At 69.6% G+C, this 47,634-nt stretch carries 38 protein-coding genes; 12 read left to right on the top strand and 26 right to left on the bottom strand.

Annotated features, from left to right (window positions below; genetic code table 11):
• The 6 genes from IEY84_RS26185 to IEY84_RS26160 form a co-directional block, all read left to right on the top strand.
• Window positions 1-348: hypothetical protein (locus tag IEY84_RS26185; protein WP_229789032.1), on the top strand; the 348-nt coding region annotated here is incomplete at its 5' end.
• Window positions 349-778: 430 nt separating this feature from the next.
• Window positions 779-1,516: a hypothetical protein gene (locus IEY84_RS26180; protein ID WP_183551983.1), complete on the top strand. Its 738-nt coding sequence runs from the start codon at window positions 779-781 to the stop codon at window positions 1,514-1,516.
• The gene (locus tag IEY84_RS26175) at window positions 1,513-2,661 is read left to right on the top strand and encodes a hypothetical protein (RefSeq protein ID WP_221209290.1); all 1,149 of its coding nucleotides are present in this window, start codon (window positions 1,513-1,515) and stop codon (window positions 2,659-2,661) included. The genes IEY84_RS26180 and IEY84_RS26175 overlap by 4 nt, the downstream gene beginning before the upstream one ends.
• 315 nt (window positions 2,662-2,976) lie before the next feature.
• Entirely contained in the window at window positions 2,977-3,786 is an 810-nt protein-coding gene (locus IEY84_RS26170; RefSeq protein ID WP_183551977.1) for a hypothetical protein, read from the top strand.
• A gap of 758 nt (window positions 3,787-4,544) precedes the next feature.
• Window positions 4,545-13,028, top strand: a complete 8,484-nt coding sequence (locus tag IEY84_RS26165) for a DUF5979 domain-containing protein (protein ID WP_183551974.1) — start codon at window positions 4,545-4,547, stop codon at window positions 13,026-13,028.
• A gap of 130 nt (window positions 13,029-13,158) precedes the next feature.
• Window positions 13,159-13,758, top strand: a complete 600-nt coding sequence (locus tag IEY84_RS26160; protein WP_183551971.1) for a TetR/AcrR family transcriptional regulator — start codon at window positions 13,159-13,161, stop codon at window positions 13,756-13,758.
• An 18-nt stretch (window positions 13,759-13,776) separates the two neighbouring features.
• Here IEY84_RS26160 and IEY84_RS26155 read toward each other — a convergent pair whose 3' ends face one another.
• Both IEY84_RS26155 and IEY84_RS26150 read right to left on the bottom strand, forming a co-directional pair.
• Window positions 13,777-14,988 carry an alanine racemase gene (locus tag IEY84_RS26155; protein WP_183551968.1) on the bottom strand — a complete coding sequence of 404 codons (1,212 nt, stop codon included), beginning with the start codon at window positions 14,986-14,988 and terminating at the stop codon, window positions 13,777-13,779.
• Window positions 14,985-16,325, bottom strand: a complete 1,341-nt coding sequence (locus IEY84_RS26150; protein ID WP_183551965.1) for a D-arabinono-1,4-lactone oxidase — start codon at window positions 16,323-16,325, stop codon at window positions 14,985-14,987. The genes IEY84_RS26155 and IEY84_RS26150 overlap by 4 nt, the downstream gene beginning before the upstream one ends.
• Before the next feature lie 161 nt (window positions 16,326-16,486).
• Between IEY84_RS26150 and IEY84_RS26145 the strand changes: the two genes are divergently transcribed.
• Complete coding sequence (locus IEY84_RS26145) at window positions 16,487-17,221, top strand: SDR family NAD(P)-dependent oxidoreductase (RefSeq protein WP_183551962.1); 735 nt, start codon at window positions 16,487-16,489, stop codon at window positions 17,219-17,221.
• 11 nt (window positions 17,222-17,232) lie between these two features.
• Here IEY84_RS26145 and IEY84_RS26140 read toward each other — a convergent pair whose 3' ends face one another.
• From IEY84_RS26140 to IEY84_RS26085, 12 genes are all read right to left on the bottom strand, one after another.
• Window positions 17,233-18,090, bottom strand: coding sequence for an alpha/beta fold hydrolase (locus IEY84_RS26140; protein WP_183551945.1), 858 nt, complete (start codon window positions 18,088-18,090; stop codon window positions 17,233-17,235).
• A gap of 9 nt (window positions 18,091-18,099) precedes the next feature.
• Entirely contained in the window at window positions 18,100-20,595 is a 2,496-nt protein-coding gene (locus tag IEY84_RS26135; RefSeq protein WP_183551940.1) for a DUF6351 family protein, read from the bottom strand.
• A 156-nt stretch (window positions 20,596-20,751) separates the two neighbouring features.
• Window positions 20,752-22,344 (bottom strand): MDR family MFS transporter, encoded by a 1,593-nt coding sequence (locus IEY84_RS26130; protein ID WP_183551937.1) that lies wholly within the window; start codon window positions 22,342-22,344, stop codon window positions 20,752-20,754.
• 92 nt (window positions 22,345-22,436) lie between these two features.
• Window positions 22,437-23,042 (bottom strand): TetR/AcrR family transcriptional regulator, encoded by a 606-nt coding sequence (locus IEY84_RS26125; protein WP_183551934.1) that lies wholly within the window; start codon window positions 23,040-23,042, stop codon window positions 22,437-22,439.
• 70 nt (window positions 23,043-23,112) lie between these two features.
• Entirely contained in the window at window positions 23,113-23,601 is a 489-nt protein-coding gene (locus tag IEY84_RS26120) for a nucleoside deaminase (RefSeq protein ID WP_229789030.1), read from the bottom strand.
• A gap of 50 nt (window positions 23,602-23,651) precedes the next feature.
• A complete protein-coding gene (locus IEY84_RS26115; RefSeq protein WP_183551931.1) occupies window positions 23,652-24,245 on the bottom strand; it encodes a superoxide dismutase family protein in 594 nt (197 codons plus the stop codon).
• Between the two features lie 94 nt (window positions 24,246-24,339).
• On the bottom strand, window positions 24,340-26,115 hold the full coding sequence (locus IEY84_RS26110; RefSeq protein WP_183551928.1) for a GMC oxidoreductase: 1,776 nt from the start codon (window positions 26,113-26,115) through the stop codon (window positions 24,340-24,342).
• The gene (locus IEY84_RS26105) at window positions 26,115-26,999 is read right to left on the bottom strand and encodes a hypothetical protein (RefSeq protein ID WP_183551926.1); all 885 of its coding nucleotides are present in this window, start codon (window positions 26,997-26,999) and stop codon (window positions 26,115-26,117) included. Before IEY84_RS26105 ends, IEY84_RS26110 begins: the two co-directional genes overlap by 1 nt.
• 119 nt (window positions 27,000-27,118) lie before the next feature.
• Window positions 27,119-28,333, bottom strand: a complete 1,215-nt coding sequence (locus IEY84_RS26100) for a PucR family transcriptional regulator (RefSeq protein WP_183551923.1) — start codon at window positions 28,331-28,333, stop codon at window positions 27,119-27,121.
• A 126-nt stretch (window positions 28,334-28,459) separates the two neighbouring features.
• Window positions 28,460-29,797 (bottom strand): MFS transporter, encoded by a 1,338-nt coding sequence (locus IEY84_RS26095; RefSeq protein ID WP_183551920.1) that lies wholly within the window; start codon window positions 29,795-29,797, stop codon window positions 28,460-28,462.
• Window positions 29,798-29,822: 25 nt separating this feature from the next.
• On the bottom strand, window positions 29,823-30,836 hold the full coding sequence (locus IEY84_RS26090; protein WP_183551917.1) for a PDR/VanB family oxidoreductase: 1,014 nt from the start codon (window positions 30,834-30,836) through the stop codon (window positions 29,823-29,825).
• A 10-nt stretch (window positions 30,837-30,846) separates the two neighbouring features.
• Entirely contained in the window at window positions 30,847-31,956 is a 1,110-nt protein-coding gene (locus IEY84_RS26085) for an aromatic ring-hydroxylating dioxygenase subunit alpha (RefSeq protein WP_183551914.1), read from the bottom strand.
• A gap of 116 nt (window positions 31,957-32,072) precedes the next feature.
• Here IEY84_RS26085 and IEY84_RS26080 point away from each other — a divergent pair, with 116 nt between their 5' ends.
• A complete protein-coding gene (locus IEY84_RS26080) occupies window positions 32,073-32,666 on the top strand; it encodes a PadR family transcriptional regulator (RefSeq protein ID WP_183551911.1) in 594 nt (197 codons plus the stop codon).
• A gap of 4 nt (window positions 32,667-32,670) precedes the next feature.
• Here IEY84_RS26080 and IEY84_RS26075 read toward each other — a convergent pair whose 3' ends face one another.
• The 7 genes from IEY84_RS26075 to IEY84_RS26045 are packed head-to-tail and all read right to left on the bottom strand — an operon-like array spanning window position 32,671 to window position 38,091.
• Complete coding sequence (locus IEY84_RS26075; protein ID WP_183551908.1) at window positions 32,671-33,822, bottom strand: sensor histidine kinase; 1,152 nt, start codon at window positions 33,820-33,822, stop codon at window positions 32,671-32,673.
• The gene (locus tag IEY84_RS26070) at window positions 33,819-34,505 is read right to left on the bottom strand and encodes a response regulator transcription factor (protein WP_183551905.1); all 687 of its coding nucleotides are present in this window, start codon (window positions 34,503-34,505) and stop codon (window positions 33,819-33,821) included. Before IEY84_RS26070 ends, IEY84_RS26075 begins: the two co-directional genes overlap by 4 nt.
• 2 nt (window positions 34,506-34,507) lie before the next feature.
• Window positions 34,508-34,933 carry a hypothetical protein gene (locus IEY84_RS26065; protein WP_183551903.1) on the bottom strand — a complete coding sequence of 142 codons (426 nt, stop codon included), beginning with the start codon at window positions 34,931-34,933 and terminating at the stop codon, window positions 34,508-34,510.
• Complete coding sequence (locus tag IEY84_RS26060; protein WP_183551900.1) at window positions 34,933-36,075, bottom strand: molybdopterin-dependent oxidoreductase; 1,143 nt, start codon at window positions 36,073-36,075, stop codon at window positions 34,933-34,935. Before IEY84_RS26060 ends, IEY84_RS26065 begins: the two co-directional genes overlap by 1 nt.
• Complete coding sequence (locus IEY84_RS26055) at window positions 36,072-36,770, bottom strand: methyltransferase domain-containing protein (protein ID WP_183551896.1); 699 nt, start codon at window positions 36,768-36,770, stop codon at window positions 36,072-36,074. Before IEY84_RS26055 ends, IEY84_RS26060 begins: the two co-directional genes overlap by 4 nt.
• A complete protein-coding gene (locus tag IEY84_RS26050) occupies window positions 36,767-37,423 on the bottom strand; it encodes a TIGR04282 family arsenosugar biosynthesis glycosyltransferase (protein WP_183551893.1) in 657 nt (218 codons plus the stop codon). The genes IEY84_RS26055 and IEY84_RS26050 overlap by 4 nt, the downstream gene beginning before the upstream one ends.
• Window positions 37,423-38,091, bottom strand: a complete 669-nt coding sequence (locus IEY84_RS26045; protein WP_183551890.1) for a glycosyltransferase family 2 protein — start codon at window positions 38,089-38,091, stop codon at window positions 37,423-37,425. Before IEY84_RS26045 ends, IEY84_RS26050 begins: the two co-directional genes overlap by 1 nt.
• A 113-nt stretch (window positions 38,092-38,204) precedes the next feature.
• On the opposite strand from IEY84_RS26045, the gene IEY84_RS26040 reads away from it, so the two are divergent.
• Window positions 38,205-39,596, top strand: a complete 1,392-nt coding sequence (locus IEY84_RS26040; protein WP_183551887.1) for a hypothetical protein — start codon at window positions 38,205-38,207, stop codon at window positions 39,594-39,596.
• A 106-nt stretch (window positions 39,597-39,702) separates the two neighbouring features.
• Here the strand turns inward: IEY84_RS26040 and IEY84_RS26035 are convergent, their stop codons facing one another.
• A complete protein-coding gene (locus tag IEY84_RS26035; protein ID WP_183551882.1) occupies window positions 39,703-40,788 on the bottom strand; it encodes an NAD-dependent epimerase/dehydratase family protein in 1,086 nt (361 codons plus the stop codon).
• Window positions 40,785-41,600: an S-methyl-5'-thioadenosine phosphorylase gene (locus tag IEY84_RS26030; RefSeq protein WP_183551879.1), complete on the bottom strand. Its 816-nt coding sequence runs from the start codon at window positions 41,598-41,600 to the stop codon at window positions 40,785-40,787. Before IEY84_RS26030 ends, IEY84_RS26035 begins: the two co-directional genes overlap by 4 nt.
• A gap of 160 nt (window positions 41,601-41,760) precedes the next feature.
• On the opposite strand from IEY84_RS26030, the gene IEY84_RS26025 reads away from it, so the two are divergent.
• Entirely contained in the window at window positions 41,761-42,474 is a 714-nt protein-coding gene (locus IEY84_RS26025) for an HNH endonuclease family protein (protein ID WP_183551876.1), read from the top strand.
• Window positions 42,475-42,486: 12 nt separating this feature from the next.
• On the opposite strand, the gene IEY84_RS26020 is transcribed toward IEY84_RS26025, so the two are convergent.
• Window positions 42,487-43,542: a restriction endonuclease gene (locus IEY84_RS26020; protein ID WP_183551872.1), complete on the bottom strand. Its 1,056-nt coding sequence runs from the start codon at window positions 43,540-43,542 to the stop codon at window positions 42,487-42,489.
• Between the two features lie 248 nt (window positions 43,543-43,790).
• Here IEY84_RS26020 and IEY84_RS26015 point away from each other — a divergent pair, with 248 nt between their 5' ends.
• Complete coding sequence (locus IEY84_RS26015; RefSeq protein WP_229789029.1) at window positions 43,791-44,168, top strand: hypothetical protein; 378 nt, start codon at window positions 43,791-43,793, stop codon at window positions 44,166-44,168.
• On the opposite strand, the gene IEY84_RS26010 is transcribed toward IEY84_RS26015, so the two are convergent.
• Together IEY84_RS26010 and IEY84_RS26005 are read right to left on the bottom strand one after the other, a co-directional pair.
• On the bottom strand, window positions 44,137-45,393 hold the full coding sequence (locus IEY84_RS26010) for an MFS transporter (RefSeq protein WP_183551866.1): 1,257 nt from the start codon (window positions 45,391-45,393) through the stop codon (window positions 44,137-44,139). The genes IEY84_RS26015 and IEY84_RS26010 overlap by 32 nt on opposite strands.
• A gap of 16 nt (window positions 45,394-45,409) precedes the next feature.
• Window positions 45,410-45,970 (bottom strand): winged helix-turn-helix domain-containing protein, encoded by a 561-nt coding sequence (locus IEY84_RS26005; protein WP_183551863.1) that lies wholly within the window; start codon window positions 45,968-45,970, stop codon window positions 45,410-45,412.
• 109 nt (window positions 45,971-46,079) lie between these two features.
• Between IEY84_RS26005 and IEY84_RS26000 the strand changes: the two genes are divergently transcribed.
• Entirely contained in the window at window positions 46,080-47,432 is a 1,353-nt protein-coding gene (locus IEY84_RS26000; protein WP_229789027.1) for an FAD/NAD(P)-binding protein, read from the top strand.
• The last annotated feature ends 202 nt before the right edge of the window (window positions 47,433-47,634 follow it).

The raw sequence follows: 47,634 nt of genomic DNA, 5'->3' as shown, positions 1-47,634 counted from the left end.
CCCGTCCTGAGCCACCCCGTCCCCCGACACAGTCACCACGCCATGCCGGCACCAGCGACACCACCAATACCCGAGGACCTGCCTCCCGGCACCAGCGTGAAGAAGCTGGCCAGCAACGGCGCCCTGAAACTGGGGCGGGTCACCTACATGGTCGGCGGACAGCACGGCTTCCAACACGTCTTGGTCATCACCGACGGCGACGCGACCGGCGACAAGATCACCGTCGCCGACCTACAAGGCGAGATCCTCATCGAGCACACCCGACCAGCCCCCGAAGTGACCTACGTCGGCAACGGCAGACCCCGCGGACCACGCCCCAACAACCCCGAACCGTCACCAAAGTCCTGACACACCAACCGTCACCGATGTCCTGATACGGAACTGTCACTGATGTCCCGAGACATCACAGGAGGCGACACCGACACACGTCTGGGTTGACGTGACTGGCGCGTGGGGCTACCACTCCAGCCCGGGCGTCTTGCTGATGTGGCGTAAGAGCCACCGGGACGAGTGGGAGGGATGGGTCGTGTACGCATCGACCTACTCCACCGGCCACGGTCCGAAAACTCACGTTACGCAGTCGTGGGTCAATGCCGCGCACATCCGTGTAGCTGACAGTCGGCCGCCGCCGTCGTCGGCCGTGAGGCGTACCTGAAACTTGGGATCCGCGATCGAGACGACTCATGCGCGCAGAACGATGGACGCATCGTCTCGTCGAGCCCCGACGGTCGGTGGATAGAGGCATCGAGCAGGGCCGGCGAAAAGGAGGCAGGTAGACGTGAACTCTGAGCTGGAGAGGCCATTCGAAGGTGTCGGGCCCGACTCGATTGCTGGGGGCGCGATCGGTCTTGCGTTTGGCGGCCCTGCTGGCGCTGCAGCAGGAGCTCTGACGCCGGTCGTCGCGCGCATGGTCAAACTGGCACAGAAGGAGCTGTCTTCCCAGGGGTTGCGGGCAGCGGCGATGTGGACGATTGCGGCGCGCGAGGCGAATGTCGATCCGCTTGACTTGCTGGACAGGGCCGAGAGCGAGGAGGTTCGGATGCATCTTGGATACACCGCCGCTGACGCGGCGGTGCGCAGCCGGTATTCGGCCAGGATTGTCGCCCTTGGCCGAGCACTTGCGAACGGCATCGGCGCATCAGATGACGCCGAACTCGATCATTGGCAACTGATCGTGGACGCCCTCAGCGAGGTGGATCGCCCTCACCTAGTTGTGCTCTCGCGCTTCGCAGACATCGATGACAGCATCGATGAACCGGTCTTCGTGGGGCGCACCCTGGACTGGCAACAGGTCAAGAAGCTTAATGCCGAGTATGGCGCTTCGATCTCGGCCCTCCTCGCACGTCTCGAGCGACTCGGACTACTTCATGCTGAGGACGTTGCGGTCCTATCTGAGGAGGACGGCAGACCGGGGGACGAAGAGCGCCTCGGCGCTCACTGGCGACTAAGCAATTTCGGCTACTTGGTGCTCGATGAACTGTGGCGGGCGGGCGGCTCGACAGAGGTCGTCAGGTGAGCCACCGCTGGCTGCCCGATCACCAACTCGGTGTAGCCGCGACCTTGTCGCATGCGGATGAGGTGATCGGTCAGGTATCCGACGTGCTCTTCGCCTACCAGACGCAGCCCGATGGAACTTTCGGGCTCGAGGAGCAGTTCGCGTTCCCCAACACGCGGACTGTCGTGACGCACGTCGCCCCAGTGCCACGCAAGCTCCCGCTGCTCGTCGCCGATGCGCTGGTCGCGCTCCGCGCGGCACTCGAGCATGCTCTGTTCGCAGAGGTCGAGTTCCGCGACGGATCCCTGGACAAGAAGGCAGCGCGCCTCGTGGCGATACCGGCGGCCCTCAAGGCCGAGCACTTCGATTCCTGGGTGAAGGAGCGCGTGAAGAATGGCCCTGCCTCGCTGCAACCCGGCAGCGACCTGGTGAAGCGGATCGAAGGGCTCCAGCCCTTCAACCGGAAGGACGCTGAGAACCACCCGTTGGCTCGCCTGGCGCTCCACACGAATCATTCGAAGCATCGGACTCCAGCGGTCACCGCGGTCCGCATCGCCGCCATGTACAACGACGACCAGATGCCACGCTCGGTCAGCGGCCTCGCGCCGCAGCCCGAGGCCCCGCTGCGGGTCGGGGATGTCATCGCGGAGACTCCGCTCGGCACGCAGGTGCCGGTCACGCTCTTCCCGACGGTCGGCATCAACCGGCCCGATACGGACCAGTGGCCGGTTCTCATGCACGAGCTCAACGAGATCTCGCAATGGGTCCGCACCCAAGCGGTGCCGCGCCTGATTACGGGCATGGAGCCGCCCAGACCCGAACTTCCGACACGCTACGACATCGCCAGCGGGCACGTCGACGAGCGTCGCGCGCTCTCGGCGGGGTCAACCACGTCAGCAGCCGAGCGGCACCAGCAGCGCTTAAGCGCGGCCTCGATCCGAATCGACATGGTCGACACGCTCGGCCAGATGGACGACTCCCCGAATGTCGAGCAGATCGCGGCGTGGCTGAACCATCTGGCCGACGGGGAACTGCTCGAGCGGATGTCCCGGCTGAAGATGCCTCACGGCTATGACCCCGACGTCGTGCTGAGCAACTTCGAGGTACTGAAGGATATGCGCGACGAAGCCGCGGCGTTCGTAGCGGACGGGGCGGCAGGCGACTGAGCGGCGGAGCGGGACGAAGCGCGCCAGGTCCGATGTGCCGCGCACTCACCATGGCGTGAGCACGCAGGTCCTAACCGGCGTCCGCATCGGATCGCGCCCGCTCGATCGCAGTGCGGCCTCAGACCCAGACGGCTCGCGCGGATCGAGGGCGCAGTGTCCTGGACCGTCCGATCGAGGGGTCGCGAGCGTGAGGGGCTTGAATTTTGATCTGCTGGATTATCGAATTGCGGGGGTACCCGATTCGGGGGGAGTCGGCGGTCTGACTTTCGATCAACCAGGTGCGCGGGGGATGCCTCGGAACTACGCTCCACAGCCATGACCACCACAGAAGGCGAAGTCGAACTCCGGAACCGACTCCGGCTGACCTTCGAGGACGCCGGAGACGACCTCGGCATCGATGAGGTCATCGACACATTGCATCAGGCCCAGAGGCTCTGCGAAGCCGTCACCTGGCTCTCGGCGTACGACGCGGGCGTGCCGCTGTCGCGGAGGTACTTCGAGGATCCAAGTAACTGGAGTCCTCGGGAGACCCTCCAGCAGACCAGGCTCAGCGCCAGCACCCGGATGAGCCTGTTCCCTCACTTACGGCGCGTCCCTCAGGATCAGGTGTTCGTCTGGCCGCGCTCCCAGAGCAGGCCGCCTCAGTGGGCCACTCCCACGGTGCCTCGACTCTCGAAGCAGTCACCGATGGTCGTAGACCTCGTCATCCAGTCGGTCCCGTACCTGACCGGAGGGGTGGTAATTACGGCCTTGATCGCGGCGCTGAAGAACCCCCAGAACATCGGTGCTTGGCTGCCCAGCCTTGCGGCCGGTTGGCATCAGGGTCGTACCGAGATGCTCCGGTCTCAACTCGAAGCCTCGATCGCTGCGGAGGAGAACGAGGCGTGGAAGAAGCGCCGTCTGGGGGACTTTCAAGGGGATGCGTCCGAGAGTCAAGAGAGCATTGCCCGCGAGTTGAGGTACACCAGCGGCAGCGGGTCCAGCGACGACGCGGAAGTCTTCGCGCGGGTGCAACTTGACCGTGATGCCCAGACCATGCAGACAGTGCGTGCCGCCCGGATCCTCCGACGCAACGGTCTCAGCCTGGTGCAGGACGAGCCCATCCCGGACGATCCAAGTGAGTAGTTCGGACCAGCGGGTCGAGCCCGGGCGCAGACGGCGCAGATGCGGCGCTCGGGGATCTCAGAACTCATCGAGAGTCTTCTCCTCGGTGTCTTGACCCGTCGCAGCAGCGCGGTCCAGCGGTCCTTCTCCAGCAGGCTCTTGCACGTGTCGCAGCACGACCAATCGTCCAGCGAGATCGAGACGCCGGTGTCGAAGGTGCGCACCGGCAGGAACCACTGGGGCAGCGCCCAGCCCCAGAGCGATCGACGATGACCCAGCCATCAGGCCCCTACGGGAATCGATTGGGTGAACCTGCTCGCCTGGTCGATGCGTTCCCCCCGGATTCCCCCCGAGGGCGGAATGTGGTGCAACAGATGCAACGTCTGACACCGTTTGTAAGCGCATGATGCTGGGCCGACATGCCCTCGTAATGAGAAGGTCGTCGGTTCGATTCCGACAGGCGGCTCCGACAGACCGGCCCCTGATCAGCGCAAATGCTGACAGGGGCCGGACGCGATTTTCGGGGCGATCGAGTCCCGCGGGTGACTTCTCGCGGGATGAAGGGACGAATTCCCTCTGCTTTGCGTACCGCACAACGTCCCCTTCTTGGGGTATCTTCGCGTTCTGGATGCGTGTGATCTGGATTGCATGTGTCGGCGCCACGATGCAGGGGGATGTATATGTTTCGCCGATGGTTGAGCCATTTTCTGGGGGTTCGCGGCTGGCTAGCAGGGCTGGTCGCGGGGCTTCTGACCGTCGGGGTGGTCGCAGTGCCAGCCATGGCGGACGAGCTTCCGAACCCGCAGAACCCGAACGCTCAGCTGGACATCACCAAGAGTGTGGACAGTCCGGGGCCGTACGGTCCGGGAGACACGATCGTCTACACCATCCAGGTGGGCTGCTCGGCCATCGATGTCGGTGTGGACTGTAGCGACGCGATCACCACCGACGTGATCCCGGAGCCGCTCGTGGTGCAGCAGGTCACGCCCTCCGGACCGAACAGTCACGCCGATCCGGTGGTCGACGGGCAGAACGTCCGGGTCGACTGGACCGAGCCGCTCGACGCCGGCGGCGAGGGTATGGTCAACAACACCACCAGCGAAGTGCAGATCACCGTCCAGGTGCCGGAGGACATCAACCACGACCAGTGGGACGGCGCCACGCTGACCAACGAGGCCACGGCCGAGGCGACCAACGCGAACGACGTGTCCGACTCGGTCGACGTCACCCTCGCGATCCCGCTGGAGCTGGCCACCAGCGCCACCAAGAGCTTCGAGCCGACCTCCGCGCTCGCTGCCGAGGGCACCCCCGTGACGGCCAATCTCGGCGGCACCAACGAGACCAACGGCGCGGTCGAGACGCTCGTCATCCAAGACCCCACCGACCCGACCGCCACACCCAACCCGTTCACCTACCTCGGTTTCACCGGCTTCGGCACGGTCACTCCGCCCGAGGGCGCGACCGGCACGACGTACGAGGTGTATGTCGACGGCGCCTGGGTGGAGTGCACCACCCCCGCTTGTCCTGGCGTCGACCTCACCGCTGTCCAGGGGACCCGGGTCACCTTCACCGGTGACATCCCGGCTGACGCGACTGCGGCCGTCGACCTGAACCTGGAGACCACCGAGGAGGCGGCCGGGGTCTCCGAGGACACGGTCGTCAACAACGAGATCCAGACCACGGTGACCCGCGACGGCGAGAACGCCACCGCCAACGCGGATGCCGACTTCACCCTGCGGGCCAACACGATCACCGTCGGCGCGACGAAAGCGTTCGACCCGAGCGTCGTCGTCGCCGGCCAGTCCAGCACCGTCACCATCGGCGGCAGCAACGACTCCGCCATCGCGATCGACTCGTTGACCATCACCGAGCCCTCCACCGGCTCCTTCCCCGAGGACTACACCTTCGGCGGCTTCACCGCCGGCATCGCCTACCCGGCCGGTGCCACGTCGGGCAAGGTCGTCTACCAGCCCTCCGGCGAAGAGGTCCCGTTCGTCGACGGAGGCACGCCGGCACCACCGACCGGCGGTGCGGAGTCGGTGACGTCCTTCCAGATCGTCTTCGAGGGTGACATCGAGCCGGGCGCCGAGACCTCTGCGTCGTTCGACGTCGACACCGATGCGGACGCCACTGGACTGCCGAAGACCGTGAACAACGAGGTCGCCGTCGAGGGCGACAACGATGGCGCCAAGGGCAATGCCACCGCCGATGACGACCTCTACATCTACGACGAGGTCATCGAGCCGTACGTCAACAAGCAGATCCGGCCGAGCGAGATCCTCGCCTACCCGGGCAACGTCGTCACCATCAGCCTGCAGGGCGGCACCACCGAGCGGCCCAACCCGCCCGAGACGACCACCGGCACCACCGGCGACGCCAGCCAGATCGTGGTCCAGGACCCGATGGCCCCGGTCGAGGGGAACGTCTTCTGGAACGCCTTCGACCTGGACACGATCGCGCAGACCCCGGTCCCGGCCGACGCGACCCTGACCGTTGAGTACTACGACACCACCACCGGGGAGTGGGTCGTCCTGGACGGCCCGATCGCAGGACCGACCGTCTACTCCGCCGACGTCCCCGCTGACGTCTCCGAGGTCGCCGGTGGCGTCCGGTTCGTCTACGACTACACCGGCGACGGCGACGGCTTCGCGCCCGGCACCGACGTAGAGCCGAACTTCACCGCCACCCTGCGTCCCCAGGGCGACGGTCGCTACGAGGACCCGGCCTACGCCGAGCCCACCGACGCCGACCACACCTTCATTCCCAACTGCGCCCAGACCAACGCCACCGCGTCGACCGACGGGGTTCCCAGCGGCGAGACGAAGATGGATCCGGAGGACTGCCCCGAGGTCGAGCTGATCCCGACCGACCCCGGCACCGCCGATCTGATGAACAAGGAGTTCGGTCAGTCCAGCTCGGGCGGTGACAAGACCGTCTTCGAGCGCTCCGGCGACACCATCCCCTCGACCCTGAACTGGTCGACCGGTGGCTACTCCGGCTTCGAGACCGTGGAGCTGACCGACATCGACGACCCGGAAGGGACCGCGGTCGCCGACAGCGTCTACGACGCGTTCAACCTGATCAGGATCCAGCCGATCACGCCGGAGACCGATCCCTACATGGTCTACGACCAGATCACCGACGTGCAGCTGTGGGACGGCACCACCTGGACCTCGGCCGCCAACAACCCGTGCCCGGACGCCTGTGACGGCACGTTCCCCGGGATGGATCTCACTGCCGACGAGCAGGAGTCGACGCTCGCGGTCAAGCTGATCTACGCCGAGAGCCCCACCCGCGCCGACAGGATCGAGGGCGATCTCGACGCCCCGCCGGTCGGGTCGGGCGTGGCCCGCTCGATCGACGACGACCGTGCGCTCACCCTGGTCTGGCAGGTGCGCGACACCAAGCGCTCCGACGGATCGCCTGCACTCGCCGTCGACGACTACAACCGTCCGGACCCCGGCGTGGTGCGCAACACCGCCAACGCCACCGGCTTCCCGGCTGACGGTGACCCGGTCACCGACACCGACTTCGACGACGTGGTGATCAACGACGCGCCGATCACCACCACGACGGACAAGACCTGGGAAGGCGGCCCGATCTCGGTCCCTGGTCCAGGGACGCCGCAGGAGGACTATCCCCTCAGCCGGATGACGGTGACCACGGAGAACACCACCCCGGCGAAGGTCGACCAGCTGCAGATCACCGACCCGGCCCCGGGATCGACGACCGAGCAGGACCCGTTCGACTACTTCCGGCTCTACAAGATCAACGCGATCACCGAGCCTGAAGGCACCGAGAACACCACGGTCACCCTGACCTGCCCGGACGGCAGCACCAGCGAATACACCCGGGACGAGGCGCTCGCGCTCACGCTCGACACGATGCCGTGCGATGTCTCCGGTGTGCAGGTGCTCTTCGACGGCCGGATCGCCAGTGCGGGCACCGGTGTGCTCGCCCTCGACATGCAGATCCGGCGCGAGAACCGCGCCACGGGCGAGCCGATCACGCCGGAGGACTCGCCGGTCGCGAACACCGCGCAGGGCGTCGTGGCCGACGTCGACGCGATCCAGACGTGCCCTCCGGGTCAGGGCGACCGCTACGCCTGCGACCAGGGCACCGCGACCATCGAGATCGCAGACGCGACGTACGACATCGAGGCCACCAAGAAGATCGAGCCCGCCTCCCAGAAGGAGGGCGACAGCTCCCCGGTCAAGGTCACGATCGGCAGTCAGAGCAGTGGCTCGGCGCGGCCCTACATCGAGTCCCAGGAGGATGACGACCCGACCTTCTGGAACGCGATGGACTTCGTCCAGATGGACCCGTCGTGGACCCTTCCTGAACCGGTCGAGCACGTCCAGGCCTGCTACCTGACCGGTGGCACGTTCACTGACGCAACCGTCGCGACCGGCCTGGCCGGTGACGAGGGTGGCGTCGGCGGCACCTGGACCTGCCAGGAGATCCCGGGCGGCGGCCCGCCGTTCGACGACGACGAACTCACCCTGCAGCAGGCGAAGGACTTCCTCGCCGCTGCGCCCGCCGGTGAGATCCACGGCCTGCGGTTCCAGTTCATGGCCGGCAGCGAGGACGGTTGGGTCAACCCGACCCACCCGAACATCCAGGTGCCCTTCCAGGTCGTACGCCGCGACGAGCTGCGCAGCGGCGGCCCGGTGCCGTCGACCCGCTCCGACCAGGAGGCCGCCCCCGGCGAGACCGAGGCCGGTGTCTTCACCGACACCGTCGACGTCCACGGCACCACGGTGCTGATCGGGCTCAACAACCGGCTCGAGGCCGATGACAGCGCAGACGCGACCTACACCTATGAGCACCTCACCGTGGGCGTCGAGGTCGACAAGACCCCGGCCGGCCAGGTGCAGCCCGGTGAGGTCATCCCGTTCAAGCTGACCTACACCAACACCGGTGAAGCCGCGCTGACCAACCCGGTCTTCACCGACGTGCTGCCCTCGGATGCCGAGGGCAACCAGCTGATCTTCGACCCGGACGCGGCCCCTGGCTCCTCGCCCTACAGCTTCGCGCTGAGCGGTGCGGCGCCGGAGCCGCCGAACGGTCAGCCGCTGCCGACCGACGAGGACCAGATCACCATCACCGAGGACGGTGACACGATCACCTTCGCGATGCCCGACGGCACCGTGCTGGAGCCCGGTCAGACGTACACGATCACGATCGAGCTGATGCTGCGGCCCGGGCTGACACCCGACGACGTGGTCACCAACACCGACAAGATCATCGCCGACGAGCCGTTCGACCCGGAGAGCTGCTCGCCCAACTACGATGCCGAGACGGGCGAGTGCTGGGACGAGACGAGCGTCTCCCCGGTTCGCGTGGCCGCCTTGAGCACGATGAAGAAGGTCAAGGCCGACGTACCGGTCGAGGAAGAGGGGATCCCGGAGATCTACCTCGACCGCCGTGCGCTTCCCGAGGGCTCCGACCTTCCGGACGACTACTGCGACGACCAGGCCGACGAGGACGGCTTCTACCGTGGTGCCTGTGTGCCGAACACCTACCCGGGTGACACCGAGACCTGGCGCTACACCATCACGAACTCCGGCACCCTGCCGCTGGACGAGCTGGTCTCGGTCGACGTGCTCCCGCATGTGGGCGACAACGGCGTGATCGTGGATCTGCCCCGCAACTCGGAGTGGACCCCGACCTGGGCCAACCAGCTGGAGCTGGTCGACGACAGCGGCAACTCGGCGACCCTGACCACCTACTACGCCAACACCTACGAGCCCTGCACCGCCGATCTGAGCCCGTTGGACGGCGACCCGTGCCCGGAGGGCGCGTGGCTGCCGTACGACGACAGTGTCGACCCCTCGCAGGTCAAGAGCATCAAGACGGTCGTCACGTTCGAGGACCCGAACCTCTTCGACCCGGGCGAGACGGTGACGCTGCAGTACAAGACCCGCACCACGCCGCAGAACCAGGCCCAGGTCGGTTACCCGGTGGCCTGGAACACGGTCGCCACCGGCGGTGTCTCCAACGACAACGGCACCCGTGACACCGTCCTGCCCACGGAGGGCCGCAAGGTCGGCGTGACCTACCCGACCGGCCCGATCCAGCTGGAGAAGATCGTGTCGGGCGAGGGTGCGGAGTACGCGCCGGACACCTTCACGGTCAACCTGACCTGCACGGTGCCCGGTCAGACCGAACCCATGGATCTGAGCGGCGTCAACCCGATCACCCTGACTCCCGGTGCTGATCCGGTCCAGGTCGACGGTCTGCCCTGGGGCTCGGAGTGCACCGCCACCGAGGCGGACCAAGGCCAGTACGACCAGACCATCGGCACCGCCACCGTCGGCGGTCCGGAGGACGAGATCGGTCTGATCACGGTCGAGAACGAGTTCACCCTCGGCGACCTCGAGGTCACGAAGGCGGTCACCTCCGACGCGGTCGACGCCAACGGCGACCCGCTCACCTACGGCCCGTTCAGCGTCGAGGTGATCTGCCGGTACGACGGCGAGGTGGTCCGCGCCGTACCGTTCCGGATCGAGGACGGCGAGACCATCGCGATCGAAGACCTCCCCACCGGGGCGGTCTGCACCATCACCGAGAGAAACAACGCGGGCGCGGCCGAGGTCAACATCACCCCGGACGAGGACCCGGACACCCCGGGTGCCCAGGTGACCATCGGGTCCCGTGAGGACCCGGACACAAATCCGGTCGAGGTCGAGGTCGAGAACGTCTACGAGACCGGATCTCTGCGCCTCCTGAAGGAGGTCACCGGCGAGGCTCTGGAGAACGACCCCGACCTTGCTGACGGACCGTTCGAGTTCCAGGTGACCTGCCGGCTCACGGACCCGACCCGACCCGACGGTGAGGTCGTCTACGACCGGTCCATCACGCTGCCCGACGACGACAACGTCGACAACGAGCAGATGGACTACCAGGTCGACAACCTCCCCAGCGGCGCCGAATGTGTGATCGAGGAGACCGACAACGGTGGGGCCACCGGCCACACGGTCGACCCCAACCAGGTCACCATCGGCACCGACCCGGCCGAGCCGGCCCAGGTGACCGCCACGAACACCTTCCTGACCGGTGGGATGGCGGTGACCAAGCAGGTCGACTCCGACGCGGTCGACCAGGACGGCAACCCGATCTCGTACGGCCCCTTCGAGATGCAGGTGACCTGCACCTTCGAAGGACGCCAGGTCTGGGGTGACGGCTTCGACGCGAGTCCGATGACCCAGACGATCGATGCGGGTGAGAGCTGGGCGATCAGCGGTCTCCCGGTCGGCGCGGAGTGCGTCACCGAAGAGACCGGCACAGCGGATGCGGTCGAGACCAGCGTCTCGCCGGAGGCGGTCATCATCGGCGACGCCGACGAGCCGACCCAGGTCGTGACGGTGACCAACTCCTACGACGTCGGCTCGCTCGAGCTGGTCAAGGAGTCGACCGGCGACGCGCTGGAGAACAACCCGGAGCTGGCCGACGGACCGTTCCGGTTCCGGATCACCTGCACCCTGACCGACGCCTCGCGTCCCGACGGCGAGCAGGTCTATGACAACCGCGTCGTGCTGCCGCGTGACGACAACGTCGACAACGACCAGATGGACTACCTCATCGAGAACCTGCCGACCGGAGCGGACTGCGAGGTCACCGAGCCCGGTGACGGTGGGGCCACCAGCCACACCATCGACGGAATCCCGGCGACGGTCGGCGACGACAACGCCGAGCCGGTGACGGTGACCGCGACCAACACCTTCGCCACCGGTGACCTCGCGGTCACCAAGTCGGTCACGACGGACGCCGTCGACCAGGACGGCGAGCCGATCTCGTACGGCCCGTTCGAGATCGCGACGAGCTGCACCTTCAACGGGCGCCCCGTCGTGGCCGACGGCTACGAGGAGAACCCGATGACGGAGACCATCGAGGCCGGCGAGACGGTGACGTACACCGGCCTGCCGACCGGGTCGCAGTGCACCGTCACCGAACCGGACTCGGCCGACGCCACCGGGGTGACCATCTCCCCGAAGCAGCCGGTGACGGTCGGTGACGGCGACGTGGTCGAGGTCGACGTCGACAACCGCTACGACGTCGGCTCGCTGCACCTGCGCAAGTTCGTGCCGGAGCAGGTCCGGGACTACCCGATCAGCCAGGGCCCGTTCACCTTCTCGGTGACCTGCACCCTGACCGATGCCTCGCACCCCGACGGCACGGTCGTCTACCAGGACGACGAGATCGTGCTGCCGGACGAGGACAACGTCGACAACGACGTGATGGACTACCGGATCAACAACATCGCGGCAGGGGCGGAGTGCACGGTCGAGGAGACCGACGACGGCGCCGCCAATGGCCACGTCGTCACGCCTGGGACGGTGACCATCTCCGCCGACGAGAACCACGAGCCGGAGGTCAAGCGCGTCGTGGTGACCAATTTCTTCGGCGCGGGCAAGGCCACCGTGAAGAAGTCGATGGTGGGGCCGGGAGCCGAGCTGTACGGGGCCGGTCCGTTCGAGGTCACGGTGAAGTGCACCTATACCGACGTCAACGGCAAGGAGCAGCCGCTCAACACCCCGGGCGGTGAGACGAGGGAGCTGTCGGCCGACAACGACTACACGGCGACCTACGACCCGCTGCTGGTCGACTCGCACTGCACCATCGAGGAGACCCAGACCGGCGGTGCCAACAGCTCGGTCATCACCGACGCCGACGGCAACGAGGTCAGCGAGTTCACCGTGAAGCCGGTGCGGAACCGGGACGAGCCCACCGGTGAGTCGATGGAGTTCACCGTCACCAACACGTTCGACACCGGTTCGGTGAAGGTCGAGAAGACGGTGAACGGCCCCGGGGAGGGTCCGTACGAGGTCGAGCTCGCCTGCACCTACGACGTCGACGGCACGGCCACCGACGTGGACATCCCGGGCGGCGCGACCCGCACGCTGAAGAGCGGGTCGATGACCACGACGTACGAGGATCTTCCGGCGGGCGCCGAGTGCACCCTCGAGGAGACCGACGACGGCGGGGCCGAGTCCACCACCATCACCCCGAACGCCGGTGACCCGACGGTCGGTGTGGTGACGGTCGGAAACGGCGACCAGGTCACGCTCGACGTGGTCAACGAGTTCCCGCCCTCGGGTCCGAGTGATGACGGTGACCAGGACGACTCGAGCTCGGGAGTCCTGCCGGACACCGGTTCGGGTGCGTGGCTCATGGTCGCGGCGCTGATCGGCCTGGCGCTGCTGCTGTCGGGCGGCGTGTTCCTCGCAGCCGGGCGCAAGCGACGCCACGAAGGGAGCTGACCGCCACCACGTCTGTCATCCGGTGACAGTCTGAAACGCCAGGAGCCCCGTGCTCTCCCTGCACCAGGGAGTCGGCACGGGGCTCCTGCCGTGCCCGGGCGAAGCCGTCTTGGACGCTAGTCTTGGACACGTGGCGAGGGTCTCTGCAGACGAACGACGGCGGTTGCTGGTCCAGGCCGCGATCCAGGTGATGGCGCGCGACGGCGTCGCCCAGGCAACGACCCGGTCCATCGTGGCGGAGGCCGACATGCCGCTCGGCACCTTCCACTACTGCTTCCGTTCCAAGGAGGAGCTCCTGGAGCAGGTGATCACGACCATCACCGGTCACACCTTGGCGCCGGCCCTGGAGATCATCGAAGGTCCGGGCACGCTCGAGGAGAAGCTGCGCGGCGGGCTGGCGTCCTACTGGCAGCACGTCCTGGACAACCCCGACGAGCACCGGGTGACCTACGAGCTGACGCAGTACGCGACGCGCAGCCCAGCGCTGGCCGAGGTCGCGCGGCTGCAGTACCGGACCTACCTGGACGCCCACACCACGGTGATCGAGACGCTCGCCGCCAGCGCGGGCGTGAGGTGGACGGTCGACGTCGCGGTGCTGGCGCGCTACCTGACCGCGATCGTCGACGGGCTGACGCTGCTCTACCTCAACGAGGGCGACGCGGAGACCGCGGGCGCGGCGATCGACCTGGCCGCCACGCAGCTGCTGGGCCTGGTCGAGCAGCCCTCCTGAGGTGCCACGGCCCGAAGGTCAGAGGAACGTCTTCCCCTCGCCGCGGTAGGTCGGGACCACGTCGACGACCCGGTCGCCCTCGACGAGGACGATGTCGTCGACATGCTCGCAGAGCTCACCGGCCTTGGTGTGCCGGAACCAGACGTGGTCACCGAGGCGGAGATCGTCGACCCGTGGCCCGACCAGCGGCGTCTGCACCTCACCGGCACCCTCCTGGTCGACCAGCGTCAGGTCCGGTGGCCACACCGGCGTCGGCAGCCGATCCTTCCCGGCGGCGCCCGATGCGATCCAGCCGCCGCCGAGCACGGTGGCATGCTGCGGCGAGGGGCGGCGTACGACCGACAGCACGAAGTACGCCGCGGGCTGGGGTCGGAAGCGCGTGTAGAAGTCGAACAGTCGGGGTGCGAACAGGCCGGAACCGGCCGCGACCTCGGTGACCGCCGGCTCGGCTGCAGTGAGCTCGAGGCTGCCGGTGCCGCCCCCGTTGACGAACTCCAGAGGCGCGACCCTCAGAACTGCGGCGACCGCGGCGGCGCGACGCTCGGCCAGCTCGGCGGCTGACCGCCGCTGCATCTCCCGGACAGCGAACCGGCGCAGACCCGGCTGGTTGTCGCCGACACCCGCGATCTGACCCTCGTAGCCCATCAGACCGACCAGCTCGAAGCGCGGATGAGCGGCGACCTTGCGGGCCAGTGCGGCGGCCTCCTCCGGTGCATGGACGGGCGAGCGGCGGGCGCCCAGATGGACCCGGCCACCGGCGAGCCGGAGCGACACGTCGAGCTCCAGACAGATCCGGATCGGCGGTCCGTCGGGGCCGATGATCGCGGCCGTCAGGTCGAGGTGGTCCGGGCTGTCGACCATCAGGGTGACCCGCGAGGCGAGCGCCTCGTCCTTGGCCAGCCGCTGGAGCGCCTCGCGGTGCGCGGTCGGGTAGCCCACGACGACGTCCTCGTGCTCCTCGGCGAGCCAGAGCGCCTCGGGCAGCGTGAAGGCGAGGATGCCGGCCATCCCCGGGACCTGCAGAGCGTCCCGCAGCACCGAGCGCACCCGGATCGACTTGCTGGCGACCCGGATCGGCTTCCCGGCGGCCCGGCGCACCAGCTGGTGAGCGTTGGTGCGCACCGCGGCGACGTCGAGGACCGCGAACGGTGGGTCGAGGTGCTCGGTCGCGGCGAGCAGATCGATCCAGGGGGTGCGGGCGGGCCCGCCGGTCTGGGTCAGTGTCGTCATCGTCGGGCCTCCGGAGCTGGGCCGAGCACACGGTCCAGGTAGTGGTTGGCGAAGACCCCGGTGGGGTCGAGGTGGTCGCGGAGCGCGACGAAGTCGTCGAACCTGGGATAGCGCGTACGCATCGCCGACGCGTCGAGCCGGTGCAGCTTGCCCCAGTGCGGCCGGCCGCCGGCGGCGCCGAGCACGTCCTCGCAGACGCCGAACCAGCGCTCGTGCGGCATCCGGTGATACTGGTGGAAGGCGACGACGGCCGAGTCCCGTTCGTAGGCCGGCGAGAGCCAGATGTCGTCGCGACGTACGAACCGGACCTCGAAGGGGAAGGACACGGGTTCGTCGTGGGTGTCGACCCACCGCTTCAGCTCACGCAGCGCCGGAACGAGGGCGTCGCGCGGCACGAAGTACTCGCCCTCGCGGAAACGTACGTTCCGTTCCGATGCGAACACGTTCGGCGCCAGGTCGGTGAAGTCGCGCGCGGAGATCGCCCTGGTCACGAACCGGGTGATTCCGGGGACGAGGCGCGGGAACCGGGTGCCGGCCCGCAGCATCGCCTCGAAGCCGACGTTGGTGACGATCCGGTCGTCGACCGTACGGGCCAGCCGACTCATCGGGCGCAGCTCGGTGTCGCTGGGCAGCCTCTGGAACCTCCGGGTCAGCGCCGTCGTCGTGTGCGGGAACCAGAAGAACTCGAAGTGGTCGTTGGTGGTCACCAGGTCGTCGATGCCCTCGAGCACGTCCTCGAGCGGCGCCGCCGCGTCGACGGCTCGTAACGCGTAGAGCGGCACACACTGCAGCGTCACCTTGGTGATCACGCCGAGCGCACCGAACGAGACCCGCGCTGCCTCGAACAGCTCCGGCCGCTCGGTCGCCGAGCACTCCACGACCGACCCGTCGGCGAGCACCAGCTCGAGCCCGCGTACCTGAGTCGAGATGCTGCCGAACTCCGCACCGCTTCCGTGCGTGCCGGTCGAGATCGCGCCCGCGACCGTCTGCCGGTCGATGTCGCCGAGGATCTCCATCGCCAGGCCGTGCCGGGCCAGGATCGGGTTGAGCCGGTGAAGCGGGATGCCGGCCGCCACCGTCACCAGCCCTGAGTCGCGGTCGACCGAGTGCACGCCGTCGAGCCGGTCCGGCACCAGCTGTACGCCGGGAGCGACCGCCGCGCCGGTGAACGAGTGTCCGGAGCCGATCATCCGCACCGGCAGCTCGTCACCGACGGCCGCCTTGACGGCGGCGGCCACCTCGTCCGTCGTCGCCGGCGCGGCCACCCGCGCAGGCGTGACCTGTTCGGTGCCTGCCCAGTTCTGCCAGCTCGTGGTGCGCAGTGTGGCGCTCGTCATAGCAGGAGGATGCCTCTTCCCGGGCAGTGGGTCAAGAGTCCTGGACAGATGACCTACTTCATGAACGCTGCGAACCTGCGACGTCCGATTACCGCCGGAACAAGTCGGCCGGAGCCTGTTGAATGGTTCATGAAACAACCAATTCGAACGATGGGAAGCACATGAAGGTCGCCCTTGTCACCGGTGCCAGCCGCGGTATCGGCGCTGCCACGGCACGCCGTCTCGCTCAGAGCGGTATGCACGTCATCCTGACCTCACGCCGCCCCGAAGACCTCGAGGCGGAGGTCGGCCGGCTCAACCAGGAGGGCGGTTCGGCCTCGGCCCTCCAGCTCGACGTCACCGACCGCGACAGCGTGCAGCGTGCCGCGGATGCTGTCGCCGAGACCTACGGCCACCTCGACGTGCTGGTCAACAACGCCGGCGTCCTTCCGGAGGCGACCAACACCGCCCCGGCCGAGGTCGTCGATCTCGAGATGTTCCGCATCACCTTCGACACCAACCTGTTCGGTGCGGTCGCGGTGCTGGAGGCGTTCCTGCCGCTGGTTCGCAAGAGCGATGCCGGGCGCATCGTGAACCTCACGACCACGATGGGTTCGCTCACCGATCAGACCAACCCGGAGTCGCCGTACTACGGCATGGTCGTGCCGGCCTACCAGTCCTCCAAGGCGGCGCTGAACAACGTCACGATCGCGCTGGCGAAGTCGCTCGCCGACAGCTCCATCAAGGTCACCTCGGTCTGCCCGGGATTCGTGCAGACCGAGCTGACCCCGATCAACAAGGACAACGCGCCGACCACGCCCGACGAGGCCGCCGAGGTGGTCCACCGCGCTGCGACCCTGCCCGACGACGCTCCGTCAGGGACGTTCGTCGACGCGAACGGCCCCGTGGCCTGGTAGAACAGCCAGGCTCAGCCGGCCGCGACCTTCGCGAGGAGGTCCGCGGCCGGCGCCGGGTGGACGAGCCAGCCGAGGTGGCTCGACTCCAAGGTGTGGACGGCGTACGGGTTGTCCGGGGTGAGCGCGTCGCCCTCGCGGATGAGTCGGTCCTGCATCGCGGGCGGCAGGCTGACGTCCTCGCTGAGACGTACGAACGTACGCGGCACCGTGCCCCACGTCGCGGCCTGGGCGCGGTCGTCGGGGCCGCCGGCATCGAGGTTCTCGTCGGGCTGGAAGGTGTTGAGGAACGCACGGAACTCGTCGTCGGTGCCATCCGCCATGAAGGCGTGCTTGAGGCCGGCGAGGACCTCGGGGGAGGCGGTACGGAAGTTGCAGCGCAGCACGCCGACGTCGGCCGGGTTCGCAGCGGCCGCGCCGATCAGCGCCGACGCGTCGAAGGAGGCCATCTCGGGTTCGGCGTTGTACGCAACGGCATCCAGCTCCACCGGCGCCCACGCCGAGACGTAGACCATCGCGTCGATCAGGTCCGGGCGCGCGTTGGCGGTCGCGGTCAGGGTGATCCCACCGCGGCTGTGCGCGACCACGATCACCGGCCCGTTCTCCTTGGCGCGGGTCAGCACCGAGACCAGGTGGGCCACGTTGTCCGCGAGGGTCACGCCCTTGATCCCGCCCCGCGCCGACGCCAGCGCGGCCAGGTCCTGGGGCGCTTGGTAGGCCGCGGGGAAGGTCGCCTGGAACCCGTGTCCGGGGAGGTCGACGGCGAGCGAGCGGACGCCGCGGAGCGCCAGCTCGGCCTGAAGAGGCGCGAAGGAGAAGGAGTTGGCGAAGGCGCCGTGGACCAGCACGACTGTCGGGTCAGCGGAAGACATGGCGAGAGATTAGCGGCCGAACGGCTCCGACCGTGGAGCGCCTCCCATCGGCGTACCGCCGTAGACGACCGAGCCTTCGGCCGTCTGATAGGTCAGCCAGGGCACGGTCTCCGAAAACCCGACGCCCGGCTTGCTGTAGTCGCACACCCCGCTCGGGAAGGCCCTCTGCAGCCGTGCCCACTGGGCATCGGTGAGGCCGAACGCGCCGTAGTCGTCGGTGCGACGCAGCGGCTTGAGGTGACACTTGGCGTTGTCGGAGTAGTTGTTGTCGCCGGCCACGATCCGCGGTGTCGCGAAGTCGGTCTTGACCAGGTCGCTGACCGGCCCGAGCCCGCACACCAGGTCCGAGACCGGGTCCACGACGAGGTTGAGCGCGGGGTCCAAGACCGGGTTGAGCGCCCCGTTGAGCCCGTCGAGCGCGCTGCCGGTCAGGTCGTCGACGAGCGGGTCGGCGACGGGGAGGAACAGACCGTCCTCGCTGGAGACCCCCTGGGCCTGGGTGCATCGGTCGTGCAGGTCGCCGGGGCGGTCCTGGACGACCTTGTCCGCCAACGGTACGTCCCGGTCGTCCGCCTCTACCGAGGCCAGCCACCGGTCCATCGCCAGCAGCGCCTCCTTGGAGTAGCTCGGGTCGCCGATGAGGGGCGTCACGCCGTACCAGATCACCTGGTTGTCGGCGTGGCCCTGCTCCCGGGTCAGCCGGTCGCGCATCGCCCAGGCCCAGCGCGCGTCGTGCGCGAGACCGGGGTCGGGGCCGCCGTGGTCGATGATCGCCACCTCGGACAGGTTGCTGGCGGTGTTGACCATGCCGCTGCGGTAGGCGTTGGTGAGCGCGGTCGGGTCGGCGACCGAGCGCTGTGCCCGCGGCTGGACGTCGATGTCGAGCCCGCCGACCTTCTCGTTCACGTCGACGAACTGCTCCGGGGTGATCGCCCCGGAGCGGAGCGCCTCGAGCCCGTACTGCACACCGGTGTTGTCCAGCGGCGAGCCCGCGAAGCCACGCCCGATCTGCTGCTCCTGGGGCGTCCACACGCTCTCCGGCCGCGGGCCGAAGATGTTGATCGAGCCGTCGATGATCGAGCAGCGTACGCCGCCGGGGTTGCTCTGCGGGGCGTAGCGCTCCTGGTCGCTGATCCCAGCGCACGGGTGCGTCGGCATGACCGCCTGCTTGAACAGGCCCTCGTCGGCGGTGACCGCGTTGAGCGGCAGCAGGTGGCCCTCGACGGCCGCCCACTGCAGCGGGTTCCAGAACTTGCCGTCGGTGAGGCGCTGCGCGCTGCGCGCGCTTACTCCCTCGCTCGGCGCGGACGGACGAGCAAGCTCGCCGTCAGGCCTCGCTCCGGTCGTCTCGGAGCTCTCGAAGTACTTGCGGAGCAGGTGGTAGTCGGAGAACTGCAGGCCTGGCGAGAGCGAGTCCGGGTAGGAGCAGGTCACGACCAGGCCCTGGTAGATCCCGGGGTAGGCGTTCGCGATCGTCTGCTGCGCGATCGAGCCGCCGGAGCAGCCGCTGCCGATGGTGTAGCGCAGATCGCCGTACGTCTCGACGAGGTGCTCCTTGGCCATCATCAGCGACTCGGCGGCGCTGGGCACGCTGCAGTTGTGGCCGGTGTTCGACAGCGCGGTGGAGAGCATCGCGAAGCCGCGGCCCAGGGCGACGGTCGGGCTGTCGCCGAGGGCGTCGGCGACGACCGGGATGCCGAGGTCGAAGGTGCCGGCGTAGTCCTTGGTGGGCGCGGTGCCGACCTCGTGGTCGACCCCGCAACTGCCGCCGTGCGGGACGAAGAGCTTGTTGTTCCACTGCTGCTGCGGACGCCAGCGCTGCCACGGCTTTCCGGGCTGCCAGAGCACGGCGATCCGATACTGGTCACGGTTCTGGTAGCCGGTCTCCACCCGCACGACGAACGGCACCGTCACGCCCTCGTCGGTGGTCGTGGTGGCGACGTCACCGGGCGGGGTCGCCGGATCGTACGGCCGCAGCCCGTCGAGCAGTGGATTTGTCGATTTGTAGAGCCAGCTGATCGTCGGCTCCTGGTTGCACTGCTCGTCCGTCGCGGTCGGCTGGCACCGCCACGGCTGCAGCTGCGGCCCGGAGAAGATCGGCCCGCCGCGCGGGTGGTTGGTGATCGTGAGCCAGGCCCCGCGACCGTCGGGCAGGCGGGCGGTCAGCTCGTTGGCCCCGATCCGCAGGCCGCGTACGACGCCCTCGACCTCGCCGTTGGGTCGCTCGGCGAAGGCAGCGGTGACGTCGCGGTCGCCCGTGCGGGGAGACGAGTGACGGGTGTCGCCGAGCCACACCCGCAGGTCATCTGGGTCGGCCCCCTCGGGGAGTGTGACCCGGACCAGCGCGTTGCCGTCGAAGACGAGGTCGGCCCGGTTGGAGAGCGTCTCCAGGACGATGTCCTCGTCCGGCGCGGGAGCCGCTGATGCCGACGTCACACCGAGCAGGAGGCTTGCGACGAGAGCGGACACCGTCGCGATCGAGAGGGGCAGGGCGCGAACGGGCATGGCGTGCCTTTCCGAGAACTGCGCACGTCCCTCGAGTAGACGCTCGCGGTGACAAGGAGAATGCCCGCTGCCCCTCGGAGCGTCAAGGGCCCTCAACAGAAAGGGGGTGTCTGACCAGCAGAAACTCACTGGTCAGACACCCCCTCGAGGGACGCCTCAGCCGGCGACCGCCTCCCCGCGGGCGACCATGCCGGCCTCGTCGGAGAGCTTGACCTCCTTGAGGAACAGCGCGAGCGCGAGACCGAGGAGGACCAGCGGCACGAGATACCAGAACGCGGGTGCCAGCGCCTCGGTGAAGGCGTTGACGACCCAGCCGTGGACCGGCTCGGGCAGCTGGTCGACAGCGGCAGGGGTGAGGCTTCCGCCGGAGAACCCGGCGCCGTCGGCGGGCATGAGCCCCGCGGCGGACATCTTCGCCGCCAGCGCCTCGAAGTTGTCGGTCAGCCGCGTGGTGAACACGGTCGTGAACAGCGCGGTGCCGACGGTCGCCCCGATCTCTCGGAAGAAGTTGTTCGCCGAGGTCGCGGTGCCGAGCTCGTGCGGGTCGACCGCGTTCTGCACGGCCAGGACGATGGTCTGCATGACCAGGCCCATCCCGGCGCCCAGCACGAAGATCATCAGCCCGAAGACGACCATCGACATGTCGCCGCTGATCGTGGTCATCCAGGCGATCCCGGCCGCGGTGATGACCAGGCCGACGATCGGGAAGATCTTGTAGCGGCCCGTCTTCGAGATCGCGAGTCCGGAGCCGATCGCGGTCAGCATCATGCCGGCCATCATCGGCAGCATCAGCAGCCCGGAGCCGGTGATCGAGGCACCGGTCGACATCTGCAGGAACGTCGGCAGCATCGCCATCGCCGAGAACATCCCCATCCCGAGCACCAGACCGATCAGCGTGGTCACCGTGAAGGTGGGGTTCTTGAAGAGGCGCAGCGGGATCAGCGGCTCGGGCGCGAACGTCTCGGCGACGATGAAGGCGGCCACCGAGGCCAGGGTGCCGACGAGCAGCCCGAGCAGCTGCGGCGAGGACCAGTCGTAGCCGTCGTGGCCGAGCGACTCCCACGAGGTCAGCAGCACGATGCCGCAGGTGGAGAGCACCATGAACATGATCCCCAGCCAGTCGACCGGCCGGTTGGAGCGGTGCGAGGGCAGCTTCAGGGCGTACCAGGCGACGATGAACGCGATGATGCCGATCGGTACGTTGATCCAGAAGGTCCAGCGCCAGCCCGGGCCGTCGGTGAGCCAGCCGCCGAGGAGCGGGCCGATGACCGCGGAGATACCGAAGAGCGCACCCATCGGGCCCATGTACTTGCCGCGCTCGGAGGCCGGCACGATGTCGGCGATGATCGCCTGCGACAGGATCATCAGACCGCCACCGCCGAGCCCCTGGAGACCGCGGGCGGCGACCAGCTCGGGGAAGGTCTGCGCCATCCCGCCGAAGAGGGAGCCGAGCGTGAAGAGCGCGACGGCGATCAGGAACGGCCAGCGGCGACCCCAGAGGTCACCGAACTTCCCGTACAGCGGCATCACGATCGCGATCGCCATGATGTAGGAGGTGATCACCCATCCCTGGTGCTCGACCCCGTCGAGCTCCCCGACGATCGTCGGCATCGCGGTGCTGACGATCGTCTGGTCGAGGGAGGAGAGGAACATCGAGGCCATCAGGGCCCCGAAGATCAGCCAGATCGTACGTGGCGTCAGCACGATCAAGGGCTTGTCGGGCGCGTCGGGCGCGACCGTGTGGCTCATGAGTTGGACCTTCCAGGCGGGGGTTGAAGAGGTGTTGACGAGGTGGCGACACACGGGTCCCGTGTGACGTGAGAAGTCCCGAGAGGTTGTGGCTAGTCGTCGAGCAGCAGACGGAGCTGGGCGACCGCCTCAGGCAGATGCGCCGCCGCATCTCCCTCGTAGCCGGACCGTGCCCAGGCGAGCGCGCTCGCTCGCATCAGCAGCCCGGCCACCATCCCGATCGTGTCGTCGTCGACGGGTGAGGGCCGTGCCTTGCGTCGCTCGGCGAGCAGCTCGTCGAGCTCGCCGATGACGCGCTGGTGCCAGGCGATGTGTCGTTGGACGAGGCGGGGTTCGGCGACCATCAGCCGCATCGCCCGCTCTCCCTGCTCGATGTTGGGAGCAGCGTTCGTGAGGAAGCCGGCGACCAACGCCTCCAGGTCGGTCATCAGCCGCCCCGACGGCCCGCCGGCGACGAACTGCGCCCGCACGTCGGCATCGAGCTCGATCTCCTGGATGCCGAGGACCGCGTCGTCCTTGGAGTCGAAGTAGTTGAAGAACGTACGCGTCGACAACCCCGCCTCCGAGCTGATCTCGTCGACGGTGACGTCATCGAGGCCACGCTCGCCGACCAGTCGCTGAGCGGCCTCGATCAGCGCCAGCCGACGCTCCCGCTTCTGACGCTCGCGAGCGTTCGGAGGCAGGGCTGAGGTGGGCACCGGATTATTCTTGCAGTGAGTGCAAGTTGCAGTCAATGCAAGAAGAGTGTGTTGGTGGTAACACCGCCAGTCAGGCGCCGGCGGCGGCCTGGTGGAGCGCGCGGATCTCCTCGACCAGCTCCGGGACGGGGCCGATGACGTCGACCGCGGGCGCGACCTCCTGGATCGGCAGCGCTCGCACGGGTGACTCACCAGCTCCCCAGCCGGACCGCCACTGCGTCAGCTGCTCGGAGGAAGCGATGTAGACGACGCGGCCCACCCCGGCCCACCCCTGCGCCGCCGAGCACATCGGGCAGTGCTCGCCGGAGGTGTAGACGGTCGCGCCGGCGCACGCCTCCGGGTCGAGATTCATCGCCGCCCAGCGGGCGAGGGCGAACTCAGGATGCGCCGTCGGGTCGCCGGTCGAGTGCTCGCGGTTGCGGCCCTCGTGGAGCGCGTTGCCGACGCTGTCGGCCAGGACGGACCCGAACGGACCGTCGCCGTCCGCCAGCGCTTCCGCCGCCAGCTCCAGGCAGCGTCGCAGGTGGGCCATGTCGGTCGGGGTGAGATCGGTGGTCACCGCCCCAGTCTGCAGTCGGGGGCGGCGTACGTCCTCCTATTTCGCGGCGCTCAGCCCGCGTCGATGACGGCGCAGGCGATGCGGTCGCCGGCGTCGCCGGTCTTGGTGGTGTCCTCGTCCGGGCCTTCGGGGGCATAGCGCTCCGGGACGTTGGCGTAGTTGTCCGGGCCGGCGTGGATCATCACCGCGCTGCCGTCTGCGTCCCGCAGGTCGTCGAGGGTGAACGGGCCGGTGAACTCCAGGGTGGCGGTGCCGTCCGGCTTCACGAGGAGCGCCGGCAGGTCGCCGAGATGTGCGCCGTGGGCGCTGTCGTCGGGGTTGAGATGCCCGCCCGCGGAGAGGAAGTCGCCGGTCTTCGCCGGGTCGTCGGGAGCTGCGCTGTCGGCCTCGCACTTGCCGGTCGTGTGCACGTGGAAGCCGTGATAGCCGGCGTCGAGCCCGTTGACCCGGATGCTCATCTGGGTGGCCCCGTCGTCCTCCTCGATCTCGACGGTGCCGATCGTCTTCCCGTCGGGGTCGGCGAGCTTCGCGCTCACCTCGTTGCGGTCGCCACGGTCGGAGTCCCCGTCCTCCCCGCAGGCAGCGAGGGTCAACAGGCCGCAGGCAGCGAGCGCGGCGGCGGTGGCTCGGGTACGACGGGACATGGGATACCTCCACGAGAACGGATCCGGTCACTCCCAACGTACTCGTGGCGCCGGGCCCTGTTCGAGCACCGGCGCCACGAGTCGCAAGCAGATGTCAGAGTCCGAGCTCGACGAGCCGGCGAGAGATCCGCGAGTCGGTCGAGAGGACCGGGGAGCCCTTCGCGACCCAGGCCTCGCCGTCGAAGTAGCGGGTCACGATGTGCTCGCTGATCCGGGTGACCATCGCCTGCATCGTCAGCGTCGGGTTGGGACCGCCCACGGAGTTCGGCAGCGCGGAGTTGTCGGCGATGAAGAGCCGCTTCACGGCACGGGTCTCTCCGCTGTGGTCGACCACCGAGTCCTTCTCGGACTCGCCCATCCGCATCGTCGAGTGGACGTGCAGCGGAAGGGCGGGGAAGTCCATCCGGTAGACCTTCTTCGCTCCGGCGCCCTTCAGCAGCCTGGCGGCCTCGCGGGCGAGGAACTCCCGGTTGCGCTGGCTGCGGGCTGTCCGGTGCCGGTTGTCGAACCGGACCTTCGGGATCGGGCCGTTCTCGTCGGCGGGCAGGGTGGAGAGGGTGACCCGGTTGATCGGGGAGACGTCGTCGTCGACGATGCTGACCACGTTGAGGATGTTGTCCAGGCCGTGCCCGAGGACGTCCTTCAGCTCCGGGCCGATCAGCCGTCCGGTCTTGCCGTCCCACTCACCGCTCATCCCGCGGCCGTTGGTGTACTGGCCCCGGATCCCACTGTCGGAGAAGGTCATCGTGAACGCCTCGATGCCCGGCATCAGGCCGACGTTCATGTTCATCCCGTAGCCCGGGTAGTCGGTGCGAGCCGCGGACGCCGGACCCTTCGAGCTGCCGACGTTCTCCTCGAAGACGCCGAAGGTCCAGTCCAGGTAGTGATCGGTGAACCCGCGGCCGACCCAGTCGTTGGGGTTGGGCAGGTCGCTGTTGAACCACAGGCGCGGGTTCTCGACAGCCCCACCGGCCATCACGACGACCTTCGCGTCCTCGGTGTGAACCATGCCGGTCCGGTTGTCCAACCAGGTGACCCCGCGGGCGGTCAGCTCACCGCGTACGTCTTCGGTACGGACCTTGGTGACCGTCGCATCGGTGACCAGCTCGACGGCCTTGCCGCCCTGGGCCCAGGTCTCGGCGGTGAGCGCCATCGGCATGTAGCTGTTGTCCGTCGAGCGCTTCGCGGCCAGGTTGCGGGGCGCGCCGGCGGGCGACGCGCATCCCTGGAAGCAGTGCCCGCAGAAGGTGCAACCGGTCGCCTGCGGGAACTTCAGCAGGTTGGCGTCGTTGGTCTTCCCGGCAGTACCGCCCGGCTGCAGGATCGCGTTCTCCTGGGGCCGGTAGGACGCCTCGAGCGTCGTCTTCGTCTTCTGGACCGGGAGGCCGAGGGTCTCGCAACCCTGCAGGTAGACCGACTCCTTGGTGCCGACGGCGGCCGTCTGCACCGGCAAGGTCGTCTCCACCCACTCGTAGTAGGGCACCATCTCGGAGTAGGAGTACGGGAAGAGGTGCTCGACGTCGTAGAGGGCGGCGTCGGGGCCGTCGTACCCGCCGAAGACGCCTGGATAGGCCCGCGGGCTGTTGCCGAAGTAGTGCTGGGTCGTGCCGCCGACCCCGGAGACCTGCCACAGGAAGGAGTTCTGCGGGAGCTCGCGGTACGCCGCGGGCTTGGAGCGGTCCTCCTGGCCGACACGGAGGTAGCCGGTCAGCGGGTTGTTGGCGTCGTTCTCCAGCCGGCTCCACTGCTCGCGCGGCTTGGCGTGCCGCGGGCCGCCCTCGATCACGAGAACGTCGAGCCCCTGAGCGGCGAGCTCCTTGGCGGCGACCGCGCCACCGCCGCCGGCACCGATGATGATCACGTCGCGCATCAGCGGGCACTCACTTTCTGTCGTCCCTGGTAGTAACCCTTGAATTCGTCCCAGCCGTCCATGCTCCCGGGGTCGTACTTCGCCAGATCCCATCCGACGGGTCGCTTCGAGACGGTCAGCTTGTCGGCGTCGAAGGTGGACCACTCGCAGAAGGTGCCGAACGCCGAGAACTCCAGCAGCGCACCGGCGATGAACTGAAGGATGCCGGAGACCGTGCCCTTCAGCGGTTCGGGGAGCTCGGCGTCGATCGCCTTGACCAGCTGCGGGTCGGCATGCTCGAGGAGCTCGAAGACCTCTGCCTTCTTCGCGAACGAGAGCCGGGAGAACGGCGAGAGGTGCGGCCCGACCGCCGAGCTGGGATCGACCCGGACCGCCTGGGTGTTGAGCAGCAGGGCGATCACCGCGGACAGCGGGAGCGCTGAGTCGTTGCGGAGCAGCAGCTTGATCACGTCGTCGAGATCGGCGAGCAGCGCGTTGGGTATCAGCGGGAGGCCGTTCGGAACCACGATCGGCACGTCGGCGAGACCGTTGGCAAGCGCCCGGCCGACGGCTGCGGCGATCTGGTCCGGCATCGGCACGTAGTTGTCGAGCGACTCGATCAGGAAATCCGGAGTCTTCGCCTCCATCGCCCCTGGCTCTGATCGCGGGGTGCCCTGCGTCCTGGAATAGCCGTCAGGACCGGGTACGACGAAGACCGCGAGCCCGTTGAGAGTGTCCCGGGCGAGCTCGGCCAACAGCTTGGACACCACGCCGACCAATGGGTCCGCCGGCCCCGTGGTGACTGCCCTGGCGACCCCCGGCACCGCAGTGCCGGCTGCGGCCAGGGCGCCCAGCACCCCGACGCGGGTCAGAAAGAAACGACGATCGACTTGCGGTGTCCCCATGACACAAACCTCCGAGCTCGGTGCTGTCTCACGTTGCCACCGGATCTGGACCGCCGGCATCAGCGACACGCACAGAGTTTGCCGGGCCGCGACTGTGCTGGGGCACAGTCGAAGGGGGGTCAGGACGTGAGCAGCGCTAGCCGAAGCAGCAGCTGATCGCGGCCGTCGTCGAGTCGGAAACCGGTCAGCTCCTCGATCTGTTTGAGGCGGTAGACCACGGTGTTGCGGTGGCAGTGCATCTTGGCCGCGGTCTCCGAGGTCGACCGGTTGTTGGCGAACCAGTGGTCAAGCGTCTCGAGCAGCGACTCCTGCTTGTCGAGGGGCACGGTGAGCAGATCACCCAGGGCGCGCGATCGGATCCGGGCCGCGATCGGACGGTTCGCGGCCACCAGGACCTCGGGGAGCCTCTCGGCGAGAGCAGCGACGCTCGGCTTGCCGGCAGGCAGGCTCGACAGGACCAGCTCCGCCATCCGGAACTCGGTGAGGACGTCGGCCAGGCCGACCGTCTCCTGAGAGACACCGGCCCAACCGTTGACGATCGATCTCAGGCGTACGACGAGCTGCGGGATCGTCGCCTGCCCCAGATCGACGATGCCGATCTCGCGGTCCGCACGCAGACGCCACTCGGACCGGAAGCCGGTGGCGGCGAGCGAAGCGCCGGGCGATGGCGGGGTCCCGGTAGGCAGAGCACGGTGGCGGATCACCACGACCGCGATCCTGGTGTGGGAGGTCAGCTCCAGGATTCGCATCGCCTCGGCTGCGAAACCGGGGTCCGCAGCGCGCCCTTCCAGCAGGCCGTCCAGGATCGCCTGCCTGCGCTCGATGTTGCGTCGCTTGGCCTCGAGCTCACGGGTCCGGTACTCGTCGGCGGCAGCCGTCGACATCAGGTCGATGAGCTGCATGACCTGGACGGCACTGTCCAGGAGCTCGTCCAGCATCTCGGGGGCTCGGGAGCGGGCCTCATCGAGAAGCGCGGCCCAGATCACCTCGGTGCCGAGGCGATAGGCGTGCAACAAGGACTCGAGCGGAAAGCCGGCGTCGGCCCGGCGTCGCGCGGTGGTCTGGGCGGCGTCGAAGACGTTCACGTCGGGTGGCACCTGGCCGGCCAGGGACTGGAGGGAACGCAGCATGTTGTCGCGACAGGACCTCAGCAGCTCCTCGGCCGTGATCTGGTCCGTGGTCGCGTAGCGCTCGTCCTTGGCTTGCAGGGTGTCTCGCAGCACCGTGCCGAGCTCCTCGGCCCGCGGGAGCAGTCGTTCGGCCAGCGCGCGGGTGATCGCCAAGGGTTGCGGGACTGGCGGAGGTCGCGAGTCGCTGGAGCGCGGGTGGGACATGCATCGGAGGCTATCAATGCGGCGCCCGAGTCGGCGGCGATCTTTTGTGCGCTATGCACAGGGGGGTATGGCCGCCGTCACAGAGTCGGCCCGCCCCGACTGCACCCGGGACGGGCCGACGCTGTGTCAGGCCGAAGCCACGTCGGGAACGGTGCGCGCGGTCTGCCCGGTCCGCAGGAAGACCAGCGCGACGGCGGAGATCGCGACGACGACGGCGGCGCCGACGTACAGGTTGACCGGGGTCCACGAGGAGTCGAGCAGGCGCCCGGCGAGCATCGGCGACAGGATCGCCCCGATCCGGCCGATGCCGATCGCCCAGCCCATGCCGGTGCTGCGGATCTCGGTGCCGTAGACGGCGGGGGTGATCGTGTAGAGGCCGGCGATGCAGCCGTTGATGAGCGCTCCGACGAGGACGCCGATGACCAGTGCGACGGTGAGCAGGGCGGTGCTGGTGATGAAGACGACCATCGCCAGCGCCGACAGCACCGTGAAGCCGATCAGGACCAGGCGGCTGTCCAGCCGGGAGGCGACCAGGCCGTAGACCACCGAGCCGGCGGTGCCGCCCAGCGCCAGCATCATGCCGGCGGTGACCGCGTCCGCCTCGGACATCCCGGAGGTCACCAGCAGCTGCGGGGTCCAGCTGTTGACGAAGTAGAAGCCGAACATCGTGGCCAGGAACGCCACCCAGATGAGGAGGGTGGAGCGACGCAGGTCAGCACCCAGGAGTACGCCGGGGTTGCCGCTGCGAAGCCGGGTCGTCGCCCGCGGCGTGGCCTCCAGCGTGTCCGAGGTGATCGCGGGCTGCCCGAGCCGCCCGAGGATCCGGTTGATCCGCTCGACCGCCTGGCGCGGGCGGCGCTGGACCAGGAAGTCGACCGACTCTGGCAGCAGGACGACCAGAAGCACCAGCGCCACCCCGGTCGCCACGCCGCCGGCGACGAAGACGCTGCGCCAGCCGAGGTCGGTCAGCATGGCGCGCGCGGCGACGCCGCCGAGGGTGGCGCCGATGCCGTAGCCGGCCGTGTAGAGGCCGATCGCCAGACCGCGCCAGCGCGCCGAGGCGTACTCGCTCGCGATCACGTTGGTGCTGGCCAGGATGCCGCCGACGCCGAGACCGGTGACCACGCGGGCGAGGCCGAGCAGCAGCGCGGACGGCGCGGCCGCGGAGAGCAGCATGCCGACCGTCGCGAGGCCGACGCTGATGAGGATGAGCGGGCGGCGGCCGATGACGTCGGCGACCGGGGCCAGCGCCAGCGAGCCGACCGCCATGCCGACCAGCCCGGCGCTCAGCAGCACGCCGAGCTGCGAGCCGCTCAGTGCGAACTCCTCGGTCAGCGAGGAGGCGGTGAAGGCCATCGCCATCACGTCGAATCCGTCAAGGCAGTTCAGCAGGACGCAGAGCGCGACGACCATCCACTGATAGGGCGTCATCGCGGCGGCGTCGATGCGCGCACGAAGGTTCATCTCGGGTCTCTTTCGGGGTGGGGTTTCACGGAAGGTGGAGGGTGACGGCGGCGGGGTCGGCCGAGCCCGACCCCGACCCGCCACGGGCGGCACGGGCGACGCAGAGGCACAGAGATGCGTACGTCTCCTTCTGCGGTTGGCTCAGGAAGACGTCGCGGTGGTCGATGCGGCCGTCGACGTCGAGGACCTTGACCTGACAGATCCCGCACTCGCCCTTGCGGCAGTCCCACATCACATCGACGCCGGCGTCCTCGAGCGCGTCGAGCATGGAGCTGTCCTTGCCGACGCGGACCGAACGGTCGAGCTGGGGGAGGTGCACGACGAAGTCCTCCGCCGCCCAGGCGCCGCTGCTGCCGAAGGTCTCGAACCGGAGGTTGGGCCCGGGCAGCTCGTGGGTCGCCCAGGCGCGGCGGATCGCGTCCATCAGCCGGATCGGCCCGCACATGTACATCTCGGTCCGCGCCGCCGCTGCGGAGTCGGCGATCTCGCCGACCAGAGACGCCACGTCGAGGCGTACGTCCTCGTCGTCGACGAACACCCGGACCCGGTCGCCGTGGGTCTCGACGAGGTGGTCCAGGTAGGCCATCACGCGTCGGCTGCGGCCGGCCAGGACGAGCGTGTAGTCGGCGCCGCGGCGGCGGAGGGTGTCGGCCATCGCGACCAGCGCGGTGATCCCGATGCCGCCGGCGACGAGCACGTAGCGGTCGGCACCGACCCCGAGCGGGAAGCTCTGGACCGGACCGGTCATCTCGACGACGTCGCCGGCCTGGAGGCCGTGCATGTGGCGGGATCCGCCGCGCGAGCTCGGGGCCAGCTGGACGCCCAGGGTGAGCCGGCGGCCGCCGTCCTCGGAGCGGACGACCGAGTAGGACCGCTTCCGCCGATGCCCGTCGAGGTCGAGGCGGAGGTCGATGTGGGTGCCGGGCGCGGCGTGGACGGGGCGGTCGGGGGTGAGCACGATGCGGCGTACGCCGTCGGCGAGGTCATCGCACTCGGCCACGCGGCCCTGCTGCCACCAGGTCTGGGTGTTCACTGCCATGGCGGCGGCCTCACTTCGCAGCTGCTGCTGCGGCGGCGGGGAGCCCCTCCGCCTGCAGCATGCGGTCCAGGATCCGGCGTACCCACATCCCGCCGGCATCGATGTTGAGGCTGTAGAACTCGTGGTCCGGGTTCGCGTCGATCGCCTGCTGCTGAGCGGCCAGCATCTCCTCGTCCTCGCCGAAGACGCCGTGGACGCCCTGGCGCAGCTGGGTGGTGATGGTCTGGCTGTCGAGGCGGTAGTTGCGCATGAAGGCCCAGAAGTAGTGCGAGGTGCGCGCGGTCTCGGGGGTGATCGTGTTCATCACGAAGCCGTTGACGCCCTGGCTGCGGTCGCCCTCGGGGGCGCCGGTGCCGGCCTTGGCGACGCCGACGTCGATGCGGATCGTCGAGGGGGCCTCGAAGTGGATGATCTGCCAGCGGTCGACCTTCCCGGTGAAGCCGGGGAACTTGTCGCGCATGTTCTTGAGCCAGAACGGGGGAGCGTCGATGTCGCGCATCCAGCGGGTCACGGTCACACCCCGGTCGGTGTGGCTGACGTCGAACTCGGCCTCGGAGAGCTCGTCCTGACCGATGCTCGAGCTGTGCACGAACTCCTCGTGGGTGAGGTCCATCAGGTTGTCGAGGATCAGCTGGTAGTTGCAGGGCGCGTAGATCGTCTCGCCGTCGCCGGCCCAGTCGGGGGAGTCCATCTGGTGCATGTCGGGCACGGTGTCGGGGTCGGCGAGGTCGGGGTCGCCCACCCAGACCCACACGTAGCGATAGCGCTCGACCACCGGGTAGGACGGGACGACCGCGCTCGGGTTGATCGTCTCCTGGGCCGGCATGCTCGTGCAGCGGCCGGCTGAGTTGTAGCGCAGGCCGTGGTAGGGGCACTGGATCTCGTCGCCGAGCAGCTTGCCCTTCGACAGCGGCGCGAGCCGGTGCCAGCAGGCGTCGGCGAGCGCGACCGCGCGGCCGTCGCTGTTGCGCCACAACGCGAGCGGGACGCCGGCGACGGTGCGCGCGAGCGGCTGCTTCGCGGTCACCTCGTGGTCCCAGGCAGCGACGTACCAGGCGTTTCGGGGGAAGTTGAAGATCTTGGCGGCCGCGGTGGTCGGCGGGGAATCCAGGACGGTCATGCGGAAACTCCCTATGGGGATAGGTGTAGTGCTCGTCACAAACTACCTATCTCTATAGTGAGTGGCAAGAGGCAGGTACGCTCGCGCCACGGTCACTACGTGAAGAGGGGGTCACGATGTCGCTGAGATTCGCGCTGCTCGCGCTGCTCACCTCACGCCCGATGACCGGCTACGACGTCTCCAAGCAGTTCAGCCAGTCGGTGGCCCACGTCTGGCATGCGCCCGACTCGCAGATCTATCCGGAGCTGAACCGGATGGAGCGCGACGGCCTGCTCGAGTCCGCGGTCGTGCCGTGGGGCAAGAAGGGCACGAAGAAGGAGTACGCCGTCACCGAGTCCGGCGTGACGGCCTTCCGGGAGTGGATGGACTCACCCATCGAGATCCGCCGGCAGCGGGAGCCCGCCTACCTCAAGGCGGCCTACCTGGAGTGGGCCGAGCCGGGCGCGGCACGCACCGAGCTGGAGCAGTTCCGCGACTACTGGACCGAGCATCTGGCGATGCTCGAGGCCACCCGTGCCACACTCCTCGACCGCAGCCATCCCACGCTGGCCAGGCGGCTGGAGCACTACGACGAGCGCGAGTGGGACCGGATCGTGCGCTACAAGATCTTCGCCTACGACGGCCTGATCGATCAGGCCCGGACCGCGATCGCCTGGGCTGAGCGGGGGCTCGTGCTCGTCGACGAGCTCGAAGGATCGCCGGTCGACTGAGCCGTCACGCCGGCAGGCGCACGTGGAAACGGCAGCCGGTGGCGGCCGGAAGGTTCTCGACCCAGACCATGCCTCGGTGCGCATCGACGAGACCCTTGACGATGGCGAGGCCGAACCCGGCACCCTGGGCGCTGGCGCCGTCGGCCCCTTCGGGCGCGGCCGGTGTGCGTGCGGCACTGCCCTGCCAGCCGAGATCGAAGACCCGCTCCATCTCGCCGGGATCCAGGCCGCCACAGCCGTCGCTGACGCTGAGGTCGACGCTGCGTACGTCTCCGGGGGCCAGTCGGCAGCGCACCTCGACCGTGCCGTCCGCCGGGGTGTGGCGGATGGCATTCATCAGCAGGTTGGAGACGACGCGGGACAGGCTGGCCGGGTCGGCGGTGATCTCGAGGCCGTCCTCGACCTGGCCCCCGAGCCGGACCCGGCGCTCCCGGGCGACGGCGTCTGCCCCGGCCAGGGCTTCGCTGACCAGATCGCCGAGCAGGACCGGCTCCGGGGTCAGTGTGAGTGCACCGGCCTGGATCCGGGAGAGCTCGAAGAGGTCGTCCACGAGCCGGGCGAGGCGCTCGACCTCGACGCGGATGCGCTGGTGGTAGCGGTGCGGGTCGGCGGCGATCCCGTCCTCGAGCGCCTCGGCCATCGCTCTGAGCCCCGCGAGCGGCGTACGCAGGTCGTGGGCGACCCAGGAGATCAGCTCGCGGCGGGACTCCTCGAGCCGGTCCTCTCTCGTGCGCGCCTCCTCGAGCCGACGCTGGGTCTCGGCGAGCTCGGCCGACAACGACCGGAGCTCGCGCGGTCCGCTCTCCGCGGGCTGCTGATGACCTCCGAGCGCCATCTCCCGGGCCTGCTGCTGGACCGCCCCCGACCAGCGGACCATCGCGGAGCCGATCACGAACGCGACCAGGATCGCCACCGTCGCGGCGATCGAGGTGACCACGGTGATGACCTGCAGGTCGTGGCCGGAGAGGAACATCAGCCACGCGATCCCGAGTACGCCGCCGAAGACCGTCAGCACTGCGACTGCCGCGACCAAGGTGAGCTGCCAGCGGATCGACCAGCGCCGAGTCAGCCAGGCGAACAGGAGCCCGACGACACCGACCGCGAGACCGGCGCCCGCGGCGACGAGGGCGATCAGGACGGCATCGGCGATCTTCATGCGCCCACCGCCGCGGGCTCCCAGCGATAGCCGACGCCCCAGACCGTGACCAGCCGTTGCGGCCGGGTCGGGTCGGACTCGATCTTCTCCCGCAGCCGGCGTACGTGGACCGTGACCGTCGAGCGGTCGCCGATCGTCCATCCCCAGACGTGCTCGAGCAGGTCTTCGCGGGTGAAGGCCTTGCCGGGGTGGGTGATCAGGTAGCGGAGCAGATCGAACTCCCGGGTCGTCAGCGACAGCTCCGCGCCGGCGTCGGTCGCCACCCGTCGGTCGGCGTCGACCACCAGAGAGCCGTCGGAGACCACGCCACCCTCGCCGGAGTGGCCGGTGCGCTTGAGGACCGAGTCGACGCGCAGCACCAGCTCCCGCGGGCTGAACGGCTTGCCGACGTAGTCGTCGGCCCCGAGCTCGAGCCCCATGATCCGGTCGGCCTCGCTGCCGAGGGCGGTGAGCATGATGATCGGCACCTCGCTCGCCTGGCGCAGTCGACGGCACACCTCGAGGCCGTCGATGCCGGGCAGCATCAGGTCGAGGATGACGATGTCGGCCGGTCGTTCGCTCATCGCGCGCAGCGCCAGCTCGCCGTCGCCGGCCTCGACGACGTCGTGCGAGCCGGCGCGCAGGTAGGAGGCCAGCACCTCGCGAACGGTGAGGTCGTCGTCGACGACGAGCACTCGTGCCATGCCTACTCCTCCTCCGCCGTCGGATGGGGCGAGCGTAGTTCGCCGAGCGCGACGGCGACACCGGCGCACACGCACAGGATCGCGAAGACCAGCAGCCCCTGGGTGTAGTCGCGGTCCAGCAGCGTCGGGTTGTCCGGCTTCGCGCCGAACCGGCCGAGGACCGGGATCGCGACCAGCGTCGCCGGTCCGAGCAGCACCAGCACCACCACGGCGCCCCTGGCGGCGGCTCGAGGCAGCAGCCGGCCACCGCGCCAGCCGAGCCCGAGCACCGCCGGTGCCAGGATCCCGTCGTGGATCACGATGGCCGCCGCCAGCCAGACGGCGACCTCGACGATCTGGCCGAGGTCCTGCCGGCTGACCAGCAGCCAGGCTCCGTACGCCATTCCGACCGCCCCGAGCAGGATCAGCGCAGCCCGGATCCCTCTCATCAGAGCACCTCGATCCGGGAGACCCACTTGGTCTGCATGACCCCGGGACGGTCGGGCGCGATCAGCCGGACCGGGCAGCCGTGGTCCATCGACAGCGTCTCCCCGTCGAGCATCAGCGCCAGCAGGGTCCGGTCGTCGTCGGCGAAGTTCGGCGGGAGCACGGTGTCCGCGGAGGCGCTGAACGTCTGGATCGACCGGACCCGCACCTCGCGCCCGCGCGGGGCGTCGACGAGGTCGAGCAGGTCGCGGAGGCGTACGCCGCCCCAGTCGCCCGTCGCGCTCCACCCTTCCACGCAGGCGATCGGCAGGGTGCAGGTCCGCTGCTCCATCGCGGCCAGGTCGTCGCGGGTCAGGGACCGGGTCGTGCCGCCGTGGACGACCTCGAGGCGGTAGGCGGAGCTGCTCGCCGCGGCCACCACACCGGCGGAGTGGGCCGTCCGGTTGATCGGGATGCCGTGCTTGCGTGACCGCGGGGACAGGGCGGCGATGCGGCCGACGTTGGGGACGGTGCCGGCGGTGTAGAGGAAGGCGGTGGCCAGAGCCGACGCGCCGGCGAGCACCATCACTCCGCGACGGCTGACCGGCCCCGGCCGGCGCGCGTTCGGCCGGTCGTGGGCGGTGTCGTCGACGTCCCCGGTCAGGGCATCGCGTACGACCGGCAGCTTCACCGCGATGTGGATCAGCAGCGCTCCGACGGCGACGAAGGCCAGCGCGTAGTGGGTGCTCCGGAAGCTGAAGCCCCAGGGATACCACTGGGCGACGTTGAGCACACCGGTGGTGAGCTGGACCAGCGAGGTGCTGACCAGGACGGCGATCGAGCCGCGTTCCAGCGCCGTCGGCAGTGCCTCCCGGACCTGGCGCGGCATCGGCTGGAAGAGCTTGGGGAAGACGACCCACAGCTTGACCAGGAGCAGCGGGATCGCGGCGGTGCCGGCGACGACGTGGAGACCCTGGGTGAGCTGGTAGAGCCGCGACGGGCTGGCCGGGAGCGGCGCCGGCTGGTGGTCGAGCTGGGCGTAGTGGCTGATCAGGCCGGTGACGAGTGCGACCAGAAAGCAGATCCCGAGCCAGAGCCCGACGCGAGCGGCGACCGCGGCGCTGCGCAGGCGCGAGGTGAAGGAGCCCTCCGAGGGGATTCTCATGCGGCGTCCTCGACGAGCACGGCGACCCAGCGGTCACCGGCAGGGGTGAACGGGGCCGGCGCTGACCGGCGGGACTGTGCCCGGCGGTGCGGCAGCGGCTCGAGCCGCCTCACCGCGAGGCCGACCTCGGCAGCGATCGCCCCGATCGCGTCGGCGCCGACGATCGCCCACGGGAACTGCGAGGAGCCGCCGCAGCGGCAGACCAGCTCCGCGAGCAGCGGGCCGCTCGGCGTGCCCGGCGGATGCACCTCGGCGACCACCCGGCCGCCCGGCACGAGCAGCCGGCGTACGCGGGCGAGGAGGGCGAGCGGGTCCCCGCCGATGCCGAGGTTGCCGTCGGCGAGCAGAGCGGTCGTCCACCAGCCCTCCCCGGGCAGCGGCTCGAAGAGGTCGCGACAGACTGCGCGCCCACCGCGGGCCTCGGTCTGGGCAACGGCCTCGGGGACGACGTCGACGCCCAGCGACGGCAGACCCCGGGCGGCCAGCGCGGCGGTCATCCGGCCGGGCCCGCAGCCGAGATCGAGCGTCGGTCCGGCGCAGTAGGAGAGCAGGGCGAGGTCCGCGGCGTCGGCGGTGCGGGACCAGTCCTCGACCGGAAGCCGCGAGGCCGTGCCATCGACGCTCACCACCCGGCACTCCTCGCTGGCGAAGACATGCGCGAACGCCGACTCCGCCACCGCCGCCACCGCGGTCATCGGGCGACCCTCGCGATCTCGGCCGCGACCACCGCGAAGCGGGTGTGCGGGGCCGTCGCGGCTACGGGGGCGACGTCGGCGAGGTGGTCGACGTCGCGCAGCCGTTCACCGGCGGCGACCCGGAGGCCGATTCCTTCGAGGGCGGCGCGGGTGGCTGCGTACGTCTCGGGGGTGGACATGGGTACGTCGCGCAGCGCGGTGGCCGCCGACGGGTCGCGGAGCGCCAGGGCCCACCAGCCGCCGTCCTCGGCGGGAGCGAGCACGGCATCGGCCGCGTCCAGGCCGCCGGCCGCAGCGAGCAGCCCGCCCGGGGTGACCTGTGGGGTGTCCATGCCGATCTGCACCACCGGTCCGGCGACCTCGGCGTGGGCGTTCGCGAGTCGTTCGCCGAGGCCGGTCCCGCGCTGCGGGGCGAGGGTCCAACCGTTGAGGGCAGCCTGGATCTCGTCGGCCCTGAACCCGACAGCGAGATCGCCCGAGAAGGCGAGTCGGCACCGTTCCGGTCCCACCGCCAGCGTGCACGCCTCGATGGTGTCCAGCAGGGCGGCCGCGGCGACCGCGGTCGCGGCCTTCTCGCCAACGTCGGCCGCGAGCCGGGTCTTCACCAGGCCCGGCACCGGTGCCTTGGCGACCAGGAGGAGCGTAGGCGGCATCACGAGAGCACCCGCCAGAAGTCGTACGCCGCCCGAAAGCTGCCCCGCACCGAGCCGGAGACCTTCGAGCGGGTCCCCGCGGTCCGAGGGTGGTAGTCGACGTCCTCCTCGTGCACCCGCCAACCGGCCCGGGCCGCGCGATCGAGCAGCTCGACCGGATAGCCCGAGCGCCGGTCCGCCACCCCGAGCCCGAGCAGCGCCTCCCGGCGGGCCGCGCGCAGCGGGGCGATGTCACGTAGACGCAAGCCGGTGCGGCGCCGCAGCGCGGCCAGGACCAGCCGGTTGCCGACCCGGGCGTGCCACGGCTGGGCGCCGGGAGCCACCGGCCTGCGGGAGCCCAGCGCCAGGTCGGCCTCGTCGCGCCTGATCGTCTCGACCAGGGGCAGCGCGGCGGTGGGATCGAAGGAGCCGTCGCCGTCCATCACCACGACAAACGGCGCGGTCGCCGCCATCAGACCGGCATGCACCGCCGCCCCGTATCCCGGCCGCGACTCCGAGACGACCCGCGCCCCCAGCGCGCGGGCGACCTCGGCGGTCCCGTCGGTCGAGCCGTTGTCGACGACGATCACGGAGAGTCCCGCCGGCACGCGCGGCAGCAGCTCGCGCAGGGCGGCGGCCTCGTCGCGGCAGGGCAGCACGAGGTCGACATCAGAGCGGGGTTCGGCCATGTGATCGACTCTAGGAACGCGCCGCCGCCGATGGGGGCCGCAGATCTTACGGTCCGGTGACGGGGCCCGTGCGCCGGCGGCCATCGAGCCGTCGCGGACCTACGCTCGCAGTCGTGAACTCCTCAGCTCACCGCGCCGCCCTGGTGGGGCTCGTCGTCACGGTCGTGCTCATCGTGACGGCCGTCGTCGTGCCGGCCCTGCTCGACTGGCAGGTGTGGCCGCGCGTGCACCTCGACGACGGCACCTTCCCTCCCCTCCACGGATACCCGCAGGTCAAGGTGGGTATCGGCACACTCCCCGCAGTCCTGCTCGCGCTCGCGTCGCTGCGCTGGGCCGACCCGATGGCGAAGCGACTGCCCTGGCGGCGCCTGCTCCTGGTCGCGTACGCCGCCGGGCTGGTGTGGCTGCTGGCGCTGGCACTGGTGGACGGCCCCGAGGGCATCTCGCGGGTGCTGGGGAACCCGACCGAATACCTGGAGACGGCCCGGGCGGTCGATGACGTCCCCGGGCTGCTGCGGGAGTACGTCTCCCGGATCCCCTACGACGCTCCGGAGGGGAACTGGCCGGTCCACATCGCCGGGCACCCGCCCGGGATGGTGCTCTTCTTCGTGCTGCTGGTGAAGGTCGGTCTCGGTGGTGACCTCGCCGCGGGCCTGGTCGTCATCGCGCTCGCCGCGACCCTGCCGCTGGCGGTCATGACGACGGTCCGGGTCCTCGGCGCCGAGGACGCGGCGCGAGCGGCGGCGCCGTACCTGGTCCTGTCGCCGAGCGCGGTGTTCCTGGCTGTATCGGCGGACGCGGTGATGGCGACCACGGTCGCCTGGGGTTTGTGCTGCCTCGCGCTCGCGTGCCGCGGGATACGACGGGACGTTCTTGTCGGTCTACCGGCCGGTAACGGACAAGAACGTCCCGTCGTATCCGGCTTGGCCGGCTTGCTGTGGGCGGTTCTCGCGGGGCTGGTGCTCGGGATCGTCGTGTTCATGTCTTACGGGCTCCTGCTCACCGGGGTTCTCGCGCTCGCGGTGATCTGGCTGGGCAGGGGGTGGCGGGTGCTGCCGATCGCGATCGCGTCCGCGGTTGCCGTCGCCCTCACCTTCGCCGCCGGCGGTTTCGCCTGGTGGGAGGCGTATCCGGTGCTGGTCGATCGCTACTGGGACGGGTTGGCCAGCCAACGCCCCGGCGCCTACTGGACCTGGGGCAACCTGGCCGCGCTCGCGATCAGCGCCGGGCCGCTCGTCGGCGCCGGGTTGGGCGCTACCTGGGCCGCCCGCCGCGAGCCGGCCGACCGGGTGGTCGTCGTCCTGGTCGCGGCCGCGGTGATCATGATCGCTCTCGCCGACGCCTCCCAGATGAGCCGGGCGGAGGTGGAACGCATCTGGCTCCCCTTCATCCCCTGGCTCACCCTCGGCTGCGCCCTCCTGCCCGAGCAGTGGCGACGTCCCGGCCTGGCCCTGCAGCTCCTCACCGCGCTCCTCGTCCAGCATCTGCTCTACACGAGCTGGTGACTGCCCGCTGGTCGAGCCGCGAGGCCGCCTGCGGCCGAGCGTGTCGAGACCAACACAGTCCTATCGAGCGCGACAGGGGACTGTGTTGGTCTCGACACGCCTTCGCCTAGCGGCTCCGGCGGCTCGACCAGCGGGGGATCAGGTACGACCGCAGCGGCGCCGTGGCGAAGGCCGGCAGACCGACCTCCGGCAGGACCTCGGCACGGAAACCGAGTTCTTTCTCCGCGAGTTCCGGGGAGGCCACGACATGGCGTACGTCGCCGATGCGGTAGCGGCCGGTGACCACCGGCGCCAACTCGGACTGGCCGGTGCCGCGCGCGACCAGCGCCGCCACCTCGCTGATCGTGACTGGGTGCCCGGACGCGACGTTGTAGGCCGCCAGTTCCCCGGGTGACCGCTCGGCGGTCGCCTCCAGTGCCGCCAGGTTGGCGCGGGCCACGTCGTCGACGTGGACGAAGTCGCGCTGCTGGCCGCCGTCCTCGAACACCTGCGGCGCCTCGCCCCGCTCCAAGGAGGAGCGGAAGATGGCGGCGACTCCGGAGTAGGGGGTGTCCGCGGGCATGTGCGGCCCGTAGACGTTGTGGTAGCGCAGCGCGATCGCGGTCGCGTCGGCCTGACGGGCCCAGGCGGAGGCGTAGTGCTCCTGGGCCACCTTGCTGGCTGCGTACGAGCTGCGCGGGTCGAGCCGCCCCATCTCGGCGACCGCAGCCCAGGCCAGCGCGCCCCCGCAGAGGTCGCAGTGGTTCTCGAAGTCGCCGGAGTCGAGCGCGGCCCGCGAGCGCGGCGGCGGGACCCGGTCGCCGTGGGACTCGCAGACATAGCGGCCCTCGCCGTAGACGACCATCGAGGAGGCGAGCACCAGCCGGGAGATCCCGTGCGCGCTCATCGCGGCCAGGAGTGCGGCGGTGCCGAGGTCGTTGTGGGCGGCGTACAGCGGGAGGTCGGCCACGGTCACGCCGGCACCGACGACCGCGGCCTGGTGGCACACCGCGTCGATGCCGTTCAGCAGACCGCCCCACTCGGCGGCGTCGCGTACGTCGAGGAGGTGTGTCCCGGGCGGTGCCTCGGCGGCCTCGCCGTGGGCCATCGGCAGCAGCACATCGACGCGTACGACCTCGTGGCCGGCATCCTCCAGCACCCGGCCGATCGCGGTGCCGATGAACCCCGCGGACCCGGTCAGCAGAACCCTCATGGGATCTCGTAGGCGAGGGTCTTGCCCTCGGCCCAGGTCGAGCAGGAGCATCCGGCCGGGTCCGGCAGGCCCTCGATCGTGTCGGCCAGGATGGTCCGCATCCGGTTCAGGTTGGCCGCGAAGAGCGCGTAGACGTCGTCCTCGTCGACGCCCTCGCCCTCGGCCGCACCCGCGTCCATGTCGGTGACCAGGCACAACGGCGCGTAACACATCCGCAGCTCGCGGGCGAGCGCCGCCTCCGGGGCGCCGGTCATCCCGACCAGCGTCCAGCCCTGGGCTGCATGGTGGATCGACTCCGCGCGGGTCGAGAACCGCGGCCCCTCGATCACGATGAGCGTGCCGCCGACCTTCACGGACGGGTCGGAGGCTGCGTACGCCTTGGCGATCCGCGCGCAGTAGGGATCGGCGAGAGGTACGTGGGTGGCGCCGCTCTCCACATAGCTCGGGATCCGGCGCCAGGTGCGGTCGACGAGCTGGTCGGGAGTGACCAGGTCACCGGTCGCGACGGCATCGGCCCGGAGTCCGCCGACTGCGCTCGGGGAGAGCACCTGGGTCACGCCGAGCGACCTCAGCGCCCAGAGGTTGGCGCGGTAGGGGATGGCGTGCGGCGGGTACTCGTGCGCGCGGCCGTGGCGGGGAACGAAAGCCACCGATCGGCCGGCGACCGTGCCGACCGTGACCGGCGCGGAGGGGTCGCCATAGGGGGTCTCGATCGCCACCTCCTCGGCATCGGTCAAGAACTCGTAGAGCCCGGTCCCGCCGATCACGCCGACCTCGGCGCGAGGTCTCTGTCCACTGTCCAACGCAGTCATGGGTTCACTGTGCCAGCGCGACGTCCCCCGCTGACAGCACCCGGCGCATCTGTCACCGATCGGTAATACCTGGGCAGGTCGTGCGCGGGGTCTCTTGTCATGTTGGTCTCGAACCGCTTCGCGGGTTCGAATGTCGGTGGTCGCGGGCACAATGCGCGGCGTGGGTAGGCGGACGTCTCTGGCGGTCCTGGTCGTCCTGCTGGCGGTCGCCGGCTCGGCGGCCGCGTTGTGGCTGCCCGAGGAGACGCCGGTGATGCGACCGGGGCCGCCGGTGCCTTCAGCTGCGCCTTCAGCCGAGCCCGCCGATGCGCGGGCGGCCCGCCGTGACCTCGCCGCGCTGGCGACGGTGACGAGACGCCCCGACGGGCCGGCCGCCTACGTACGCTCGTCGTTCGGCGGGGCCTGGGCGGACACCGACGGCAACGGGTGCAACCAGCGCGACGACGTGCTCCTGCGCGATGCCGTCGAGGTACGCACCCGGCCGCAGGGAAGGTGCGACCACGACGTGCTCGCCGGAACCTGGGTCGACCCCTACACCGGCCGACGCCTGACCTTCGCCGATCTGAAGCAGCCCGACCAGGCCCAGGCGATCCAGATCGACCACGTCGTGCCGCTCGCCGAGGCCTGGCGGTCGGGCGCGAGCGCGTGGTCCGAGGATCGGCGCCGGGCGTTCTCCAACGACCTGGGCAACCTGCTCGCCGTCGACGGCCCGTCCAACATGAGCAAGAGCGACGACGACCCCGCGGGCTGGCGTCCGCGGAAGGGGTTCCAGTGTGCGTACGCGACCCGCTGGATCGAGACCAAGACGCGCTGGTCGCTCGCGGTCGATGACAGCGAGCGCCGCGCGCTCGGCGAGATGCTCAACTACTGCTGACCGATGGAGCTCTCAGACTGCGCGTCGGTAGTTGGCCATCGCGCGGTCGTAGGCCTCCCAGGCCCGCCAGGACTCCAGCGCCCGCTCGCCCTGCGGCTTGAGACCGTCGACCTTGTGGTACGACTCGCCGCTCGCGTACTGCGACTCCCGACCTGTCACCAGGGAGAGCAGCATCGGGAGCACGCTCTCGTCGGTGACCGTGATCGTGCCGACCTGGAAGGTCTGTCGCACCCACTCGGCTCGCTGCTCGGAGCCCAGGACGAGCACCACCGGCAGCTGCGCCGACCGGGCGATCGCGTCCAGGATCGGCCCGAGCCCGTCCGGGACCCACCGTTCGTGGGGCGGGGGTGTGGGTGCCTTCGGGATGCTCATGGTCGAGACGGTGTAGGTCGAGTACGCAGGGATCTGGCCGGTCGCGGGACCGGCGATCATCGCGGCGACCGTCGGGGTCGGCTCGGGTGCGACCGCCGTGGCGATCTCCACGGCGATCTTCTCGCCGACGTTCTCGCTCACCTTCTCGGCAGTCTTCTGGACAGTCTTCTCGACGGACTTCTCTGCGGACTTCCGGCGAGGCATGACCGAGGGGATCTTCGCGGTGAAGCTGAAGCTGCCGGTGCGCGTGGGATCGACGTGGCGACCCGGGATCGGCTCGGGCGCCCGACCGGGGGTCGGCGCCGGCGCCGTGGCCGTGGTGACCAGCTCGGCCGCGTGCTTCCCGTGCGGACGGATCGAGCCGTCGGCGGCGAACTCGAACAGCGCCACTCGGACCTTGTCGGCCCATTCGATCGCGTCGGTGGTGAACCCGCCGCGACTGAACAGGGCAACCGTCCGGGCGTCGTAGGCGTAGCCCGCGCCGCGGGCCGCGCAGACGCTCCGTGCCTCGGTGGGGGAGCGGGTGAGCACCACCTGCGCGACGACGACGTTGTCGGGTCGGCCGCCGATGATGTCGACGTCCGCCGCCGAAGTGCTGCCCGAGGGGGCGGCGTCGGGCCAGCCGAGGGAATGCAGATGCTCCGCGGCGTACTTCTCGGCCTCTTCGCCCGTTCTGGGCTGCCGCGAGGGTGCCAACGTCGTTCCTTTCTCGATCCGCGCTACGCGCGGTCGCTCCCTCGCTCGGCGCGAGCGGACGAGCAAGCTCGCCGCTAGACCTCGCTCCGGTCGCATCCTCCGCTCGGGCCTCCCTGCCCGATCGAGACTGGGGAGGATGATAGGCCCGATGCGTACGTCCTGTCCGGCGGGGTGGCGAATCGGGGCCCGATGTTCGCTCCTGGCGGATCGGCCAGCGGATGTCGGTGCTCGCCGCTAGCGTGATCTGCATGAGGCGCCCGCATGAGAACGTCGCTACGGTCCTGGTGGATCCGCGCATTCTCGGCGACATCGAGATCGAGCTGATGTCGCTCGACATGCCGCTGTGGCGGGTGTGCGCGGCGCCGATCGTGAAGGACGGTCAGCGGCTTGCGTTCCAGGTCCGCCACCGGCTGCTGACGTCCAAGCGGGGCGAGTGGGACTGCGCCAAGGACTGGGTCCCGGTCTGGATCGGCTTCGGCTCGACCTGGGCATTTCCCGGCGAGGCCATCCCATGGCCGGCCCACAAGGCGCTGTGGACGCTCCTGGAGGGCTACTCCGACCAGGTCCGCTACAACAAGCGGCTCGGCGGCATCCCTAGGATTCCGCGGCTACGAGAGGCTTGCTAGGGCGTTTCTCGATCTGCTTCCAGGTCGGGTCGATCGCGGGGAACATCGTGACCACGAAGTAGGCGATCCCGCACGCCACCAGTGCGGTGGTCAGGCCGAATGCGGAGACCAGGCCGCCGCCGAGCAGTCCGCCGAGCGGCATCAGGCCCCAGGCGAACGCGGAGATCAGCGACGTCACCCGGCCGAGAACGTGCGCCGGGATCCGCTCGAACTGGAGCGCCCCGAGGATCGGGTTGATGAAGCCGCTGCTCGTCCCGCCGATCGCGAAGACCACGAACACGACCCACAGCGGCGCCCCGAAGGCGATCACCAGGAACCGTGGGATCCCGGCGACGAGGAAGCAGACCAGGTACGTCGGGTAGCGGCGCATCCGGTTGCCGATGGCCGCCGCTACGGCCGATCCCAGCGCGGAGAAGCCCGCGAAGGTGGCGAACAGGAGGCCGATCGTCTCGGGTCCGGTGTGCTGCTGGCCCCACACCGGCATCAGTACGCTGGCCCAGGCGAAGTCGATCAGATTGGTGAGCGCGACCATGAACGCGATGCCCATGAGCACCCGGTCGCGGCGGAGGAAGTGCCAGCCCTCGGCGAGCTGGGCGCGGTAGGAGCCGGGCCCCTCGATGGGCTCGGGGCGCTCTGCGGTCTGTTCGGTTCGGACCCGCGTCAGCCCGGCGGTCGTCGCAGCGAGCACCAGTGCGCCGACTGCGAACGAGGCGGCGTCGATCACGATCGCGTTGGTCGCGCCGACCAGGCCGATCAGCAGTCCCGCTGCGACGGCGCCGAGCATCGAGGCGGTGCGTTCGACGAACGAGTGGAGCCCGGTCGCTCGCTCGGTGGGGACTCCCGCTGCTTCGACGAGCTGCGGGATCATCGACGACTTCGCGGAGTCACCGGGGCCGCGCAGTGTCCCGGCGAGCGCGACGAGGAGCAGCAGGATCGGGAAGTGCAGCAGGTCTGCTGCGTACAGGAGGGGGATCAGGCCGACGACGGCGGCCGAGCCGAGGTCGCAGGAGATCGCGACGCGGCGTGGGCCGAGGCGGTCGATGACCGGGCCGCCGAAGATCTTGCTGAGCACCAGCGGGGTCATCTCGAAGAGCGCGATCAGGCCGGCCTTGGTGGGGCTGCCGGTCGTCTCCAGGACGAACCAGGGGAGTGCCAGCATCGAGATGCGGGTGCCGACCAGTGAGATGGTCTGGGCCGCGAGCCAGCCGTAGAGGGGGAGTTTCATCAGTTACTTCTCCTGGTCAGCGTGGGGGGTGTTCTGCCAGCGGGACGACATGGAACTGGAACATCACGGGCTCGCCCCCGGGCTCGTCGTCGAGGTCGTCGAGGAGATCGTTGATCTGCGCTTTCACCTGGGCTGCACGGGCCGGCGTGAGCCGCGCGACGCGGTCGTTGAGGCTGAGCGTCTCTTGCCACTCCGGAGGGAGGAGGGCGCGTTCGGCGATCGCCTCCTGGATGCGCTGGGTGTAGATGCTGGCGACCGTCTGCATGTAGGCGTCCAGCGTCTCGCGGCCCTCGGCCGTGTCCGGCGCGCCGTCCTGGCCGGTGACGGTCATCTGGTGGGCGGCCTTCCACCAGCGCTCGCGGCCGTTGCCTCGGCTCGCGTCGTCCTCGATGAACCCGTGGTGCGCCAGCTGTCGGAGGTGGTAGGACGTCGCACCGCTGTTGATGCCGAGCCGGGTGGCCAACGTGGTCGCCGTCGCCGGGCCGTCGAGACGGAGGATCCCGAGCATTCGTACGCGCACGGGGTGGGTGAGGGCCTTGAGCTGGTCGACGCTGGGAAGGATCTCGCGAGCTGCCATGCGGCCAGCGTAGACTGCAAAGATCTATTTGCAAATAGTTCTTTGCGGTCACTCTGATAAGCAAGTAACCCGGTGAACAAAGCATGGATAGCGAAGTTAGGGTGTGCGGGTGACGACAGACGCTGCGCCGCACGTACCGACACCCACTCCCACGGTGGCGATCATCGGAGGAGGAGCCAGCGGCACGCTGACCGCGATCAACCTGCTCCGCCGCGGTGCTTCGGTGACGTTGTTCGAGTCACGCGGAGAGCCGGGCTACGGAGTGGCCTACTCGACCACCGATCCCCGCCATCTCCTCAACGTCCGGGCCAACAACATGTCGGGTTTCCCCGACGATCGGGACGACCTGCTCGACTGGGCGGCCGGGGCCGGCATCGAGCTCGGCCCGATCGACTTCCTGCCCCGACGTGACTACTCGCGCTACCTGCGTGACCGGCTCGCTCGCGCGGCCGGGACCGGCACCGGGACACTGGAGATCGTCGGCGAGACGGTCGTCGACGTCGAGCCGGTCGATGCCGGTTTCAGGGTGCTGACCAGCGACGACGGTGAGGGACACGTCGCGGACGCGGTCGTCCTCGCCTACGGCAACCCGCCGCCCCAGCCGCTCGCCGGTCTGCCTGAGGCGTCGTGGAACCTCTCGGACCCGTGGGACGTGGCCCGGATCAGTGCCCTGCCGGACGATGCGACCGTGCTCGTCGTCGGCACCGGCCTCACCGCCGTCGACACGACGGTCACGCTCCTCGACGACTCCCCGGACCGACGAGTGATCATGGTGAGCCGCCACGGCCTGGTCCCCAACCCCCACGTCGACGACCAGTTCACCTCCTGGGTGACCCCGATCCCCGACGGCCCGTTGACCGCCGACGGCATGGCCGCACTCGTACGCGAGCAGATCGAGCACGCGACCGGCCTCGGCGTCGACTGGCGCGCCGTCATCGACGGCCTGCGCGGCCCGACCCAGTCGATCTGGCGCCGTCTGCCCGAGTCGGAGCGCCGTCGCTTCCGCGAGGCCTACGCCCGTGAGTGGGAGGTACGCCGCCACCGCATGGCCCCGCGCATCGCCGCCCTCCTCGACGCTTACCGGGCCGAGGGACGCCTGGAGATCCTCGGCGGCGGGGTGCTCGGCTGCCGGGACGACGCCGGGACGAGCCCGGTGATCACGCTGGCCGACGGCGACCGAGAGGTCACCGCGGTGATCAACTGCACCGGTCCCTCGCCCGACATCACTCGCACCGACAACCCGCTCCTGCTCGCGCTGCAGAAGCGCGGCCTGATCGCCCCCGACCCCCTCCGCCTCGGCATCGACGTCACCGAGGACGGCCACGTCATCGGAGCAGACGGCAGCGTCGTACCCAATCTTCTGACCGTCGGCCCGCCCTGCAAGGGCGCGCTCTACGAGGCCACCGCCATCCCCGAGATCCGGAACCAGGCCGCCGCTGTCGCCGCCCACCTGGTGAGCTGACCGCCCCGCTGGTCGAGCCAATCGCTGGTCGAGCCAATCGCTGGTCGAGCCGCGAGGCCGCCTGCGGCCGAGCGTGTCGAGACCAACACGGTCCCATCGAGCGACACGGGATCGTGTTGGTCTCGACACGCCTCCGCCTAGCTGTACTCGGCCATCACGTTGGTGACAGTCGGCTGATCGGCGGGAGTCCTCCGAGTGCGCT

It is taken from the genome of Nocardioides albus (genome assembly GCF_014648255.1).
Classification (GTDB): Bacteria; Actinomycetota; Actinomycetes; order Propionibacteriales; family Nocardioidaceae; genus Nocardioides; species Nocardioides albus.
Note: the sequence above shows the minus strand (reverse complement) of the source record. Positions and strands in the feature narration are given on the sequence as shown.

What these genes read in the sequence shown, in the direction of transcription:
- IEY84_RS26105 (WP_183551926.1), bottom strand. Translation starts at nt 26,999, where the DNA reads ATGGGGACACCGCAAGTCGATCGTCGTTTCTTTCTGACCCGCGTCGGG.
- IEY84_RS26090 (WP_183551917.1), bottom strand. Translation starts at nt 30,836, where the DNA reads ATGGCAGTGAACACCCAGACCTGGTGGCAGCAGGGCCGCGTGGCCGAG.
- IEY84_RS26075 (WP_183551908.1), bottom strand. Translation starts at nt 33,822, where the DNA reads ATGAAGATCGCCGATGCCGTCCTGATCGCCCTCGTCGCCGCGGGCGCC.
- IEY84_RS26095 (WP_183551920.1), bottom strand. Translation starts at nt 29,797, where the DNA reads ATGAACCTTCGTGCGCGCATCGACGCCGCCGCGATGACGCCCTATCAG.
- IEY84_RS26165 (WP_183551974.1), top strand. Translation starts at nt 4,545, where the DNA reads ATGGCGGACGAGCTTCCGAACCCGCAGAACCCGAACGCTCAGCTGGAC.
- IEY84_RS26065 (WP_183551903.1), bottom strand. Translation starts at nt 34,933, where the DNA reads ATGAGAGGGATCCGGGCTGCGCTGATCCTGCTCGGGGCGGTCGGAATG.
- IEY84_RS26085 (WP_183551914.1), bottom strand. Translation starts at nt 31,956, where the DNA reads ATGACCGTCCTGGATTCCCCGCCGACCACCGCGGCCGCCAAGATCTTC.
- IEY84_RS26070 (WP_183551905.1), bottom strand. Translation starts at nt 34,505, where the DNA reads ATGGCACGAGTGCTCGTCGTCGACGACGACCTCACCGTTCGCGAGGTG.
- IEY84_RS26110 (WP_183551928.1), bottom strand. Translation starts at nt 26,115, where the DNA reads ATGCGCGACGTGATCATCATCGGTGCCGGCGGCGGTGGCGCGGTCGCC.
- IEY84_RS26170 (WP_183551977.1), top strand. Translation starts at nt 2,977, where the DNA reads ATGACCACCACAGAAGGCGAAGTCGAACTCCGGAACCGACTCCGGCTG.
- IEY84_RS26055 (WP_183551896.1), bottom strand. Translation starts at nt 36,770, where the DNA reads ATGACCGCGGTGGCGGCGGTGGCGGAGTCGGCGTTCGCGCATGTCTTC.
- IEY84_RS26045 (WP_183551890.1), bottom strand. Translation starts at nt 38,091, where the DNA reads ATGGCCGAACCCCGCTCTGATGTCGACCTCGTGCTGCCCTGCCGCGAC.
- IEY84_RS26100 (WP_183551923.1), bottom strand. Translation starts at nt 28,333, where the DNA reads ATGTCCCACCCGCGCTCCAGCGACTCGCGACCTCCGCCAGTCCCGCAA.
- IEY84_RS26035 (WP_183551882.1), bottom strand. Translation starts at nt 40,788, where the DNA reads ATGAGGGTTCTGCTGACCGGGTCCGCGGGGTTCATCGGCACCGCGATC.
- IEY84_RS26005 (WP_183551863.1), bottom strand. Translation starts at nt 45,970, where the DNA reads ATGGCAGCTCGCGAGATCCTTCCCAGCGTCGACCAGCTCAAGGCCCTC.
- IEY84_RS26115 (WP_183551931.1), bottom strand. Translation starts at nt 24,245, where the DNA reads ATGTCCCGTCGTACCCGAGCCACCGCCGCCGCGCTCGCTGCCTGCGGC.
- IEY84_RS26130 (WP_183551937.1), bottom strand. Translation starts at nt 22,344, where the DNA reads ATGAGCCACACGGTCGCGCCCGACGCGCCCGACAAGCCCTTGATCGTG.
- IEY84_RS26150 (WP_183551965.1), bottom strand. Translation starts at nt 16,325, where the DNA reads ATGACGAGCGCCACACTGCGCACCACGAGCTGGCAGAACTGGGCAGGC.
- IEY84_RS26140 (WP_183551945.1), bottom strand. Translation starts at nt 18,090, where the DNA reads ATGTCTTCCGCTGACCCGACAGTCGTGCTGGTCCACGGCGCCTTCGCC.
- IEY84_RS26050 (WP_183551893.1), bottom strand. Translation starts at nt 37,423, where the DNA reads ATGCCGCCTACGCTCCTCCTGGTCGCCAAGGCACCGGTGCCGGGCCTG.
- IEY84_RS26080 (WP_183551911.1), top strand. Translation starts at nt 32,073, where the DNA reads ATGTCGCTGAGATTCGCGCTGCTCGCGCTGCTCACCTCACGCCCGATG.
- IEY84_RS26030 (WP_183551879.1), bottom strand. Translation starts at nt 41,600, where the DNA reads ATGACTGCGTTGGACAGTGGACAGAGACCTCGCGCCGAGGTCGGCGTG.
- IEY84_RS26010 (WP_183551866.1), bottom strand. Translation starts at nt 45,393, where the DNA reads ATGAAACTCCCCCTCTACGGCTGGCTCGCGGCCCAGACCATCTCACTG.
- IEY84_RS26060 (WP_183551900.1), bottom strand. Translation starts at nt 36,075, where the DNA reads ATGAGAATCCCCTCGGAGGGCTCCTTCACCTCGCGCCTGCGCAGCGCC.
- IEY84_RS26145 (WP_183551962.1), top strand. Translation starts at nt 16,487, where the DNA reads ATGAAGGTCGCCCTTGTCACCGGTGCCAGCCGCGGTATCGGCGCTGCC.
- IEY84_RS26015 (WP_229789029.1), top strand. Translation starts at nt 43,791, where the DNA reads ATGAGGCGCCCGCATGAGAACGTCGCTACGGTCCTGGTGGATCCGCGC.
- IEY84_RS26135 (WP_183551940.1), bottom strand. Translation starts at nt 20,595, where the DNA reads ATGCCCGTTCGCGCCCTGCCCCTCTCGATCGCGACGGTGTCCGCTCTC.
- IEY84_RS26155 (WP_183551968.1), bottom strand. Translation starts at nt 14,988, where the DNA reads ATGACGACACTGACCCAGACCGGCGGGCCCGCCCGCACCCCCTGGATC.